Annotated in this window: 56 protein-coding genes (2 of these 56 running past the window's edge); 29 read left to right on the top strand and 27 right to left on the bottom strand. The window is 63.1% G+C overall.

The window, feature by feature from the left end; genetic code table 11:
- Window positions 1-1,034, bottom strand: the 5' portion of a protein-coding gene (gene recA / locus IEV88_RS00835; RefSeq protein WP_188159409.1) for a recombinase RecA. It extends 52 nt beyond the left edge of the window; 1,034 of the gene's 1,086 nt are visible here — the first part of the coding sequence; its start codon is at window positions 1,032-1,034; its stop codon lies off the left edge, out of view.
- 216 nt (window positions 1,035-1,250) lie between these two features.
- On the opposite strand from recA, the gene IEV88_RS00830 reads away from it, so the two are divergent.
- Both IEV88_RS00830 and IEV88_RS00825 read left to right on the top strand, forming a co-directional pair.
- Window positions 1,251-1,445, top strand: coding sequence for a DUF6324 family protein (locus tag IEV88_RS00830; RefSeq protein ID WP_188159408.1), 195 nt, complete (start codon window positions 1,251-1,253; stop codon window positions 1,443-1,445).
- Between the two features lie 109 nt (window positions 1,446-1,554).
- Window positions 1,555-3,762, top strand: a complete 2,208-nt coding sequence (locus tag IEV88_RS00825) for an AsmA family protein (RefSeq protein WP_188159407.1) — start codon at window positions 1,555-1,557, stop codon at window positions 3,760-3,762.
- On the opposite strand, the gene IEV88_RS00820 is transcribed toward IEV88_RS00825, so the two are convergent.
- Complete coding sequence (locus IEV88_RS00820; RefSeq protein WP_229731385.1) at window positions 3,716-5,458, bottom strand: long-chain-fatty-acid--CoA ligase; 1,743 nt, start codon at window positions 5,456-5,458, stop codon at window positions 3,716-3,718. The genes IEV88_RS00825 and IEV88_RS00820 overlap by 47 nt on opposite strands.
- 186 nt (window positions 5,459-5,644) lie before the next feature.
- On the opposite strand from IEV88_RS00820, the gene IEV88_RS00815 reads away from it, so the two are divergent.
- The gene (locus tag IEV88_RS00815; protein ID WP_188159405.1) at window positions 5,645-6,643 is read left to right on the top strand and encodes a glycosyltransferase family 2 protein; all 999 of its coding nucleotides are present in this window, start codon (window positions 5,645-5,647) and stop codon (window positions 6,641-6,643) included.
- Here IEV88_RS00815 and IEV88_RS00810 read toward each other — a convergent pair.
- The 4 genes from IEV88_RS00810 to sppA form a co-directional block, all read right to left on the bottom strand.
- A complete protein-coding gene (locus IEV88_RS00810; protein WP_188159404.1) occupies window positions 6,640-7,920 on the bottom strand; it encodes a CCA tRNA nucleotidyltransferase in 1,281 nt (426 codons plus the stop codon). The genes IEV88_RS00815 and IEV88_RS00810 overlap by 4 nt on opposite strands.
- A gap of 2 nt (window positions 7,921-7,922) precedes the next feature.
- Window positions 7,923-8,591 carry a CoA pyrophosphatase gene (locus tag IEV88_RS00805; protein ID WP_188159403.1) on the bottom strand — a complete coding sequence of 223 codons (669 nt, stop codon included), beginning with the start codon at window positions 8,589-8,591 and terminating at the stop codon, window positions 7,923-7,925.
- A gap of 1 nt (window position 8,592) precedes the next feature.
- Window positions 8,593-9,159, bottom strand: a complete 567-nt coding sequence (locus tag IEV88_RS00800; RefSeq protein WP_188159402.1) for a DUF1285 domain-containing protein — start codon at window positions 9,157-9,159, stop codon at window positions 8,593-8,595.
- A gap of 90 nt (window positions 9,160-9,249) precedes the next feature.
- Entirely contained in the window at window positions 9,250-11,184 is a 1,935-nt protein-coding gene (gene sppA, locus IEV88_RS00795) for a signal peptide peptidase SppA (protein ID WP_188159401.1), read from the bottom strand.
- Between the two features lie 198 nt (window positions 11,185-11,382).
- On the opposite strand from sppA, the gene IEV88_RS00790 reads away from it, so the two are divergent.
- From IEV88_RS00790 to IEV88_RS00765, 6 genes are all read left to right on the top strand, one after another.
- Window positions 11,383-12,381, top strand: coding sequence for an AAA family ATPase (locus IEV88_RS00790; protein WP_188159400.1), 999 nt, complete (start codon window positions 11,383-11,385; stop codon window positions 12,379-12,381).
- Window positions 12,382-12,390: 9 nt separating this feature from the next.
- Entirely contained in the window at window positions 12,391-13,287 is an 897-nt protein-coding gene (locus IEV88_RS00785) for a DUF58 domain-containing protein (protein ID WP_188159399.1), read from the top strand.
- Window positions 13,288-16,095 carry a DUF4159 domain-containing protein gene (locus IEV88_RS00780; RefSeq protein WP_188159398.1) on the top strand — a complete coding sequence of 936 codons (2,808 nt, stop codon included), beginning with the start codon at window positions 13,288-13,290 and terminating at the stop codon, window positions 16,093-16,095.
- Entirely contained in the window at window positions 16,092-18,206 is a 2,115-nt protein-coding gene (locus IEV88_RS00775) for a hypothetical protein (protein WP_188159397.1), read from the top strand. Before IEV88_RS00780 ends, IEV88_RS00775 begins: the two co-directional genes overlap by 4 nt.
- Window positions 18,207-18,250: 44 nt before the next feature.
- Window positions 18,251-18,487: a hypothetical protein gene (locus IEV88_RS00770; protein WP_188159396.1), complete on the top strand. Its 237-nt coding sequence runs from the start codon at window positions 18,251-18,253 to the stop codon at window positions 18,485-18,487.
- Window positions 18,488-18,573: 86 nt separating this feature from the next.
- Complete coding sequence (locus tag IEV88_RS00765; protein WP_188159395.1) at window positions 18,574-19,170, top strand: hypothetical protein; 597 nt, start codon at window positions 18,574-18,576, stop codon at window positions 19,168-19,170.
- Here IEV88_RS00765 and IEV88_RS00760 read toward each other — a convergent pair whose 3' ends face one another.
- Window positions 19,171-20,277 (bottom strand): sulfite exporter TauE/SafE family protein, encoded by a 1,107-nt coding sequence (locus IEV88_RS00760; protein ID WP_194420185.1) that lies wholly within the window; start codon window positions 20,275-20,277, stop codon window positions 19,171-19,173.
- 130 nt (window positions 20,278-20,407) lie between these two features.
- Here IEV88_RS00760 and IEV88_RS00755 point away from each other — a divergent pair, with 130 nt between their 5' ends.
- Window positions 20,408-21,352 (top strand): tyrosine-type recombinase/integrase, encoded by a 945-nt coding sequence (locus IEV88_RS00755; protein ID WP_188159394.1) that lies wholly within the window; start codon window positions 20,408-20,410, stop codon window positions 21,350-21,352.
- 15 nt (window positions 21,353-21,367) lie between these two features.
- Here the strand turns inward: IEV88_RS00755 and IEV88_RS00750 are convergent, their stop codons facing one another.
- Window positions 21,368-21,832 (bottom strand): PaaI family thioesterase, encoded by a 465-nt coding sequence (locus IEV88_RS00750; RefSeq protein ID WP_188159393.1) that lies wholly within the window; start codon window positions 21,830-21,832, stop codon window positions 21,368-21,370.
- Entirely contained in the window at window positions 21,829-23,547 is a 1,719-nt protein-coding gene (locus tag IEV88_RS00745) for a class I adenylate-forming enzyme family protein (protein ID WP_188159392.1), read from the bottom strand. The genes IEV88_RS00750 and IEV88_RS00745 overlap by 4 nt, the downstream gene beginning before the upstream one ends.
- A gap of 208 nt (window positions 23,548-23,755) precedes the next feature.
- On the opposite strand from IEV88_RS00745, the gene IEV88_RS00740 reads away from it, so the two are divergent.
- Window positions 23,756-24,550, top strand: coding sequence for an inositol monophosphatase family protein (locus tag IEV88_RS00740; protein WP_188159391.1), 795 nt, complete (start codon window positions 23,756-23,758; stop codon window positions 24,548-24,550).
- Here IEV88_RS00740 and IEV88_RS00735 read toward each other — a convergent pair.
- Window positions 24,534-25,439 (bottom strand): hypothetical protein, encoded by a 906-nt coding sequence (locus IEV88_RS00735; protein ID WP_188159390.1) that lies wholly within the window; start codon window positions 25,437-25,439, stop codon window positions 24,534-24,536. The genes IEV88_RS00740 and IEV88_RS00735 overlap by 17 nt on opposite strands.
- 120 nt (window positions 25,440-25,559) lie before the next feature.
- Window positions 25,560-25,952 (bottom strand): hypothetical protein, encoded by a 393-nt coding sequence (locus IEV88_RS00730; RefSeq protein ID WP_188159389.1) that lies wholly within the window; start codon window positions 25,950-25,952, stop codon window positions 25,560-25,562.
- A 417-nt stretch (window positions 25,953-26,369) separates the two neighbouring features.
- On the opposite strand from IEV88_RS00730, the gene IEV88_RS00725 reads away from it, so the two are divergent.
- Both IEV88_RS00725 and IEV88_RS00720 read left to right on the top strand, forming a co-directional pair.
- A complete protein-coding gene (locus IEV88_RS00725; protein WP_188159388.1) occupies window positions 26,370-27,377 on the top strand; it encodes a hypothetical protein in 1,008 nt (335 codons plus the stop codon).
- 3 nt (window positions 27,378-27,380) lie between these two features.
- Window positions 27,381-28,379, top strand: a complete 999-nt coding sequence (locus tag IEV88_RS00720; RefSeq protein WP_188159387.1) for a peptidoglycan -binding protein — start codon at window positions 27,381-27,383, stop codon at window positions 28,377-28,379.
- A 77-nt stretch (window positions 28,380-28,456) separates the two neighbouring features.
- Here the strand turns inward: IEV88_RS00720 and IEV88_RS00715 are convergent, their stop codons facing one another.
- The 10 genes from IEV88_RS00715 to IEV88_RS00670 form a co-directional block, all read right to left on the bottom strand.
- Window positions 28,457-29,944, bottom strand: coding sequence for a BCCT family transporter (locus IEV88_RS00715; RefSeq protein ID WP_188159386.1), 1,488 nt, complete (start codon window positions 29,942-29,944; stop codon window positions 28,457-28,459).
- Window positions 29,945-29,999: 55 nt separating this feature from the next.
- On the bottom strand, window positions 30,000-30,770 hold the full coding sequence (locus IEV88_RS00710; protein WP_188159385.1) for an SURF1 family protein: 771 nt from the start codon (window positions 30,768-30,770) through the stop codon (window positions 30,000-30,002).
- Entirely contained in the window at window positions 30,767-31,159 is a 393-nt protein-coding gene (locus IEV88_RS00705; RefSeq protein ID WP_188159384.1) for a DUF983 domain-containing protein, read from the bottom strand. The genes IEV88_RS00710 and IEV88_RS00705 overlap by 4 nt, the downstream gene beginning before the upstream one ends.
- Before the next feature lie 44 nt (window positions 31,160-31,203).
- Window positions 31,204-32,151, bottom strand: a complete 948-nt coding sequence (locus tag IEV88_RS00700) for a cytochrome c oxidase subunit 3 (protein WP_188159383.1) — start codon at window positions 32,149-32,151, stop codon at window positions 31,204-31,206.
- Window positions 32,152-32,280: 129 nt separating this feature from the next.
- Window positions 32,281-32,850: a cytochrome c oxidase assembly protein gene (locus IEV88_RS00695; protein ID WP_188159382.1), complete on the bottom strand. Its 570-nt coding sequence runs from the start codon at window positions 32,848-32,850 to the stop codon at window positions 32,281-32,283.
- Window positions 32,851-32,853: 3 nt separating this feature from the next.
- Entirely contained in the window at window positions 32,854-33,180 is a 327-nt protein-coding gene (locus tag IEV88_RS00690; protein ID WP_188159381.1) for a cytochrome c oxidase system small membrane protein, read from the bottom strand.
- A complete protein-coding gene (locus tag IEV88_RS00685; RefSeq protein WP_188159380.1) occupies window positions 33,173-34,102 on the bottom strand; it encodes a heme o synthase in 930 nt (309 codons plus the stop codon). The genes IEV88_RS00690 and IEV88_RS00685 overlap by 8 nt, the downstream gene beginning before the upstream one ends.
- A gap of 80 nt (window positions 34,103-34,182) precedes the next feature.
- Window positions 34,183-34,446, bottom strand: a complete 264-nt coding sequence (locus IEV88_RS00680; RefSeq protein WP_188159379.1) for a hypothetical protein — start codon at window positions 34,444-34,446, stop codon at window positions 34,183-34,185.
- Window positions 34,447-34,599: 153 nt separating this feature from the next.
- A complete protein-coding gene (gene ctaD, locus IEV88_RS00675; protein ID WP_188159378.1) occupies window positions 34,600-36,255 on the bottom strand; it encodes a cytochrome c oxidase subunit I in 1,656 nt (551 codons plus the stop codon).
- Window positions 36,256-36,277: 22 nt separating this feature from the next.
- A complete protein-coding gene (locus IEV88_RS00670; RefSeq protein WP_188159377.1) occupies window positions 36,278-37,459 on the bottom strand; it encodes a cytochrome c oxidase subunit II in 1,182 nt (393 codons plus the stop codon).
- Window positions 37,460-37,755: 296 nt separating this feature from the next.
- Between IEV88_RS00670 and IEV88_RS00665 the strand changes: the two genes are divergently transcribed.
- The 12 genes from IEV88_RS00665 (at window position 37,756) to IEV88_RS00610 (ending at window position 46,966) form a co-directional block, all read left to right on the top strand.
- Window positions 37,756-38,268 carry a hypothetical protein gene (locus IEV88_RS00665; protein WP_188159376.1) on the top strand — a complete coding sequence of 171 codons (513 nt, stop codon included), beginning with the start codon at window positions 37,756-37,758 and terminating at the stop codon, window positions 38,266-38,268.
- On the top strand, window positions 38,268-38,570 hold the full coding sequence (locus IEV88_RS00660; RefSeq protein ID WP_188159375.1) for a PRC-barrel domain-containing protein: 303 nt from the start codon (window positions 38,268-38,270) through the stop codon (window positions 38,568-38,570). The genes IEV88_RS00665 and IEV88_RS00660 overlap by 1 nt, the downstream gene beginning before the upstream one ends.
- A gap of 143 nt (window positions 38,571-38,713) precedes the next feature.
- A complete protein-coding gene (tldD, locus tag IEV88_RS00655; protein WP_188159374.1) occupies window positions 38,714-40,132 on the top strand; it encodes a metalloprotease TldD in 1,419 nt (472 codons plus the stop codon).
- Between the two features lie 3 nt (window positions 40,133-40,135).
- The gene (locus IEV88_RS00650) at window positions 40,136-40,627 is read left to right on the top strand and encodes a CPBP family glutamic-type intramembrane protease (RefSeq protein ID WP_188159373.1); all 492 of its coding nucleotides are present in this window, start codon (window positions 40,136-40,138) and stop codon (window positions 40,625-40,627) included.
- Window positions 40,624-41,493 (top strand): tRNA glutamyl-Q(34) synthetase GluQRS, encoded by an 870-nt coding sequence (gluQRS, locus tag IEV88_RS00645; RefSeq protein ID WP_188159372.1) that lies wholly within the window; start codon window positions 40,624-40,626, stop codon window positions 41,491-41,493. Before IEV88_RS00650 ends, gluQRS begins: the two co-directional genes overlap by 4 nt.
- A gap of 135 nt (window positions 41,494-41,628) precedes the next feature.
- Entirely contained in the window at window positions 41,629-43,536 is a 1,908-nt protein-coding gene (locus IEV88_RS00640; protein WP_188159371.1) for a hypothetical protein, read from the top strand.
- A 92-nt stretch (window positions 43,537-43,628) separates the two neighbouring features.
- Window positions 43,629-43,832, top strand: coding sequence for a twin transmembrane helix small protein (locus IEV88_RS00635; RefSeq protein WP_188159370.1), 204 nt, complete (start codon window positions 43,629-43,631; stop codon window positions 43,830-43,832).
- Between the two features lie 12 nt (window positions 43,833-43,844).
- Window positions 43,845-44,420 carry a cob(I)yrinic acid a,c-diamide adenosyltransferase gene (locus tag IEV88_RS00630; RefSeq protein ID WP_188159369.1) on the top strand — a complete coding sequence of 192 codons (576 nt, stop codon included), beginning with the start codon at window positions 43,845-43,847 and terminating at the stop codon, window positions 44,418-44,420.
- A 150-nt stretch (window positions 44,421-44,570) separates the two neighbouring features.
- Window positions 44,571-45,320: an electron transfer flavoprotein subunit beta/FixA family protein gene (locus tag IEV88_RS00625; RefSeq protein WP_188159368.1), complete on the top strand. Its 750-nt coding sequence runs from the start codon at window positions 44,571-44,573 to the stop codon at window positions 45,318-45,320.
- Between the two features lie 3 nt (window positions 45,321-45,323).
- Complete coding sequence (locus IEV88_RS00620; protein ID WP_188159367.1) at window positions 45,324-46,253, top strand: electron transfer flavoprotein subunit alpha/FixB family protein; 930 nt, start codon at window positions 45,324-45,326, stop codon at window positions 46,251-46,253.
- A 159-nt stretch (window positions 46,254-46,412) separates the two neighbouring features.
- The gene (locus IEV88_RS00615) at window positions 46,413-46,592 is read left to right on the top strand and encodes a CsbD family protein (RefSeq protein WP_188159366.1); all 180 of its coding nucleotides are present in this window, start codon (window positions 46,413-46,415) and stop codon (window positions 46,590-46,592) included.
- A 194-nt stretch (window positions 46,593-46,786) separates the two neighbouring features.
- On the top strand, window positions 46,787-46,966 hold the full coding sequence (locus IEV88_RS00610) for a CsbD family protein (RefSeq protein WP_188159365.1): 180 nt from the start codon (window positions 46,787-46,789) through the stop codon (window positions 46,964-46,966).
- 69 nt (window positions 46,967-47,035) lie between these two features.
- Here IEV88_RS00610 and IEV88_RS00605 read toward each other — a convergent pair whose 3' ends face one another.
- Window positions 47,036-47,347, bottom strand: a complete 312-nt coding sequence (locus IEV88_RS00605) for a SemiSWEET family sugar transporter (RefSeq protein ID WP_188159364.1) — start codon at window positions 47,345-47,347, stop codon at window positions 47,036-47,038.
- A 404-nt stretch (window positions 47,348-47,751) separates the two neighbouring features.
- On the opposite strand from IEV88_RS00605, the gene IEV88_RS00600 reads away from it, so the two are divergent.
- Window positions 47,752-48,627 carry a 3-hydroxybutyryl-CoA dehydrogenase gene (locus tag IEV88_RS00600; RefSeq protein WP_188159363.1) on the top strand — a complete coding sequence of 292 codons (876 nt, stop codon included), beginning with the start codon at window positions 47,752-47,754 and terminating at the stop codon, window positions 48,625-48,627.
- A 27-nt stretch (window positions 48,628-48,654) separates the two neighbouring features.
- Here the strand turns inward: IEV88_RS00600 and IEV88_RS00595 are convergent, their stop codons facing one another.
- Together IEV88_RS00595 and recQ are read right to left on the bottom strand one after the other, a co-directional pair.
- Window positions 48,655-49,062 carry a PaaI family thioesterase gene (locus IEV88_RS00595; RefSeq protein WP_188159362.1) on the bottom strand — a complete coding sequence of 136 codons (408 nt, stop codon included), beginning with the start codon at window positions 49,060-49,062 and terminating at the stop codon, window positions 48,655-48,657.
- Window positions 49,063-49,162: 100 nt separating this feature from the next.
- Window positions 49,163-51,010: a DNA helicase RecQ gene (recQ, locus tag IEV88_RS00590; RefSeq protein ID WP_206711296.1), complete on the bottom strand. Its 1,848-nt coding sequence runs from the start codon at window positions 51,008-51,010 to the stop codon at window positions 49,163-49,165.
- Between the two features lie 182 nt (window positions 51,011-51,192).
- Between recQ and IEV88_RS00585 the strand changes: the two genes are divergently transcribed.
- On the top strand, window positions 51,193-51,471 hold the full coding sequence (locus IEV88_RS00585) for a TM2 domain-containing protein (protein ID WP_188159361.1): 279 nt from the start codon (window positions 51,193-51,195) through the stop codon (window positions 51,469-51,471).
- A 63-nt stretch (window positions 51,472-51,534) separates the two neighbouring features.
- On the top strand, window positions 51,535-52,530 hold the full coding sequence (locus tag IEV88_RS00580; protein WP_188159360.1) for an alpha/beta fold hydrolase: 996 nt from the start codon (window positions 51,535-51,537) through the stop codon (window positions 52,528-52,530).
- Between the two features lie 23 nt (window positions 52,531-52,553).
- On the opposite strand, the gene IEV88_RS00575 is transcribed toward IEV88_RS00580, so the two are convergent.
- The 3 genes from IEV88_RS00575 to IEV88_RS00565 form a co-directional block, all read right to left on the bottom strand.
- Complete coding sequence (locus IEV88_RS00575; protein WP_188159359.1) at window positions 52,554-52,817, bottom strand: hypothetical protein; 264 nt, start codon at window positions 52,815-52,817, stop codon at window positions 52,554-52,556.
- A gap of 28 nt (window positions 52,818-52,845) precedes the next feature.
- The gene (locus tag IEV88_RS00570; RefSeq protein WP_188159358.1) at window positions 52,846-53,964 is read right to left on the bottom strand and encodes a serine hydrolase domain-containing protein; all 1,119 of its coding nucleotides are present in this window, start codon (window positions 53,962-53,964) and stop codon (window positions 52,846-52,848) included.
- Between the two features lie 75 nt (window positions 53,965-54,039).
- Entirely contained in the window at window positions 54,040-54,345 is a 306-nt protein-coding gene (locus IEV88_RS00565) for a hypothetical protein (protein WP_188159357.1), read from the bottom strand.
- 218 nt (window positions 54,346-54,563) lie between these two features.
- Between IEV88_RS00565 and IEV88_RS00560 the strand changes: the two genes are divergently transcribed.
- Window positions 54,564-56,279, top strand: partial view of a TonB-dependent receptor gene (locus IEV88_RS00560; RefSeq protein ID WP_206711295.1) — the 5' portion only. 444 nt of this gene lie beyond the right edge of the window; the window shows 1,716 of its 2,160 coding nt (coding positions 1-1,716); it begins with the start codon at window positions 54,564-54,566; its stop codon lies beyond the right edge, outside the window.

The raw sequence follows: 56,279 nt of genomic DNA, 5'->3' as shown, positions 1-56,279 counted from the left end.
ATGTCCTCGGCGATCAGGCCGGCATTCTGACGCACGGCGTGCTCGATCTGGTCGGCGATTTCCGGGTGCTCTTTCAGGAACTGCTTGGCGTTCTCGCGGCCCTGGCCGATGCGCTCGGAATTGTAGGAATACCAGGAGCCGGATTTTTCCACGACATTGGCGAGCACGCCGAGATCGACCAGTTCGCCGGTCTTCGACACGCCCTCGCCAAACATGATGTCGAACTCGACCTGCTTGAACGGCGGCGCGACCTTGTTCTTGACCACCTTCACCCGGGTCTGGTTGCCGACATATTCCTCGCGCTGCTTGATCGAGCCGATGCGGCGGATATCGAGGCGGACGGAGGCATAGAATTTGAGCGCGTTGCCGCCGGTGGTCGTCTCCGGCGAGCCGAACATGACGCCGATCTTCATCCGGATCTGGTTGATGAAGATGACCATGCAATTGGACTTGGAGATCGAGCCGGTCAGCTTGCGCAGCGCCTGGCTCATCAGGCGGGCCTGAAGGCCGGGCAGCGAATCGCCCATCTCGCCTTCCAGCTCGGCGCGCGGGGTCAGCGCTGCGACCGAGTCGATGATCAGGACATCGACCGCGCCGGAACGCACCAGCGTGTCGGCGATCTCCAGCGCCTGCTCGCCCGTGTCGGGCTGCGAGATCAGGAGGTCCTCGAGTCTGACGCCCAGCTTGCGGGCATAGATCGGGTCAAGCGCGTGCTCGGCATCGATGAAGGCGGCAACACCGCCCTTTTTCTGCGTCTCGGCGGCGACATGGAGCGCCAGGGTCGTCTTGCCCGAGCTTTCCGGCCCATAGATTTCAATGACCCGGCCCTTGGGCAGGCCGCCAATACCAAGCGCGATGTCAAGGCCGAGGGAGCCGGTCGAAATCGATTCGATCTCGACGATCTTGTCCTTCTCGCCCAGCCGCATGACCGAGCCCTTGCCGAATGCCTTGTCGATCTGCGACAGGGCCGCCTCGAGCGCCTTTTTCTTGTCCATTTCCCCGCCTTCAACCACCTTGAAATTACTTTTTGCCATATGCCGCCTCTTCTCTCATGACTTGTGTTATCGCTCAAACTGTTTCTGATTGTACCAGTTTTGTTCTCATTGCGCAATAGGGTTAATGCCCTGAAAATATTTGCTTTTTGGAATTTGTTCTATTTTTGTTTTAGGCCGTTGGACGATATCAATACGGGTACTATGATTCTTGCGCCGGGATGCTAAATACGCGGCAGACAAGAAAGGAAATCGACGATGGGTATCAACAAGCAAAGCGATGAAGCGGCCGACCTGCAGATCGGCGCGACGGATCAGGGCATGGTCCGGCTCTATATATCGTCCGGCAGTGTCGACCTGCCGATGGATTTCGAGCCGGCCGACGCCATCGAGATTGCCGAAGAGATCATGGCTGCGGCGGAACAGGCGCGTCATGCCGGCCGCAAGGGCTAGTTTAGACCGTGTTGCAGATACCGTTTCAGGCGCAGCGCGTTTGCTGTCACAATAGCGGCACAGTTGCGCCCTAGACAGAGATGTCGGGCGGATTTGAGAGGAACAGACAATGCGCAAGATTCTCGCCGGGCTCGGTGCCCTTATCGCTCTCATCGTCATCGGCCTGCTGGTCGCACCGATGTTCATCCCGGCCTCGGCCTACAAGGACAGGCTGGAGCGTGAAGCGAGCGCCATGCTGGGCCGCGCGGTCACGATCGGCGACGTGCCGAAGGCGGCGCTGTTCCCCAACCCGGCCTTCACCGTCAACACTCTGATCATCGCCAATGCCGAGGGCATGACCGACGCGCAGTTCGTCTCCGTCGGCAGTGCCGATATCGGCGTGAAGCTGTTTCCGCTGTTCTCCGGCAATGTCGAGATCGACCGCTTCGTGCTGACCGAACCGGAAATCTATCTCGAGCGCCGCGCCGATGGCGAGGTCAACTGGGCGCTCGGCGCGGACGATACCGCCGCCGGACAGGCCGAGGCCGAGGCCGGGACAAGCGAGGGCGGCGATGGCCCGCTCAAGGATATCCGCCTTGGTGATGTGCGTATCATCGATGGCGTGATCGTCTATCGCGACCGGGCCAGCGACCAGACCTTCGAGGCGCGCGACGCCGATATCGAGATCGAACTCGCCTCCCTCGACGAGACATTGTCGGCCGATGGCACGATGACCTTCCAGGGCCGTCCGGCAACGCTGGATGCCACCATCACCACGCCGCGCAGCCTGATGAACAACGCCGCGACGGTGATCGGCCTCGACTTCTCCGTCGAGGACAATGTCGTCGATGCCGATATCAATCTCGCCGGCGGCGCGCTGTCCTATGATGGCCAGCTCGACATCGATGCGCCGTCGCTGAAAAGCCTGCTGGCGACGCTGGGCATGGGGATCGATGTCGACCAGGGCTTCGACCGGCTGAAACTGAGCGGCGATATGGCGGGTACGGATGAGCGCCTGTCCTTTACCGGCGCCGACATCACCTTTGATCAGATCACCGGCAATGGCGATCTCGCCTTTGCGTGGGGCGGCGCCAAGCCGACAGTGACCGGCGACATTGCCCTGTCGCAAATGGACCTGACCCCTTACCTGCCACCGGAAACGGAAGCGCAGAAGGCGAACCGCGAAGACAAGAATGCCGGCTTCCCGGCCTGGCCGACAACGCCGATCGACTTCTCGGCGCTCAATGCCGTCAATGCCGACATCACGGCGACGACGGAGGGGATCACCCTGCCGACGATGAAATTCGGCCGCAGCCAGCTGGGCCTGCGCATCAATAATGGCGTGCTCAATGCCAATCTGAACGAGGTCAACCTCTATGATGGCGGCGGCAGCGCATCGGTCATGGTCAACGCCGCGGGTAACACGCCGCGGGTCGAAAGCGTGCTCGACCTGAAAGGCCTGAACGCCCAGAGCTTCGCCGAGGACGTGCTTGGCCTCAACCGGCTGACAGGTATCGGCGGTGTCCAGGCAAACCTGTCGACCGGCGGCAACAATGTGGCGGCGATGATCAATGCCCTGAACGGTCAGGGCACAATTGCCCTCGACGAGGGCGCGATGGAAGGCATCGATCTGGGCAAGATCATTCAGACGGCGTCGACGCTCATCTCCGGCCTGTCGGCGGAGGACGGCCAGTTCAGCTTCAACCCGCAAGTGCTGGTCACGGCTGTTTCCGAAGCCCGCGGGCAAAGCTCGGAGACGCAGTTCAACCAGCTGCAATCGCCTTTCTCGATCTCCAGCGGGGTCGTCAGTTCCCAGAACATCCTGCTGCGCGGACCGCTCTACATGATCTCCGGCGACGGCACGGTAAACCTGCCGACACAGACGATCGACATGGCCTTCATCCCGACCGTGTTCCAGAGCCTCGAGGACGAGACCGGGCGGCAACTGAACCTGCCCCTGATGATCGGCGGTACGTTCAACGAGCCGACGGTCGGGTTCAATACGCAGGTGCTGCTGCAGGAAGTCGCCTCGGGCCGGATCAAGAACCTGCTCAACAAGAACGGCGTCGACGTCGGTAACGGCGAAAGCGTCCAGGACGCGCTGCAGAACCGCGCCCGCTCGGAGCTGGAAAAGGCCCTTGGCCTGACCCGGCCCGGCACCGCCCCCGCCGAAGGCGAGGAAGGCATCGCCGAAGACGGTACCGATGAAGAGGCAAACCTCGCCCCTGAAGAAGAGGACGAGGAAGAGGAAAAATCAGTCGAGGACCAGCTGAAAGAGCGCGCCCTCGATGCTATTTTCGGCGGAAGAAAGAAAACGGACCAGACTGAGGACGAGTAGAGCCCGGCCTGGTATTGGCCGTGCGCGTCATCTCCAGCTCCGTTGCATCATTGGAGCTGGAGGTTTGCGCAGGGGCTGAGCCGCCTTCGCGCAATTCCGGCAGCACGTAGTCCCTGAACATCTCGCGCAGCTTGGTCTTCAGCACCTTGCCGGTCGCGCCGATGGGGATTTCCTTCACGAATTCCACCGCGTCGGGGCAGGAGATCTTCGGCACCAGCTTGCAGACGAACTGACGCACTTCCTCCGCATCCGGATTGGTGTCCGGCGCCGGCTGGCAGATCAGCAGCGGGCGCTCGTCCCATTTCGGATGGGCGATGCCGATGACGGCGGCGTTGACGACCTGCGGATGCGACAGCGCCGCATTCTCGATATCGATGGTGGAGATCCACTCGCCGCCGGACTTGATCACATCCTTGGCCCGGTCGGTAATCGACATCATGCCTTCCGGATCGATGACGGCAACGTCGCCGGTGTCGAACCAGCCATCGGCGGTCAGCGTATCGCCGTCATACTTGTAATAGGCAGACAGGATCGAGGGCCCGCGCACCTGCAGATGGCCCGATGTCTCGCCATCATGGGGCAGGATCCTGCCGTCTTCGGAGACCAGCCGCATCTCGACAAAGGGCAGCGCCTTGCCCTGTTTGAGCTGTTTCGGGATGCGCTCTTCCTGGGGCTGGTCATAGAAGCCCTTTTCCTCGAAATTGACCGTGCCGGTCGGCGACATTTCCGTCATGCCCCAGCCCTGGCGCACGCGCACGCCGTGGGCCTCGTAGCCCTTGACGATCTTCTCCGACAGGGCGGCGCCGCCGACAAGAGTGTATTTCATGGTGCTGAAGGTCTTGCCCGCGCCGTTGATATAGCCGAGCAGGCCGAGCCAGATCGTCGGTACACCGAGGGAATAGGTCACCCCCTCCTCCTCGATCAGCGTGTGCAGGCTCTCGCCATCCATGCCCGGCCCCGGCAGCACCAGCTTCGCCCCGCCCATCAGCGCCGAGTACGGCACGTTCCAGGCGTTGACATGGAACATCGGCACGACCGGCAGGATCGTGTCGGTATGGTCTGCGCCGAAGGAGGTCGCGAGCGAGGTGACGAAGGTCTGGATCACCGTCGAGCGATGGGAATAGAGCACGCCCTTGGGCTGGCCCGTCGTGCCGGAGGTGTAGCACATTCCGCTTGCCGTGTTCTCGTCGAACAGAGGCCAGTCGAAGGTCTTCTCCTCGCCGGCGATCAGCTCTTCATAGGTTTGCGGGTTCAGCTTCGACTCCGGCGCATGGGCCTTGTCGGTCATCACCACATAGTTCTCGACCGTTTTCAGATGCGGGCTGAGCGCCTCGACCAGCGGCGCAAAGGTGATGTCGTAGAACATGAACCGGTCGCCGGCATGGTTGATGACGAAACCGGCATTTTCCGGTCCGAGTCGCGGATTGATCGTGTGGCAGACCGCGCCGATCGAGCTGATCGCATAATACAGCTCGAGCTGGCGGTGCGTGTTCCAGCCGATCACGCCGATCCGGTCGCCGGTCCTGACGCCCATTTTCTGCAGCGCGTGGGCGAGCTGGCAGATGCGCTCCTCGGCCTGTTTGTAGGTATAGCGGTGCTTGCCGCCCTCGACGAGGCTGGTCACGATCTCCTGGTCGGCGAAGGTGCGCACGGCATGCTTCAAAATCCCCGAAATCAACAGGGGGGTGTCCATCATCAGGCCTTGCATGTGGGTCTTCCTTCCTATGGGTCGTCTTTTTGGCTTGTTTCAGGGCCTAGTCTGTCGCAGACAAAGGGTCCCTGCAACCGTTATGCACAGTGTGATCGAACCGAAACCGGAGTGATGTCAGAGCCTTACCCATCATCACAGACTGTTGATCGCACCGCGGGAGGCACCGCCACGGTGCCCGCGGTTTCGGTGCTGATCGTCAGCTACAATACCGGCGTGCAAAGACTGTCGCGCTGCCTCGCAGCCCTGTCATCCCAGAGTTTCAGCGACTTCGAGATCATCCTGCTCGACAATGGCTCGGATGACGGCTCGGTCGCGGCCCAGAGCCTGCCGGACAATGCGATAGTGGTCGAGGCGGGCAGCAATCTCGGCTTTGCCGGCGGCATGAACCGGGCGGCGCAGGCGGCCACGGGCACGTGGCTCGCCCTGCTCAACCCCGACACCATGGTGCGGCCCGACTGGCTCGGGCGGCTGATCGAGGCGACGCAGCGCCATCCGGGGGTGAAACTGTTCGGCTCGGTTCAGATCGACATGGCCGATCGCGACCGGCTCGACGGCCTTGGCGATGTCTATCACGCCAGCGGTATTGCCTGGCGCGGCGGCTATGGCGCGAGTACGGCGCTGATCCCGATGCAGGACGAGGAAATCTTCGCGCCCTGCGCCGCAGCGTGCCTGTACCACGCCGATCTGTTCCGGAACCTCGGCGGATTCGAGGAAAGCTTTTTCTGTTACAACGAGGACGTGGATTTCGGCTTCCGCGCGCGGCTGATGGATGAACGCGCCGTGCTCGTGCATGACGCAACGATCCTGCATGAGGGGTCTGGCATTACCGGGCGGCGCAGCGCCTTTACCGTCTATCACGGGACGCGCAACCGGATCTGGACCTTCATCCGCTGCATGCCTGCGCCGCTGATCTGGCTGATGTTCCCGGTCCACGTGCTGGCGAATGTGTTCTTCCTTGCCCGGGCCGTGCCGCTGGGCGTTGCCGGTGCCTATTGGCGCGGCATGATCGACGGGTTCTTCAAGGCAGGGGATGCCTGGGCGGCACGCCGTGATCTGCAGGAAAACCGCATCATGTCGTGGCGGGCGATGGCGGGGATGATGACATTCTCGCTCGGCAAGCTGCTGACCCGTGCACCCGATATGCGGTCCCTGCCGGCAGATGAGGATTAATCGTCCGCCTGCTGAACAGCCTCGGCCCTGATCGTCGCGAGCGACATGTCATCGACGGGAAAATCGCGCTCGATCCACAGCGCCTCGGCCTGCTTCAACGCCGCCCCGAGATCGGGCCCCGGCTCCAGCCCCTGATCGATCAGCTGCCGGGCGGTGATCGGAAAATCCGGCACATGCCAGTTGTCGGCCAGGGCCAGCGCCGCCTGCCAGCTGTCATAGTCGGCCTCGGCCGCCTCGCCGAAGCGCGCCATGGCCAGCAATGCCCCGTCGCGAAAGGCGCGATCGCCGAAATGATAGACAAGCACCCGGGCCCGGCGCTCGTCCGGGGCCATATCGGTAAGCGCCGATGCGGCCTCGAGCGCGTCGCGGCGGCGCGTATTGCTGGCATTGGACAGCCGCAGCGCCGCCCCGATGCCGCCCGGATCAGCTGACGGCCACAGGCCCGCCAGCATCACCTCGGCGGCGACCGCTTCGGGCATTTCCGCAAGCCCGGCGACGACATTGATATCTGCCGGATGCGGCCAGACCCGCTCGAGAATACCATCGGCCTCCATCGCCGGCAGGATGAAACCGCGCCGCGGGCCGGAAAGGATCTTCATCATCTCCTGGCCGATGCGTTCCTTCGAAATGCTGTCGAGCCCTTCGCGCAGGCTGCGGCAGGCGGCAGAACCGGTCCCGTCCAGATCGTCGGCGTAACGCGCAGAGAACCGGTAAAAGCGCAGGATACGGAGATAGTCCTCGCGGATGCGTTCTTCCGCCTCGCCGATGAAGCACACCGATTTGCGCTCCAGCGCATCGAGGCCGCCGGCCGGGTCATAAAGCTGCAGATCAGGCGTCAGATAGAGCGCGTTAATGGTGAAGTCACGGCGGCGCCAGTCCTGGTCCCAGTCGGCGGTGAAGGCGACCTGCGCGTGGCGGCCATCGGTCGCGATGTCGGCCCGCAGCGTGGTGATCTCGGCGACCATGCCCTGGTTCATCGCCGTCACCGTGCCATGCTCGATCCCGGTCGGCACGGCCTTCATGCCTGCCGCCTGCAGCGCCTTCACCGTCTCGCCGGGCGTCAGCACCGTGGCGATGTCGATGTCGTTGCGGGCGTCGGGATCGTCGAAATCCGGCGGCACGCCATACAGGCTGTCGCGCACGCAGCCGCCGACGAACATCGGCGCCCCGCCCGCAGCGTCGAGCGCTTTCAGGATGGCTTGCAGGGGCGGATGCGCGACCCAGGCAAAGGCACCGGCGGCCTTGTCAGGCAGGGATATGAGCGACGGGAGCGACACGGTCAGGCTTTCATCACCCGCATCAGCGTGTGGACGATGCCGGCGGTCAGCCCCCAGATATGCCAGTCCTGATAGGGCACGGCGAACATGGAATAGTCGACGCCGCCGAAGCTGCGCCGTTCGATGATGTGGTTCGCCTCATCGGCGAGGTGGGCGAGCGGCACTTCGAACAGGTCATGGACTTCATAAGGCGACGGCATGAACGACGTGGACGGATGAATGATGCCGACAACCGGGGTTACGGCATAACCCTGCCCGCCGAAATGGATGCCCATTTCGCCGACGACCTCGACCCGGTGCGGCGGGATCCCGACTTCCTCATGGGTCTCGCGCAGGGCGGTGGCGACCATGTTCTCGTCCGCCGCCTCGACCCGGCCGCCGGGAAAGGATATCTGCCCGGCATGGGAAGGCAGGTCGGACGAGCGCAGGGTGAACAGCACTGTCGGCGCCTCCGGCCGGTCGATGATCGGGATCAGCACGGCGGCATCGCGCAATGTCGCCGGCTTTTCCCTGAGGATCGGCGGGAAGTCGAGATGGGGGTTGAGCTCCTGGAACAGCTTGCGGTCTTCGCGCGCCACTTCCTCCGCCATGCCGGCAGCCAGCTGCGTGCGCCAGCGGCCGGACCGGGGCGCGGGTGCCTGCCACTGGGGCGAGATGGGTGTGAGCGTCATGTCAGGGCTTCCGGGAATCGATTTCCTCATAGGGGAATACAGCACCCGCGCTGCGCAGGGAAGGCGGATCGCCGCGCAGGAGCGTGACAAAATCATAATAGAGGGTGCGTGTCAGCCGTGCCTTCAACCCGGCACGCACCTCGACATAGGGCACCAGCGCGCCGTCATCGGCCCGCTCGCGCGGATCCCGGCGAAAGGTGATCGGATGGTCCGGCCCGGCAATGACTTCGTCGCCGACATTGGTCCGGAAACGGAGGGTCTGCCCCTCGCCGTCGCCATCGACCTCCATGCCGACGGCGAGGAAGGGGACATCCTCGACCGTCAGCTGAAGCTTCTCCACTGGCGTGACGAGGAAATAGTCATCGCCCTCGCGCTTTAGCACGGTGGAGAACAGCCGGACCAGTTTGGTGCGGCCGATGGGCGAGCCTTCATGCACCCAGATGCCGTCACGGCGGATCGTGATGTCGATCTCGCCGCAATGGTCCGGGTTCCATGTCTCGACCGGCGGCAACGGGCGGTCACCCTGCAGGTCGGCCATCGAGGCAGCCAGTGCGAATAAATCGGTCATACCAATAGAACTGGGGCCGGAAATGGTTTTGTCCATCCCGGCCCCGGTCGATTGGTCGATTTCGTCAGCAGACGCCAGAGGTCGAACTCCCTAGAGCTCGCACTCAAGGCAGCGGACATAGAGATTGTTCGGATCGTTATAGGCCTCGTAATAGCGCGCCTCGCTGGCGATCTTCTGGATCATCTGCTTCAACGCCGGCTGCTGATAGTCGGCGAGATAGCTACCGAACAGCTCGGTCTCGTCGGCGGCCTTGCCCTTGAACAGGGCATCGCTCTCGGCGGCGAGGCTTTCCAGGAACTTCTCGAAGCGCGACTTGTTTTCATGCATCTCGACAAGGTCATAGTCACCCTCGATGCCGGCAAGCGCGGCGGCGGCGGCAACGGCATCGTCAAGCGAGCCGAGTTTGTCGACGAGGCCGATATCCAGTGCCGTTTCGCCAATCCAGACGCGGCCCTGGCCGATGGCATCGACCTCCTGTTTGGTCAGGTCGCGGCCATTGGAGACGATCGTCAGGAAGCGGTCATAGCCGTTCTCGGTCGACCGCTGGATGATGGCGCCGAACTCTTCCGGCAGCGGCCCGATGCCTGCCGCGATGATCGGCGACAGGTCCGTCGTGCCGACACCATCCGTGTAGACACCATATTGACCGACCGTGTTCTCGAAGGTCTGGACGAAGCCGAAGATACCGATGGAACCGGTGATCGTCGTCGGCGCGGCCCAGATCTCGTCAGCCCCGGCGGAGATCCAGTAGCCACCGGAGGCGGCAAGCGACCCCATGGAAACGACGACCGGCTTGCCGGCCTCCTGCAGCGCCAGGACTTCCGAACGCATCACTTCAGAAGCGAACGCAGAACCGCCCGGGCTGTCGACGCGCAGGACGACGGCCTTGACGTTATCGTCTTCGCGGGCCTGTTTGAGATAGCGCGCGATCGTGTCGCCTGCAGCAACGCCGAAGGGCTGGTCGCCATCGACGATGGTGCCAGCGGCGGTGACCACAGCGACATCCGGTGCGGCGGTATTTTCCGGCCCGGCAGCAGAGACGAGATAGGTGCGGAAGCCGACACCCTTGAAGCTCTTGCCGTCGCGGTCTTTGCCGACGAGGTCGATCAGATACTGCTTCTGGCCTTCGCGGTCGCGCAGTTCGTCGACGAGACCGACATTCATCGCAGCCATGGCAAGGTCGCCACCGGCAGCGTCGATAATGTCGACCGCATCGTCGGCATAGCTGGCAATCGCGCCGGCGGGCAGGCCGCGGGCAGCTTCGATGCCGCTGGTATATTCACGCCACAGCACGCTGAGATAGGCCCGGTTCGCTTCCTTGGCCGGCTCGGACATGTCATCACGGGTATAGGGCTCCAGCGCAGACTTGTAGGTGCCGACGCGGAACTCGTGATTGGTGACGTTGAAGCGCTCGAACAGGGATTTCAGATAGGTGCCGTAGCTGCCATAGCCGTAGATCAACAGGCTGCCATAGTCGTGCAGCATGATGTGGTCGGCATGGGAGGCGAGCAGATATTGCTCCTGGCTGTAATAATCGCCGACAGCGACGACCGTCTTGCCGCTTTCCTTGAAAGCGTCAATTTCGGCGGCGATGTCATGCAGCTTCGAGGCCGCATAGGACGGCACGTAGAGCTGGCCGAGATCGAGGACCATCGCCTTGATGCGGCTATCGTCCCTGGCAGCACGGATGACGCGGATGATGTCGTGGACCTCGACTTGCGGCGGCTGGCCGGCGCCATAGGCTTCGGACAGCGCCTGTTCGAACGGGTCGATCGCCGCAGCCTGCTCGACCAGAACGCCCGCGGGGTCAAGCACCAGGGCAGCGCCTTCCGGCACTTTCAGCGACGGTCCCTGCTGGTTGCCGCCACCGCCCATTTGTGTCGCAATGCCGCCGATGAAGGCGACAAAGACGATCATGATGAAAATGAAAACCATCGCCTGCAGGAACAGGGCGATGCCAACGACCGCTTTGATGATTGTCTTGAAGAAACCCCAGAAGGTCAGTTTATTGTCGCCGTCAGCCATTTAAGCCCCTCACCATACGAATACTCTTCTATAATCTTGGCCAGACGGGGTTAATATTCAATCCCTTAAGATGACGATCTGTCCATTTACGGTACTTTTCGTTGTCAAATTGCATCATACGGGGGAAAACGGATTTCCCGGACACGGACCCGTTCTGGTACGGGATTTCTCAACAGTTTCAGGAGCTAAGGCGAGCATATGGCAGTTGACGGCGGACAGGCAGACGACATTCTGGAGGAATTCGAACAACTCTCCGTCAAGCTGCGGACCGTGCGCGGATCGCTGGGCGAGGTGATTTTCGGCCAGGAAGACGTGATCAACGAGGTGCTGACGGCCCTTGTCGCCGGTGGCCATGCCCTGCTCGTCGGCGCGCCCGGCCTCGCCAAGACCCTGCTCGTCACCTCCATGGCCACGGTCACCGGCCTTGCCGACAAGCGGGTGCAATTCACGCCCGACCTGATGCCGGCCGACGTGCTGGGTGCCGAAGTGCTGGAAGAGGCACAGACCGGCGAACGCTCGTTCCGCTTCATCAAGGGCCCGATCTTCTGTCAGCTCCTGATGGCCGACGAGATCAACCGCGCCAGCCCGCGTACCCAGTCGGCCCTGCTGCAGGCGATGCAGGAGCACCATGTCACCATCGCCGGGGAGCGCCGCGACCTGCCCGAACCATTCCATGTGCTCGCGACCCAGAACCCGATCGAGCAGGAAGGCACCTATCCGCTGCCGGAAGCCCAGCTTGACCGCTTCCTGCTGCAGGTGAATGTCGATTACCCGTCCGAGGCCGCCGAGCGTCAGATGCTCGCCGCCACGACCGGCACGGTGAAGAAGCAACTGACCGCCGTCATGGGCCCCGCCGACCTGATGGCGGCACAGGCCATGGTGCGCAAGATGCCGATCGGCGAGAAGCTCGTCGATGCGATCCTGCGGCTCGTGCGTGCCGCGCGGCCGGTCGGCGATGGCTCCGGCCGGATGGATGAAACGATCGCCTGGGGCCCGGGTCCGCGCGCATCGCAAGCCCTGTCGCTCGCCATGCGCGCCCGTGCCCTGATCGACGAGCGCGAAGCGCCGAGCCTCGACGACCTCGCCGCCCTTGCCTCCCCCGTGCTGCGCCACCGAATGGCGCTGACCTTCCGCGCCCGGGCCGAGGGGCTGACGACGGACAAGGTCATCGCCGATCTGGTCAAGCGGGAGGTCTAGGCCCTCTCTATGGCCCCAAACCCACAGGACAGACTGCATCATCTGCGCGGCCAGGCCGAAACGCTGGCCAGCACCCTGCCGCCGCTATTGCTCGCAGCCGAGCAGCTGGCCGCGACGGTGCTCGCCGGTGTGCATGGCCGCCGCCGCGCCGGGCCGGGCGAGACCTTCTGGCAATACCGCCCCTATGTGCAGGGCGACAGCTATACCCAGATCGACTGGCGCCAGTCCGCCCGCGTCGCCGACCGGCTTTATGTCCGTCAGCAGGAGTGGGAAGTGGCCGCGACCCTGTGGATCTGGTGCGATGCCGGGGCGAGCCTCGACTATGCCTCCTCCGAGGCGATCCCGACCAAGCGCTGGCGGGCACAGCTTCTGGCGACGGCACTCGCGTCGCTGCTTGCCCGCGCCGGTGAACGGATCGGCCTCGCCGGTTCCGGCCGCCGCCCCTTCATCGGCCGCCGGGCACCGGAACTGTTCGCCGAAAAACTGCTCGGCATGGCGCAGGATGATGACGGCCTGCCGCCTCAGATCGAGACGCCGGGTCACAAGCGCTATGTGCTGATCAGCGACTTCTATACCCCCATCGACGCGCTGGAGGAGCGCCTGAAGAGCCTCGCCCTCGACCATGCCCGCGCCCACCTCATCCAGGTCGTCGATCCGAGCGAGGAAGACTTCCCCTTCTCCGGGCGCACCGAATTCCTGCCGACGAAAGGCGGCGAAAGCCCGCTGCTGTTCGGCAATGCGGGCGCCATCGCCAATGACTATGCCCGAATCTACAAGGCCCATCGCGGCACGATCCGTGATTTGTGTACCCATTATGGCTGGACGTTCTCCACCCACCGCACCGACCACCCGGCGCAGACGGCGCTTGGCGCGCTCTATCGCGCGCTGATGCCGGAGGTGATCTAGATGATCGGTGCCCTGAGCTTTGCCGCGCCGCTGGTGCTTTTCGCCCTTGCTGTCCTGCCGGTGCTGTGGCTGTTGCTGCGCGCCGTGCCGCAGGCGCCCAACCGCACCCGCTTTCCCGGCCTGTTCTTCCTGCGCCAGCTGCGCAACAGGGAAGAGACACCGAGCCGCACACCGTGGCCGCTGCTGCTGTTGCGGATGCTGGCGCTGGCCGGGCTGATCATCGCCCTTGCCGGTCCACGCCTGAATGCACCGGAAGAGGCGGGCGGAGATGGCCCTGTCCTCGTCGTGCTCGACGATGGCTGGCCCGCCGCCGACACATGGCAGTTGCGCCGTACCGCCCTTGCCGCCATCGCTGCGGAGACCGCAGACACCGACCGGCAAATCTGGGTACTGACAACCACACCGCTTGAAGCCGAACGGCGGGAAGACGCCCTGCGCGGTCCGATGACGCCGGAAGACCTGTCGCGCTATGCCGACAGCGTCAGCCCGCGCGCGCTCGCGCCGGTCCGGGGCGACACCATGCCGTTGCTGCGCGATCTGTCCCGGCGCTTCGATGGCAATGGCGATATCCGCTGGCTGTCCGATGGCGTCTATACCGGCAGCGACCTGCCGGAGCGGCGGTTTGCCGACCGGCTCGCCGAACTCGGGTCTGTAAGCGTCTATCGCGAACAGCTCGATAGCGGACCGGCGGGCGTGCAGGCGCTGACCTCGATCGCCTATCGCGCCGACCGGCTGGAGGCTGTCATCACCCTGTCGGAACCGGCGCAGGCCGAGTTGAGCGGTACGCTGAATGTCACCGCCCGCGACGGGCGCCTGCTGCAACAGGCAGGCTTCACCATTGCCGCAGGCGCGGCGACCGCGCGGACGGATATCGACCTGCCGCTGACCCTGCGCAACGAGATCGGCGCGGTCCGGATTGCCGGGCAGCGCTCCGCCGGGGCGGTGCAACTGGCCGATGCCTCCTCGCGCCGGTCCCTTGTCGGCATTGCCGGATCGGGCGAGCAACTCTCCGGCACGCTGCTCGATGGCGGCTTCTATATCCGCCAGGCGCTGGCGCCCTATGCCCTGTTTACAGATGGCACGATCAGCGACCTTGCCGCGTCCGATGCGACCGTGATCTTTCTCGACGATATCGGCCGGCTGCGCCCCGGCGATGCCGAGGCGCTCGGCCAATGGGTCGAGGATGGCGGCATCCTGATCCGCTTTGCCGGGCCGACGCTTGCCGATGTCGCGCAGGATGCGAGCCGCGCGGCTGAGAGTGAATTGCTGCCCGTGCCGCTGCGGGGCGGCGGGCGCGCCTTTGGCGGGGCACTGACATGGGAAGAGCCGCAGAACCTCGGCGGCTTCGCCGAAGACAGCCCGTTCGGCGACCTGCAGATCGACCCGGAAATCATTGTGCGGCGGCAGATCCTCGCCCGTCCCGGCGCCGACACGGCAGAGCGCAGCTGGGCCTATCTCGAAGACGGCACGCCGCTGGTCACCGCCCGCCCCCGGGGCGAGGGTATGCTGGTGCTGTTCCATGTCACCGCGAGCCCGAGCTGGTCGGAACTTCCCGTCTCCGGCCTGTTCGTCGAAATGCTCCGCCGGCTGACAGCCCTGTCGGTGACCGAAGCGGCCAGCCTCGACCCCGACCAGACGTTCGCACCCTACCGGGTGCTGGACGGTTTCGGCGCGCTGTCGGAACCGTCCGACACGGCCGAGCCGATCACGGCGGCGCAGGCCAGCGCAGGGGCCAGCGCCGACCTGCTGCCCGGCCTCTATGGCAGTCCCGACACGCCGCTCGCCGTGAATGCCGTGACGGCCTCGACCAGCCTCGGCCCGCTTGCCGCCATCGGCGCCTATGCTAATGCCCGCCCGCGCCTCTATCAGGAGCGCCAGCCGGTAACGCTCGCGCGCTGGTTCCTCGTGGCGGCGATCCTCCTGATCCTTGCAGAAATGCTGTATACGATGCTGTTGCAGAACAAGCTGATCCCCGGCTTCAGGAGGTCCGGCACCGCCGCAATCATCGTGGCCGCATGCGCAATGACCATCGCGGCTCCCCATGACGCGATGGCACAGGAGCGCCCGCCGATCGACCGCAAGGCGATCGAGTCGGCGCTCAACACCCGCCTTGCCTATGTCATCACCGGTGACCGGGAAATCGACACGCTGTCGGATGCCGGCTTGCGCGGGCTTTCCTTCGAGCTAGCCCGGCGTACGGCGCTGGAACCCGCCGACCCGGTCGGGGTCAATCTCGCCACCGACGACCTGTCGCTTTATCCGATGCTGTACTGGCCGGTGACGGCGGCGACGCCCGTCCCCGCCGAGGCGGTGCTGGCGCGGCTCGAGGCGTTCATGGCCAATGGCGGGCTGATCGTCTTCGACACGCGCGACGGCGAACGGGTCATCGGCAATTCGCAGACACAAGAAGGCCTCGCCCTGCGCAATATTCTCGAACTGATGAACGTGCCGCCGCTGGAGCCGCTGCCGACCGGGCATGTGCTGGGGCGCTCTTTCTATCTCATGGACGACCTGCCGGGGCGCAGCGACCAGGGCCCGATCTGGGTCGAGGCGCAGGGCGCGGTCGGCAATCTGAATGATGGTGTCACGCCGATCATCATTGGCGGGCGGGACTGGGCCGCGGCGTGGGCCGTCGACCAGTATCAGCGCCCGCTGCGGCCGATGGGTCCCGGCGGCTATCGCCAGCGCGAGCTGGCCTTCCGTGCCGGGATCAACATGGCCATGGTCGCCCTGACCGGCAATTACAAGGTCGACCAGCTGCAGGCCGAAGCCCTGCTCGACCAGCTGGGCGAGGAGGCCAATCCATGAGCGGCCTGGTGTTCGCCCCGATGATCCCGCTGGCCTGGTTGTGGGCGCTCGCCGCAGCAAGCGGCCTTGTCGCGCTCTCCATGATCATCCGGTCGCCGGTCGGCGGCCTGTTCCGCCTCGCCGCGCTGGCCGGGCTGCTGGTGCTGCTGGCCCAGCCGCGCCTGTTGCAGGAGACGACCACGCCCCTGCCCGATATCGCCCTCATCGTCACCGATACCAGCGCCAGCCAGGAGCTCGACGGACGGGACGCGGTGACGGCTGAGGCCGTGGAGGTTCTGCGCCAGCGGCTCGCCAATCTGCCGGACATCGAAGTGCGCGAGGTCAATGTCGATGGCCGCCAGGAAACCCGCCTTGGCGAGGCGATTTCTTCCGGCCTTGCCGATGTGCCGCGCGGCCAGCTCTCCGGCGTCTTCGTCGTCACCGACGGCCAGAGCGCGGACGACATCCCCACCGCCCGGAGCCTCGGCATCACCGCGCCCGTCCACCTGATGCTGACCGGCCGCGAGGACGAGCAGGACCGGGTCGTTGAAATCCTCAGCGCGCCGCGCTTCGGTATCGTCAACGAGGAGGCGGAAATCCGGTTCAAGGTCGCCGATTACGGTTTCGATGGCGGCAATGCCAATGTCTATCTGCGCGTCAATGGCGAGGAAGTCGTCAGCCGCACGGTGCAGGTCGGCGAGGAACTGACCCTGACCGCGCCCCTGCCGCGTCCGGGCAAGACCGTGATCGAGCTGATCGCCGACAGCGTCGATGGCGAGCTGACGACGCGCAATAACCGCGCCGTGATCCAGATCTCGGTCATCCGCGACCGGTTGCGCGTGCTGCTCGTCTCCGGCGAGCCCCATGCCGGTGAGCGCGTCTGGCGCAACCTCCTGAAGTCCGACCCCGCGGTCGACCTGATCCATTTCACCATCCTCAAGCCGGCGACGAAGCCGCGCGTCGCGCCGGTGGAGGACCTCGCCCTGATCCGCTTTCCGGAGAATGAGCTGTTCCTCGAGAAACTCGACCAGTTCGATGTGCTGATCTTCGACCGCTATACCTATCGCGGCGTGATGAGCCCGCTGCATTTCGACAATATCTCGCGCTATGTCGAGAATGGCGGTGCGATGCTGATCGCCTCCGGCCCGGAATTCATCGGCGAGTCCTCTCTCGCCGGGCGCCGCAACCTCGCCTATATCCTGCCCGCCCTGCCCAATGGCGAGATCGGGAATGAGCCTTTCGTTCCCATGCTGAGCGATGATGGCCAGCGCCATCCAGTGACCGCGACGCTGGACGATGCCGGCGATTGGGGCCGCTGGCTGCGGGTCATCGGGGTGACGCCGCGCGCCGGCCGCACGCTGATGGAGACGCCCTCGGGAGCGCCGTTGATGATTCTCGACCGGGTCGGCGATGGCCGTGTCGGCCTGCTGCTGTCGGACCATGTCTGGCTATGGGCGAGAAATTTCGACGGCGGCGGCCCGCACCGGGAAATGCTGCGCCGTCTCGTCCACTGGCTGATGAAGGAGCCGGAACTGGAAGAAGACTCCGTCATCCTCGCCGCCGATGCGGAGAATGGACGGATCTCGATCTCGCGCCGGACCATGGAAGACGCGGTCGAGCCGGTAGCTCTGCGCCTGCCGAGCGAGGAAAGCGTGACGCTGGACCTGGAAGAAGACGGCCCCGGCGAATGGTCGGCGATTTATGAAGGGGCAGAGCCCGGCCTCTATACCGTCACGACCGAGGCGGCCGACGGACGTTCCCTGTTCGATGTGACGGCGCTGGGCCTTGCCGCCCCGCCCGAATTCGCTCGTGTTCTGGCTACGGATGATTATCTTGCCCCGCTGGTCGAGGCGAGCGGCGGCGGGCTCTACTCGGTCCGCCAGGGCGAGGATACCGTCCGCGTCCCCTCCATCCGCCAGGTCCGCGAAGGCCGACCGGCGTCCGGGCGAGGCTCGGATTCGGGCTGGGCCGGGATCATCGACCGCGATGCCGAAAGGCTCGATTCCGTCAGCGCCCGTCCGCTTGCGCCGGCGTGGCTGTGGCTGGCGCTGATCGGCGGGCTGCTCGTCATCGGCTGGCTGCTGGAAGGACGCGCGTCTTTGTTCCGCCGTCCGTCACCCGTTACCGACTGATCCGGTTTATTGATTTTAAACCGTCAGCGTGACAGTGTGGGCCCATGCGCATCACACCCATTCTCTTTGCCGCCCCCGCCCTGCTCTTGCTGAACGGCTGCCTTGCCGGCGCTGCCATCAATGCCGTCGGCGAAACGGTGGAGGCCGGTGTCGAGGTGACCGGGGCCGTGATCGGCACAACGGCAAAGACCGGCGGCGCGGTTGTCGGCGGCACGGTTGACGCGATCATGCCAGGCGACCAGAGCGGCAAGAAAGACAAGAAGAAAAAGGACCGGGACTGAGCCTGACCCGTGCCTGCAGACCGTCTTAACGCCGCTTAAACGAATGTTGCGATATTGATAAGGCTCACGTTGTAGCGGAGTGTATCGTGATCGGCAGAAAGCGCCAGGAAAGTGCGGCAGCCCTGAAAACACCGGAACAGGAAGCCGGTGATGTCATGCGGTCGCTGGCGCGGGCGCTGAACAATCCGCTCAAATCCGCCGAAAAACCCGCCGCCCGCCAGAGCCAGGATCTACGCCATACGCTGCGCGCGATCGAGGCGTCCTTCTACCTGCTCGACCAGCTGCGCGACGTGATCGTCGAAGCCTGCCACCTGGTGCTGCGGGCCAATGTGATCGAGGATCTTGCCGGCCGCGCCCTGCTGGCCGAACAATATGACGAGCTGCGCAATGCCATCGAAAGGCTGATCGACGGCGCCGAGGAAGAAGCCTCGGCCCTGCTCGGACCCTCGGCGGAAGGGATCACCGCGACACTGAATGCGACCAGCAGCTATACCGTCTTTCCGACCCGCCTCAGCCTGTCCAGCGACAGCATCGATCTGCCACCGCCGGTCGAAGGCTTTGCCGATACGGCAGAGGTTGCGCGCATACTCGGCAAGCTCGACAAGGCACTCGATACGCTCGACCAGGTCTCGGCATCCTATATGAAGGACGCGCAATACCTGATGACCAAGCTGGGTCAGTAATCACCCGACAGACGCGGGATCGCCTTTACCGTCAGGATCGTTTGCCGCAAGACCTGCCTGGACAGCATCGCCACTGACGCGCCTGACGCGGTGCGTGTTCCGCTCGCCCATCTTGAAAAGCCAGAGGAACATCACGTTCATCAGGACAATCCCGCCGAGGGACAGCGCGAAGACCGGCAGGGAGACCTGTTCCTTCAGGACCGTCCAGACATATTGCACGATACACAGCGTACAGACGATCAGCAATGTCGGCGCGCGCGGCAGCCGGTTTACGACGATGGCCCCGAGCGGTGCGCCGAGGGCCACGACCGGCGCGGCGGCGAGGAAATTCCAGGCCACTTCCGGCGACAGGTAGTACAGGTCCGGATTGATCTTCGACAGCAGAATATTGCTGAAGATGCCGATGACCGAGGTTGCCGCCATCAGGATGACCGAGGTCGGGATCGCGATCTTCAGGTCCTCGCGATAGAACAGCACGAGCACGGCATAGATCATCATGTCGATGCCGACTCCGGTGAGCGAGGCAACGATGCCGCCGGTCAGACCGATGGCGAGGCCGATGGGCGCATCGAACGTGCCATGGGGGTCGCGCGTGCCATCCGGCTTCAGGATGGCGCCGAGCTTGAGGAAATGGATGACCCCGAACCCGGCCCAGACGACGGCGAAGATCAGCTTCACGGCCAGATCTGGCGCATAGGGCGCAATGAAGGCAGCCCCCAGCGGCGTGCCGATCAGCGTTCCCACAAGCGCCGGGCGCAGCAGGCGCAGATCGATCGGACGGCGAGCCGCCAGAATGTATATGCTGGCAGAAACCATGCCGATGGACTGGACGGCGAGGCCAAAACTCCTGCCGAGGGACGCCGGCTGGTCAAACAGCAGCACGAGCACGGGGAAACCGACCGTCCCACCGCCCATCGGCGTCGATCCGGCAAAGTACGAGCCGGCCATCATGGCAAGGGATATCGGCCAATGGGAGAACACCTCGTCCCAGAACCCGAACCCCGTCACGACCGTCAGCCAGACGGTATAGAACAAGGCCAGCCAGGCCAGAAACGGCCAGAGCTTCTTCCACACCGGCTGCTTGGTAAAATTATCCTGATGACGCAAAACGAGACCTTCCCCGGGAGTTCAACCCGCTATCCTATATTGATGCGCCATGAGGCGGTCAATCGACGCCTCGAACGGGCCGCCGGAACGCCTTAAGGACGGGTTAACCACAAGCTGGTCTGATCGCGCCATGAGCACTGCCCGGCCCTTCGTCCTCCTGCGCGCCGACTATGCCCGCTGGCTCGATACCGAGCGGCGCATGAGCCCGCGCACGGCGCGCAACTATCTGCATTCGCTGGACCTGTTCACCGATTTCCTGAGCGGCCATCTGGGCGAGGCGATCACCGGCGCAACCTTCGGCACGCTGGAGACGCGGGACTTCCGCGCTTTCCTTGCCCTGCGCAAGGGCGAAGGCCTGACGGCGCAGACCCTGCGGCTCGATTTGTCGGCGATCAAGTCGTTCTACCGCTTTCTGCGCAAGGAGAGCGGGATGACCAATCCGGCGCTCGCCGCCCTGCGCTCGCCCAAGCTGCCGCCGCGCCTGCCCAAGCCGCTGACCCGCCCCGACATGGACGCGATGATCGACAGTGCCGCCGTCCCTGAAAAGGGCTGGGAAAGCGCCCGCGACGTTGCGCTGCTGACCCTGCTCTATGGCATGGGGCTGCGTGTGTCGGAGGCGCTGGATCTGTCCTGGGCCGAGGGCGATATGGGCACCAGCCTGACCGTCACCGGCAAGGGCTCGAAGTCGCGCATGTTGCCGGTGCTGCCGCAGGTGCAACGCGCGATAGCCTTCTATCGCAAGACGGTGCTTGCGGACGAAATTGCCCAACACTTCATCGCGCGATGGGATGGTGACGCCCCGCCGCTGTTCTGGTCGAAGACCGGCCGCGCGATGACGCCGCGCATGGCACAGGAACTGACCGCGAAACTGCGCCGTGGCCTCGGCCTGCCCGCCACCGTCACGCCCCACGCCCTGCGCCACTCCTTTGCGACGCATCTGCTCGGCGAGGGCGCTGATCTGCGCGCGCTGCAGGAGCTGCTCGGTCATTCGTCGCTCGCCGCGACGCAGCGCTATACCCAGGTCGATACCGACGCGCTCCTGAAGACCTATCGCAGCGCTCATCGCAGGGGCTGATAGTGGCGGGGGTGACTATTTCAGATCGCGGACTTCATTGCGCTCGCCCGCCGGCATGACCACGGAATCGCCAATGGCGATGAGTTTTTCCGCGCCATCCTTCACGGCGAAGATATCCGCCCGGACCACGACCTGCCGTCTGGAGCGGGAGACCATCCGGCCACGGGCGATGAAGGTCTCGCCAATGCCGGGCCGCAGGAAATTCACCGAATATTGCGCCGTCAGCACATCGCCGACCACGGTCGCAGCGGTATAGGCGCAGACATTGTCGACGAGAAAGCCGATCATCGCCCCGTGCAGGAAGCCGTGATGCTGGGCCATGTCCTCGCGCCGGAACGGCATTGCCAGCTCGACCGCTCCGTACGCGACCCTGTTGACCGTCACGCCGGTCCAGCTGGTGAAGGTCTGCTGCGAGACCACATAGGACAGCGCCTCGCGGCTGACGAGCGGCTCGCGCGTGTCGTCAGGCGTCTGGCTCACTTCGTTGCATCCAGATGCGGCGGGAACTGGATCGCCGTTTTCGCGATGAATTTCTTGTCGAGCTTGTCGGTCGATCCGCGCGGCAGTTTCTGCGGCGAGATCCAGATCTTCTCCGGCACTTTGAAAGCGGCGACATGCTGCAGCATGAAATCGCGCAGCGCCTGCGGATCGAGGGTCTTGCCCTCGCCGGCATAGACGACGGCGCCGACGACCTCGCCCATCCTGTCGTCCGGCACGCCGAAGACCGCCGTTTCCTGCACGCCGTCAAACTTGTAGATTTCGTTCTCGACCTCGAGGCAGGAGACATTCTCGCCGCCGCGGATGATCAGCTCCTTGAGGCGGTCGACGATATAGAGAAAGCCCTCCTCGTCGAGCTTGCCGAGGTCGCCGGTGCGGAACCAGCCATCTTTCGTCAACGCCTTTTCGGTCTCGTCGGGCATCGCCAGATAGCCACGGAAGGTGGCGGGCGACTTGATGCAGATCTCGCCGACCTCGCCGGTCGGCAGCTCTTCCAGCTTTTCGTTCAGTATCCTGAATTCGGTGACGGGGGGCACAGGGCGGCCCGCTGAATCAGGCTTTGCGATATATTCGCTGAGACCGTTATGACAGCCAAGCGCATTGGTCTCCGTCAGTCCGTAGCCGGAGGAAGCGCGTACTTTCGGGAATTTGTCCGTCATCTCGGCGACGTGGTGGGCGGGCCGCTTCGCGCCGCCGGTCACGATATCGGTGACCGTGTCGAGATCGCCTTCTTTCGCGTGCTCGATCACCTCATGCGACTGGGTCGGCACGACGGCAAGGTTGGTCACCCTTTCCTGCCTGATCAGGCGCAGCGCCTCATCGACATCCCAGCGATACATGAACACGATCTTGCGCCCGGTCAGCCAGGACAGGAGAAAGACCGAATGCGAGGCGGTGACGTGGAACAGCGGCAGCGACAAAAGGATCACCGCATTTTCGACAATGATCCTGGCATCGGGGCGCAGCTCGTTGACCACCTGCTGCAGGAAGGACCAGGACAGGATGGCGTTGATGACGCTGCGATGGGTCAGCATCGCGCCCTTCGGCCTTCCGGTGGAGCCTGACGTGTACAGAATGCAGAAATCGCTGTCGGCATCGATGGCGACCTGCGGCATGTCCGCTGACGGCGCGTTCGCGATCAGGTCGGCAAGATCGGCATCGGCATGCTCCGACGGCTCGCGCGCGGCGATGAAGGTCAGGCCCATTTCTTCCTTCACGGGGGCGAGATAGCCAAGGCGCTTGGCATCGCCGATGACGAGCCGCGCCGCGCAATCGCGCATGCCGTAATGCAGCTCCTCCTCCCGCCACCACGCATTGAGCGGCACGACGGTGGCGCCGGCGGCGATGATGCCGAGATAGGCGATGCACCATTCGGGATAGTTGCGCATGGCGATGACGACGCGGTCGGCGGGCTTGACGCCATAGTCGGCGATCAGCACCTGCGCGAGGCGGCAGGCCTTCTGCCAGACCTCGCCGATCGTATAGCGCTCATCCTCATAGACCATGAACTCGGCATCCCTGAACTCGGCGGCTTTCATCGCCATCAGATCGCGCAGGGACATGTTCGAGGCGGCAAAGACGCGCGGATAGTCGACCCCGCGCACGGTCATCGGCATGGTGGCGAACAAGCCGCCTTCGACCAGCTTGGCGTCTATCTTTTCCTGCAATTCAGGGCCGGTAATCGGTGCAACTGTCATGTCTGTCTTTCGCGTTGGGGGATTGGGTCGCTTTGAGCCGCAGTGTAACCGACCGGCCCGCCGCGCAAAACGGTTTAACGCAGTTATCGGCTGCAATAGGCCGGATCAGCCAGCCATATCCGGACTTGCGCCGGCCATATCAAGGCTTGCGCCGCAGGCATCTGGCGTTATGGTGCGCCGCAGCTTCCCGATCCCGAAAGAAAATGCAATGGCCCATCTGTCCGCCACCCTCAATGTCATGATCACCGCCGCCCGCGAGGCCGGCAAATCCCTGCGCCGCGACTTCTACGAGGTCGAGGCCCTGCAGGTCAGCCGCAAGGGCGCCGCGGATTTCGTCTCCGCCGCCGATCTGCGCGCCGAGGAGATCATCTACCAGTCCCTGTCCAGGTCGCGCCCGAAATTCGGCTTTCTGATGGAAGAGCGCGGCGAGGTCGAAGGCAGCGACAATTCCAACCGCTTCATCGTCGACCCGCTCGACGGCACGACCAATTTCCTGCATTCGCTGCCGCATTGCTCGGTCTCCATCGGCCTCGAGCGCGACCGCCAGCCCTATGCCGGTGTCGTCTATAATCCGATTACGGACGACCTGTTCTATGCCGAGAAGGGCGAAGGCGCCTATCACAACGATACCCGCATCCGGGTGTCGAACAAGAAGGACCTGACCGAATGCCTGTTCGGCTGCGGCCTGCCCTACAAGGGCAAGCTGAATTGCGGGCCGGTGCTGGACGAGATCGACCGCGTGACGAAAGAGACCGCCGGCGCCCGGCGCATGGGCTCCGCGGCGCTCGACCTCGCCTATGTCGCCAAGGGCCGCTTCGATGCCTATTGGGAACGCGGCATCAATGCCTGGGACGTGACCGCCGGCATCGTGCTGGTGCGCGAGGCGGGCGGCATGGTCTGCCATCTCGATGGCACGGACGACAAGCCGCACCTGACCGGCTCCGTCCTCGCCACCAATGGCGAATTGCAGGACGTGGCACGGAAGATCATTCTCGGGCGGTAGTCAGCTTTTCGAGCAGGTCGCAGGCGCCGCCATTCTGTTTCGACAGATATTCGGCGAGCCATGCTCCCGTCATGTTGGGTGAGTTCTGCCGGTACCAGTCGAGCCGGCGGATTTCCTGCGGGACGCCTCTGCCGCGGCGTTCGAACAGGAATGTCGATAGCTTCGTCTGCACGCTGGCGATTTGTCTGATCTCGTCAGCCCTTGGCGGATCGATGAAAATGTCGGTGCTGTTTCTGGCCGTATCGAGGTCATAAAACTCCGCAGCACAGTCGCCGACAATATTGCCCTCGATTTCTCCCAGGAAAATCCGCTGACGCGGTGAAAACATCACGCTTGGATAATCAAGATAGGCTTGTGCGTGATGACGCTCGTGAAAAAAGGTGGTCCAAGCCATCGGGTCGGCGTTGCCATCTTCATACACCCTCAGCAACAGCCCGCTGTCGCTGACCGTCACGCGCGGCCATTGGTAAATATACGACCGGTAATTGGCTGGAACGAGAATGATCGGAAAGTCGTCAAACTTCAACGGAATATAGGCTTCAAGCCGCTCCAACTGTTCTGAAGTCAACGAACAGGCCTGCGTGACATCGCCTTGATATTCTTCCGACACGAAGATCGGTGAGCCATGCCGTCGCGCACAGGCAATGTCCTTATCGACCGCTGTGATCGTCTTGAAGTCGTCCGACGCGTCATCATTGCGTCTTCTCAACGTCGCATAGGTTATACTCCGTCCGATGACATGCGGCCGGTAGCCGAGAGCATCCAGACGCTTGGAAGTGACTGATTCATCGTCAACCGGTTGAAGAAACTCATAGAGAGGGCGATACGGATCAATGGCGCAAGCCGATAGCCCCGCCACCATTAAAACCAATATCCATGCGATTCGCATTTTTGTCCCTCAACTCACCCGCCACAACTGTCACGCGCAGAGCTGCGACCGGTCAACCCGACCTGACAAAAAAAGCCTCCCGATCCGGGAGGCTTTTTCGTGTTCAGATGCTCTCGCCGATCAGCGCGCGGCGTAGACCTCGTCGCTCTGGACGCGGGCGACGCGGCTGCGCAGGTCGCTCGACAGGGCGACCGGCTTGCCGTTGTAGAACAGCACGGTGTAGGTGCCGGCGCCGCGGGACGAGCGGCCGAGATCGGCGCGGACGTCATAATCGACAGCCCAGCACTCATAGTCCTTGTTGCCCTTCAGCTTGGCGACAACCTGATAGGGCTGGCTCGCCTGGCGCACGGTCGCGCCGGTCGCATTGCTCAGGCGCGATTCGATATAATTCACGGCCTTGCTGTCATAGCTGGCCGGTTGAGCAGAGAAGTCGCCGGCAAGGGCGCCCATGGCCGGCATGGCGATGAGGCAGGCGGCAGCGGCGAGACAGGTCTTCAGAGTGTTTTTGGTCATAATGTTTGCTCCCTTATAAATTTGGGTTCGGTATAGATTTGTCATCGAAACGAAACATAAGTGTCACATTTCCTTCACAATAGTGACACGGCTGCACTCAGTGCGCAAGAAAAATATGCACTCAGTGCCTAAAAGGTGCACAGAGTTCGCCTCTTGGCCCGGCAAAAAACTGCCAACCTATTGTGATTGTTGGATATTTTATCTTGGCGCAACCAGTGCGACTTTCCGGCTCCAGTCGCTGCCGAACGCAAGAATTGCCGGAAAACTGTCACGAAACGGGGCACATCGCGGAAAAGCGACACAAAGAATTGCTAGCTTCGGCTTCACGGCGCGGTGTTTTCCGGTATTCTGAAACCGGCCTGTCCGCGTGAGCGCGGTCACCGTGGGGGCCCGTGTTGTATGAAGGGGTATTAACGCATGTCACGCTCGCTCGACCGATCCGTCCGCTTCAACGGGCCTGGCGGTTACATCATCAACATGGTCCTGTTCCTTGCGGGTGTCGCTGCCATCGGCTTCTACCTGTCGCCGCTGAGCCCGCAGCCGACGGACCTGCTGGTCGAGGCATTCCGGGCCAACGTCGCCCTGAACGGGCTGATCCTGTTCGTGTTGGGCATGGGCATCATCTATAATTTGCGCCAGGCTGCCGTCGTCGGCCCGGCTGTGAGCTGGGTCAATTCCTTCCGTAACTCGGTCGACCCCTCGCGTACCCGCCTGCCCCGCCCGCCGGCGCTGATCGGCGCGATGTCGCGCATGCTGCTCGATGCCGACGAGCGCGGCGGCCGCCTGTCCCAGGCCTCGTCCCGGGCGATCCTCGATTCCCTCGGCCAGCGCGTCGACGAGGGCCGCGAATTCGGCCGCTATATCGCCAATCTGCTGGTCTTTCTCGGCCTGCTCGGCACATTCTGGGGCCTGTTGCAGGTCGTCTCCTCCGTGGCGCTGGTCATCGGCTCGCTCGCCTCGTCCGGCAGCGGCGGGGCAGAAGCCGGCGATGCCGTCCGCCAGCTGATCAATGGCCTGCAGGCGCCGCTGTCCGGCATGGGCACGGCGTTCTCCTCGTCGTTATTCGGTCTTGCCGGGTCGCTGATCATCGGCTTTCTCGATATCCAGGCCGGCCAGGCGCAGAACCGTTTCTACACGGATCTTGAAGACTGGCTGTCCGGCATCACCGAAACCGTGACGACCTCCAGCGGCGGCGACCGCTCTTCCATGGACGCCGGCAAGCCGGAAGACCTGCTTTCGGGCCTGCAGCGGATCGAGGCGGCCGTCACGCGGTTGGCCAACGCCCAGTCGGAAGCCCAGACCAAGGCCAGTGAAGACGTGCGCCGCGAGATTCGCATGCTTGGCCGCACCCTGATCGAAGGCGTTCCGGCAGAAGATAATCCGCCCCCGTCAGGGTCCCCGAAGTCCTCCAGCAAGGACCGGTAATCCATGGCCCGCCGCCGCTCACGCCAGGACGCCAATATATGGCCGGGCTTCGTCGACGGCCTGTCGACGCTGCTGCTCGTCGTCATGTTCGTGCTGTCGATCTTCGTCGTCGCCCAGTTCTATCTCGGCGAGGAACTGACCTCCAAGGAGACGGAACTCACCCGGCTTCAGGCACGAATCGCGTCGCTCGCCGACCAGCTGGGGCTGGCCGAGACCGAGCGCGACCAGCTGCGCCAGCGCGTCCTGTCGCTGCAGGACACGATCGAACAGAAGGACGATGAACTGGCTGGCCTGACCGCGGCGCTTGCCGAATCGCAAAGTGCCGTCGCTGCCTCCGCCGAGGAACTGGACGCGGAAAAGGCGCTCTCGGAAGAACAGAAATCCGAGATCGCGACCCTGAACGCCCAGCTCGCCGCGCTGCGCCGCCAGCTTGCCTCGCTGCAGGAAGCGCTGGAAGCGGCAGAGGCCAAGGATGAAGAACAGCAGGCGCAGATCGAGAACCTGTCGTCGCGCCTCAACGCGGCCCTTGCCCGCAAGGTGCAAGAACTGGCCGATGTGCGCTCGCGCTTCTTCGAGGCGCTGCGCGAGGCGCTCGGCGACCGCGACGATGTCCGCGTCGTCGGCGACCGCTTCGTGTTCGAGAGCGATATCCTGTTCGGGTCGTGCTCGGCGACGATCAGCCCGGCGGGGCAGGCCGAGCTGCGCAAGCTCGCTGTCGTCCTGCTCGACATCCAGGACGAAATCCCGGGCGAGGTGAACTGGGTGCTGCGGGTCGACGGCCATGCCGACGCCCAGCCGCTGGGCCCGGGCTGCCGCGCCTATTTCGAGGATAACCTCCAGCTGTCGTCGGAACGGGCCATGTCGGTCGTGCGCTTCCTCGCCCAGAATTCCGTGCCCGAACGGCGGCTTGTCGCTGCCGGTTTCGGCTCGAACCATCCGCTGGTCCAGGGCGGCGATCTCGCCCGGAACCGCCGGATCGAGTTCAAGCTGACGGAAAGATAGTCTGCAGTGGGATAGTTAGTAGTTATTAGTAGGCGCGGGGCCTGAGTATAGCTCAACTAAAATCTACTAACTCCAAACTACTCACTCCTTGCCCGCCAGTCGCGCCAGATCGTGTTACCGGCGGCGATGGTCTGTGCCGCCAACAGGAAGCAGAGCGGGATCGAGCCGACGACCGCGAAGGCCCGTGTCGCCATCTGTCCCTGTGCGGACAATAACGCGCCGATGGTCAACGCGATCAGCACCACACCCCAGAAAATCCGCTCCCAGCGCGGCGGCGACAAATCGGTACGGGAAGAGAACATCGCCATCACATAGGCACCTGAGTCCGCGCTGGTCACGAGAAAGATGAAGACCAGGGTGAAGGCGACGATCTGGGTGATCAACGTCAGTGGCAATTGCTCCAGCATCATGTAGGTCGCCATGGCCGCCGTGGAGAAATCGCTGACGCCGAGATCGACGCCCTGTTCCAGCTGCAGCGAGATCGCCGTGCCGCCCATGATCGCAAACCAGAGCAGTGTCACGATGCACGGCACCAGCATCGCGCCGAGCACGAACTGGCGGATCGTCCGCCCGCGGCTGACCCGGGCAATGAAGACGCTGACGAAGGGCGTCCACGCGATCCACCACAGGAAGTATGTCAACGACCAGTCACGGGTCCAGTCGCGCGCCGCGCCTTCGGGCCGCAGGGTGAAAGACAGGGGCACGATCTCGCCGACATAGGCTGCCGCCATCTCGCCCATCGTGCCAATCAGCTCGCGCGTCGGGCCGGCGACAAAAACGAAGATTGCCAGCACGAGGACGAGGATCATGTTGAACCCTGACAAGGGCTCGATGCCGCGCTTCAGCCCGCCCCAGGCGGACAGGAGGAAGACGCCGCCAAGGATCAGGATCAGCACCGATTGCAGCACCGGGCCGTCTATGCCCTCAACCCCGCTGATGATTTCGACGCCAGCGCCGAGCTGCAGGCCACCCTGCCCGATCGAGGCGATGACGCCGAAGATCACCGCCATCAACGCGACCATGTCGATGAGAATCTTCGCCCAGCGCGGCAGGAAGCCGAAGACGACGCTGGGCAATGGCGGCTTGCCCAGCCGGAACGCCATATAGCCGACGGCGAGCGCGGCGACGGTATAGATCGCCCAGGCCTGGAACGCCCAGTGGAACATGGTCAGGGCATAAGCCTGGCTGATCGCGGCCTCCGTCTCCGGCAGCGCGGTACCGGGCGGCGGCGAGACGGTGAAGATCAGCGGTTCCGCCGCGCCCCAGAAGACGAGCCCCGCGCCCATGCCGGCGGCGAACAGCATCGACATCCATGACAGGGTCGAGAATTCAGGCTTCGAGCCTTCCGTGCCCAGCCGCATGCTGCCCCATGGCCCGATGGCAGCAACGAAGCAGGCGATGACGGCGAGCGAGGAGACGCCAAGCGTCAGCCAGTCGAAATGCAACAGGAACCAGCCTGCCGCCGCCTGCATCGCCGCGGTGACGGCGCCGGGGGAAAAGATACTGAGTGCCGCGAGCAGGCCGATGATCGCGTGCAGGGCATAGCGTCTGAGATGAAAAACCATTATGGCTGAGCTTACCAGCCCTGCCCCTCAGCGCAACCGGCGCCGCCCGGCACGATCAGTCGCGTTTCAGCGCGGCCATGGTGTAGACCGCCAGAAGCGCCCCGGCCAGTCCGAACCAGGTCCACGCATATTCGAGATGCCGGTTGGTGAAGGTGACCCGCGTGGTGCCGCCGCGCGGCCAGCTGCCCGGATTCTCCGCGCCGGAACTGTCGATATAATAGCCGGTGTCCGCGTCTTCATTCAGGACCGTACCAGTGGTCTCGCCCCCCTCATTGACGACGGGGACGTCGCCGAACAGGCGCGAATCGCGGACATACCACTGGTTGCCCTCGGGATTGCTCGGTGCACTGACCATGCCGGCAACGCCGGCGGGCTCTTCCGGCATACGGAACAGGCCGGTGACGGTCACGAACCCCGCGACCAGCCCGTCGGGGCGGCTGGCGGGATCCTTCAGCCGGTCGGGCACGAAGCCGCGATTGACCCAGATATGGCGCGGCGCATTGCGCGCGCCGGGCGCGGTTACCTGCAGCGGCGTGAAGACGTTCCAGCCGGGCTCGCCCTCATAGGTGCCGAAGACATGGCGCTCGTGATCATGCAGATAGGTGCCGGAGATTGCGACCGGCGTATAGGTCATGGTCTCGCCCAGCGCCTGCCGGTCGCGCGCGATGCCATAGGCAACGGGTTGCTGGTCGAGGCGGGTTTCGACCGACTGGATCAGGTCCCGCTTCCATTCGAGCCGTTGCAACTGCCATGTGCCGAGCGCGATGAGGATGCCAAGACCGGCGATGGTGACCAGCGTCAGGACAGGCTTGATCCGGAACGTCATGGCCGGTCCTCATCGTCCCGGTCGCGGTCGGACCAGTCGCGGTCGGACCAGTCGCTGCCCTCTTCATTGAGGTGACCTTCCCGCGCCTTGTTGGCGTATTGCAGCGCGACCATATAGGCCTTCAGCGGACGGATGGATATCCATGTCGCAACCACGCAGGACACCAGCGAGGCGAGCAGTGCCGCCCAGGCCGGCGCGCCCAGACCGAACCGCAGCACGACCAGCACCAGCACGGCGATGAAACCGACAATGAACAGGAGGAAGATGGCCGGCCCGTCGCCGGAATCGGCCCGGGAATAATCGAGGCCGCAGCGCGGACACCGCTCTGCGACCTTCAGGAAGCCATCATAGAGCCTGCCTTGTCCGCAGCGGGGGCATTTGCATGCCATGCCCGCTGCAAGGGGGGAAACAGGCGGGTAATAAGCCAATGCCGCTAGGACAACAGACCCTGATTGCCGAGCACGTAGATGGCGGCAAACAGGAACAGCCAGACGACGTCGACGAAGTGCCAGTACCACGCAGCAGCCTCGAACCCGAAATGGCGATCTTTGGTGAAATGACCGGCAAGGGCACGGCCGAGACAGACGGCAAGGAAAATCGTGCCGATGATCACGTGCAGGCCGTGGAAGCCCGTCGCCATGAAGAAGGAGCCGCCATAGATGCCGCCGGAGAAGGAGAACATGCCATAGGCAATCGCTTCGTAATATTCGACGGCCTGCAGGAAGGAGAAGAATACGCCAAGCGCGATGGTGATGGCGAGGCCCTGGATGAAGCCCTTCTGGTCGCCGATGGTGATCGCGTGGTGCGCCCAGGTCACCGTCGTGCCGGACAGCAGCAGGATCAGCGTGTTGATCAGCGGCAATTGCCAGGCGGATAGCGGCTCGACGCCGACCGGCGGCCATTGCGCGCCGGTGGCATAGAAGCGGCCTTCATTCATCATGAAGGCCGGATCGCCATTGGCATTCAGCATTTGCGTGCCATCGGCAAGCATCACCGGATCGCCCGCGCCCGGGAACAGGGCCGCGCCGAAGAACGCCCAGAACCAGGCGGCAAAGAACATGACTTCCGAGGCGATGAACAACACCATGCCGTAGCGCAGGCCGATGCGGATCACCGGGGCGGTATTCTCGCCCTTCAGGCTTTCGACGACGATATCGCGCCACCAGCCGAACATGGTGAACAGAACGCCCGCGAGACCGACGAAGAAGATCCAGTTGCCCTTCAACGCGAACAGCCCGGCAATCTCGACGCCATTTTCATTGGCGCCGGAATGGGCCCAGGTGACGGCGCCCAGCATCATGATCATGGCGGAGATAGAGCCGACAAACGGCCACGGGCTCGGATTGACGAGGTGATAATCGTGTTTAACGGCACCGGCCATCGGGCAGTATCCTTCTTATCTTAACGCGAGGTCATAAAGACATTCACGGGTTCTCTAGCCTGCTTGTAGAGGAATTTCAAACGGTCAATGCCGTTTTCGGGCGGGACATTTTAGCCCGCCCTGGGCAGGTTACAGGCCTTCAGCCTCAGTCGGCAGTGCCGCCAGTTCGCGCGCCTCGGCCTTTTCGTCGCGATAGAAGGTATAGGACAGGGTGATCTCGAAGACATCATCGAGATTGTCGTCGTCCTCGATCGCCGGGTCGACGAAATAGGTCACCGGCATGTCCATGGTCTCGCCCGGCAGCAATACCTGCTCGGTGAAGCAAAAGCACTCGATCTTGCGGAAATAGAGCCCTGCCTTGGCTGGCTGAACATTGAACGTTGCGGTGCCGATCACCGGCTCGTCGGACGTGTTTGTCGCGGCATAATAGGCCAGGTTGGTCTGGCCGACCTTGGACGTCTGGGAAACCTGTTGCGGCTTGAAGTGCCAGGGCAGGCCATCGGCCGTGGTCGCATCGAAGCGAACGGTGACGGTGCGGTCGATGACCGTGCGCGACGGGGCATCGGCGCGCTGGGTCGTGCCGTCAAAGCCGGTGATCTGGCAGAAGGCCCGATAGGCTGGCACGGCAGCAAATGACATGCCGACCATGCTGGCGACAACGGCACAGACAGTCAGCGCGGTTTTGGAATTGCGGTTCATCGATCAGCCTCCGACATTTTCAGCAAGACGCAACATGGTGATGAGATAGATCAGCGCGACGAACGCGACGATGCCAAGCGCGATGACAATGGACCGGCGCTTGCGGCTCTTCTGTTCTGCCTGCGTCATCTGGTAATGCTCGCCGGTCGCGCGGGCATCGCGGGCCGAAAAGAAGTCCTGGTGCTCCGTCTCGTTCGCCTCTGCCTCGCCGTCGCCATCGGAGACGTGATCGGAACCGCTATCGGGGCGGTCGACAGCCGCAGCCTCGGGCTGAACGCTGCTGCGGTCGTCCCCGGCGGTGTCGGTCTTCTTGTCGTCAGTGTCAGCCATGCAGCCCCAGCAAATGTTCCGCCAGCAAGGCGGCGTAAATCAGGAATAGGTAGAATATAGAGAAGCCGAAGAGAGATTTGGAGGCACGCATCGTCGCAGCCTCGTCTTTTGCCACATAAAGCCGGATCGACCCGGCGAGGAAAATGGCGCCAAGGACCACCGCGACGGTACCGTATAGCCAGCCGGCGAAGGCAAAGAAGACCGGTGTCACCGCGATCACGGCAACGATCACGGTATAGACGAGAATTTCCAGCTTGGTACGGGCCTCGCCCTTGACGTTCGGCATCATCGGGATGCCGGCGGCGGCATAATCTTCGCTCTTGAACAGCGACAGCGCCCAGAAATGCGGCGGCGTCCAGAAAAAGATGATGGCGAACAGCAGCCACGCTTCCAGCGGCGCCGTGCCGGTGACTGCGGCCCAGCCGACGACCGGCGGCAGGGCCCCGGCGGCGCCGCCGATGACGATATTCTGCGGCGTCGAGCGCTTCAGGAACATCGAATAGATCACGGCGTAGAAAAAGATGGTGAAGGCGAGCAGCCCGGCGGCGAGGTAATTGGCCGCAAGCGCCAGGACGATCACCGCCAGCACCGACAGGAACAGGCCGAAGCCGAAGGCATCGGCGCGCTGGACCTTGCCGGAGGGGATCGGCCGGCCCTTGGTGCGCGACATCACGGCGTCGATATCAGAGTCCCACCACATGTTGAGCGCGCCCGAGGCGCCTGCCCCGACCGAGATGGCGAAAAGCGAGATCAGCGCCAGCGGCCAGTTGGCGACGGGGCCCGGCGCCGCGACCATGCCGACGAGCGCGGTGAAGATGACGAGCGACATCACCCGCGGCTTCAACAGCGCAAAGTAATCGCCCGGCTGGGCCAGGTTGAAGGCCAGCGTCTCGCTATTTGGATCGGCGGAATGGTTGCTCATCGCTGGCTGCATAGAACGCCTTGGCGTTCGAGACAATATGCCAACGGACGGCAATGGCTGCGGCCCTGCGCCGCTTGCCGTCAGACAGGGCGGCGCTGAGCCTGTGCTTCACTGAAATGTTCCGCGATATCACTGGCCGTTACGGCCTTGCCGGTCGCTGCATTGATGATATCGGCAATATCGGTGTCCGAGCGTCCGGCTGAATGCAATTTCTCGATTTCGTCGGAAATCATGCCGACAAATTCAGGAATCTCGAATGTCTCCTCGCCGAGATTGAGCTCCCGGCGGAGGGTCTTCTGGGCGGTAATCGCTTCGTCGAGCGTGAAGGTGGGTTGTACGGTCATCGCGGAAACTCCTGTCTGTCGCAGCCGGATGATCTCCGGCGCGCCAGACAGAACGCCTGCCATGTGGCTTGGTTCGCGCGTGCCGGCCTGGCGCCATGAAAAAAGCCGGGCATCGCTGCCCGGCTTTCCGTGGTCTTGATCGAGGAGCCAGCCTTACTTGACTTTGGGCAGCTCGTTGAACTGGTGGAATGGCGGCGGCGAGGGCAGCGTCCATTCCAGCGTGGTGGCCCCTTCGCCCCACGGATTGGCTTCCCCCTGGCGGCGGCGCAGGAACGCTTCGGCAACGCCAACGGCCCAGATCAGGATACCGAAGGCCATGATGAAGTAACCGATCGTCGACCAGTAGTTCCAGGTGGAAAACCCTTCCGCATAGTCGATATAGCGGCGCGGCATGCCCTGCAGGCCGAGGAAGTGCTGCGGGAAGAAGATCAGGTTCACACCGATGAACATGACCCAGAAGTGAGCCGCACCGATGATCTCGTTATACTTCACGCCGAACATCTTCTCGAACCAGTAGTACCAGCCCGCGAAGATCGCGAAGACGGCGCCGAGCGAGAGCACGTAGTGGAAGTGCGCAACGACATAATAGGTATCGTGCAGGGTGTGGTCGATGCCGGCATTGGCGAGGACGACACCCGTGACACCGCCGACGGTGAACAGGAAGATGAAGCCGATCGCCCACAGCATCGGCGTCTTGAAGGAGATCGAGCCGCCCCACATCGTGGCGATCCAGGAGAAGATCTTCACGCCGGTGGGCACCGCGATGACCATGGTCGCCGCGACGAAATAGGCTTTCATGTCGACCGACAGGCCGACGGTGTACATGTGGTGCGCCCACACGATGAAGCCGACGAAGCCGATCGCGACCATCGCATAGGCCATCGCCATATAGCCGAAGACCGGCTTGTTGGAGAAGGTCGACACGATATGCGAGATGATGCCGAAGGCCGGCAGGATCAGGATGTACACCTCGGGGTGACCGAAGAACCAGAACAGGTGCTGGTACAAAATCGGATCACCGCCGCCGGCAGCATCGAAGAAGGTCGTGCCGAACATACGATCGGTCAGCAGCATGGTGATGGCACCGGCCAGGACAGGCAGCGACAGGACCAGCAGGAAGGCCGTGACCAGCACCGACCAGGCGAACAGCGGCATCTTGTGCAGCGTCATGCCCGGGGCGCGCATGTTGAAGATCGTGGTGATGAAGTTGATCGCACCGAGGATCGAGGAGGCACCTGCAAGGTGCAGCGACACGATCAGCAGGTCCATCGCCGGACCGGGCGAGCCGGTCGTCGACAGCGGCGGATACAGCACCCAGCCACCGGCAAAGCCGAGCTGGCCGGCATAACCCGGCACGAACATCGACAGGGTCAGCAGGAAGGCGGAGGCGCCATAGAGCCAGAACGAGATGTTGTTCATGCGCGGGAACGCCATGTCCGGCGCGCCGATCATGATCGGCACGAACCAGTTGCCGAACCCGCCGATCAGCGCCGGCATGACCATGAAGAAGATCATGATCAGGCCGTGATAGGTGATCAGCATGTTGTAGAAGTTCTTGGCCGCATCGAGCTGTGCCGCAGGCGGCAGGCTCTGATCGGTGAAGCTGGTCAGGAACGTAACCCCCGGCTCCATCAGCTCGATCCGCATCATGCCGGACATGGCACCGCCGATAAGGCCGGCCAGGATGGCGAAGATCAGATACAGCGTGCCGATATCCTTGTGGTTGGTCGAATAGAACCAACGGACGAAGAATGACGGCTTGTGGTCGTGGTCGGCCGCGTGAGCGTCGGTGTGTGCAGCATCAGCCATGATAGCTTACCCTCTTGTCTTCCTACTGAGCCGCGTCGCTGTTGTCGGCAGCGTCGGCAAGTCTTGTTTCATCGTCAAAATACGGGTCCATGCCGGCAAGCGCGCGCTGCTCGTCGACCCACGCCTCGAACTCGGCATCGGAGACGACCCGCAGGCCGATCGGCATATAGGCGTGATCCTTGCCACAGATTTCAGAGCACTGGCCGTAATAGGTCGTGCCCGGCGTCTGCGGTGCGCGGAACCAGGTCTCGTTCAGGCGGCCCGGCACGGCATCGATCTTCAGCGTGAAGGCCGGCATCGCCCAGGAGTGGATGACGTCGCGCGCCGTCGTGATGATGCGAACGGTCTCCCCGGCCGGCACGACAATGTCATTGGTTGCCGCCAGCAGATACAGGGAGGAGTCGTCGAGGTCATCTTTCTGCGCCAGCAGCGCGTCGAATTCGAAATCGCCATAGTCGGGATAGGCATAGTTCCAGCCCCACTGATAGCCGGTCGCCTTGATGGTCAGGGTCGGGCGGGTCGCGATTTCGGAATTGTCCTCACCGAACAGGTCGAGGAACTTGCCGCGGCCGATGCGCGAGCGGCCACCGACGACGGTGATCTCGGAGCCGGCTGCCGGGGCACTGTCGAGGCTGACAAGCACTTCGGGCGTACCGAGGCCTTCAAGCGTGTAGGCTTCGCCGTCCAGCTTGCTGCGCTCGCCAGCCGGCGTCGTGACATAGATTTCCATGTGCCGCGCATTGGTAACCATGCGGTTTTCCTGGAAGTCGTTCTCGAACGCATAGGCCGTGGACGTGCCGTCGCTGACATAGCTGACCTTCCGGCCATCCGGCAGAACGCCTTCCTTGTACAGCAGATCGAAGGAGAAGACCGCGATATAGGCGAGGATGAAAATCGGAATGAGCGTCCACAGCACCTCGACCGTCGTGTTGTGCGAGAACTTGTGCGCGACCGGGTTAGCGCGGCGGTTATAGCGCACGATGACCCAGATCAGCAGCGCCAGAACGAACAGGCTGATAAAGGTAATGATCGGCAGGAGCACCAGGTTGTGGAACTGGTGGACTTCCTCGGCCAGCGGCGTTGCGGCTGGCTGGAAACCGAGATCCCCGTCGGTGGGAACCTGGGCGTGAGCGGCCATCAGCGTCGTGCCGGCCAGCATGGCGAGCGTGGCGATGGAGGTCTTGAAGATATTCGTCATTGTCATCTCGGACTTCATTCCGTTTCTGCCGTTTCAATCAGTCTGGCTGAACATGAGCGCCTTATACGCCCATCCCTCGATAAATTGCACCGGTTATGCGCTGGATAAATGGTCGCATCAAGCGCCTTTACCGGGATTTTTCCCTGAAGAACAGGCTTCTTTTCACCTGCGGCGAAGGCGCACGGGCCCTGCCGTTGATCACCCTTCCCGCCGACAATCCTGACGCTTGCAGGAACCCTTCCGCCCTGCGCCCCATTGCTGATGGAGAGAGGAAATGAGCAAACAGGAGACAGAAAACCGATATGGCAGAAATACCCGTAAAGAAGACAGGCGGATTTCCCGTCTGGGCCTGGATCGCAGCACTGGCCATCCTCGCCCTGCTCGCTTTCTGGCTGTTCGCCGGCGGCACTGACGAGTACGCAGAGGACGAAACGGCAACGGAAACCGACTATGCCGACACCGGCACGATCTCTACGATTGCGGCGATCCGCTCGCGCGATGACCTGAGTTCTCTCGACGGCCGCGATGCGGCATTTGACGGCGTCGATGTGACGGATGTCGTGGGTGATCGCACCTTCCGGATCGCCGATGGCAGCGGTAACGACCTGTTCGTCGTGCTGGACCAAGTGCCGAGCCCGGACCAGCCCATGGTCGAGGGCCGCTACGACATCAATCCCGGTCAGACGATCGATATCGAGGGCGAGCTTCGCATCGTCGAAAACGGCCGCATCGATGGCGAGCGCATCGAGGACATGCCGCGGGATACGCAGCTGTATCTCTGGGCCGACGAAGTAACAATCCTGGAGCGTTCATAATGGCAGATATTCATGAAAACCTGACCCCGCTGGGCGATCTCGGCAATTACAAGCTGGAAAACGAAGACCAGGATATCCGGGGCCTGCCGCTGGTATCGCCGGATGGCCGCACCCTTGGCAAGATCGAGGACATGCTGGTCGACAAGGAGGACAAGCGCGTTGCCGCAATCAGGCTCGATCAGGGCCTGACCGTCCCGGTCGACGGGCTCGAGATACAGGATGACCAGGTCATCGACCACGGCGCCAAGGGCGCCCACGCGGCGGGCGATCGGGCGTATTCCGGCCGCGCTGTCGAGCGCTAGGGTCAACTCTTCGAACAAGGGATGAAAGGCGGCCTTTGAGGTCGCCTTTTTTCCTGTCTGCTGTCCGCCTGTCTCCGGCGGTTGTGAAGGCGCCCCGTGACGGGCCTCTTGCGCCCGACCCGTGCTTGGCTCACATATGAGGGATGTCAGATTCCTTTTTCTTTTCCCGAACCGACCTCGACCGTTCCCGCACCCAGGCGATTCTCGATGACGCCCTGCACCAGACCGATGATGGCGAGCTCTATCTCGAATATTCGCAGTCGGAAGCCTTCGTCTTCGACGATAACCGGCTGAAAACGGCCAGTTACGACGTCTCTTCCGGATTTGGCCTGCGCTCAGTCCTCGGCGAGACGACCGGCTATGCCCATACATCCGAGTTCTCGGAAGCGGCGCTGCGCCGCGCCGCTGAATCGGTACAGGCGATTCGTTCCGGCCACACCGGCACGCTGGCCGATGGCCCGGCCAAGACCAATCTGCGCCTTTACGACGATACCAACCCGCTGGAAGAGGTCGATTTCGCGACCAAGACCCGGCTGCTCGAGGAGATCAACGCCTATGCCCGCGATCTCGACAGCCGCGTGCGGCAGGTCTCCTGCTCGCTGGCCGGCGAATGGGTCGTGGTGGAGATCATGCGCCCCGGCGGCCAGCTGGTACGCGATGTCCGCCCGCTCGTCCGGCTGAATGTCGCTGTTACAGCCGGCGAAGGCGATCGGCAGGAATCCGGCTCCTGCGGCTTTGGCGGGCGTCAGGGCTATGCCACCTATATCGACCCGGCCGCATGGAAGCCGCAAGTCGACGAGGCGCTGCGCCAGGCACTGGTCAATCTCGAGGCCGAAGCCGCCCCGGCGGGCGAGATGGAAGTCGTGCTCGGCAATGGCTGGACCGGCGTCCTGTTGCACGAAGCCGTCGGCCACGGCCTTGAAGGCGATTTCAACCGCAAGGGCACATCCGCCTTTGCCGGGCTGATGGGCCAGCGCGTGGCAGCGCCGGGTGTCACCGTGATCGATGACGGCACCATGGAACGGCGCCGCGGCTCGCTCACGGTCGACGATGAAGGCACGCCGACCTCGCGCACCACGCTGATCGAGGACGGCATCCTGACCGGCTACATGCAGGACCGGCTCAATGCCCGGCTGATGGGCATGAAGGCGACCGGCAATGGCCGCCGCGAAAGCTATGAATACCAGCCGATGCCGCGCATGACGAACACGTTCATGCTCGCCGGCAACAATACGCAGGAAGAGATGATCGCGTCGGTGAAGGACGGCATCTTCGCCGTCAACTTCTCCGGTGGCCAGGTCGACATCACGTCGGGCAAGTTCGTGTTCAACTGCACCGAGGCCTATCGCGTGCAGAATGGCAAGATCGGCGCCCCGCTGAAGAATGTCGCGCTGATCGGCAATGGCCCGAGCGTGCTGCACCAGGTCTCGATGATCGGCAATGACCTCGCCCTCGATCCCGGTATCGGTGTCTGCGGCAAGGGTGGCCAGGGCGTGCCCGTTGGCGTCGGCCAGCCGAGCCTGAAGATCGACCGGCTGACCGTTGGCGGCGCCGGGGCGTAAGCCATGCCCGGGGTATTTCAGCGCCTTGCCGCCCTGCCTGACCGGCGCGGCTGGCTGCTCAGCACGCTGATCTATTTCCTGTTTGCCGTCATCGCCGTGCTGTTCGGACTGGAAACCGGCATTCTCGCCTGGCAGCCTGGCGGCAGCGACCTTCTTGCTGTCGCGCTTGTTGCGCTGGTGATCCCGTCCCTTGTGGAGGAACTGGTTTTCCGGGCGCCGCTACTCTGGGCGCCGCGCGGGCAAGCCTTCATCTGGAGCGCTGTAGCGCTTGCCCTGTTCGTGCTCTGGCACCCGTTAAATGCCTGGCTGATCCTGCCGGATGCGCGCCCTGTCTTTTTCGATCCACGATTCCTGATCATCGCTGGCGGACTGGGCCTTGCCTGCACCATGGCGACGGTCATGACACGGAGCATTGTTCCCGCAATCCTGATGCACTGGCTGACAGTGACCGGCTGGAAAGGGCTGTTCGGCGGCGAACAGGTCATCGGCGCATGAGCGATTTCGTGACCCGCTTTGCCCCCTCGCCCACCGGCCATATCCATCTCGGCACGGCTTTTGCGGCCCTTCAAGTTTGGGAGGCGGCACGCGCCGCGGGCGGGCGCTTCATCCTGCGCATCGAGGATATCGACCGGACGCGCTGCCTGCCCGACTATACAACCGCCATGCTGGACGATCTCGCCTGGCTCGGACTCGACTGGGAAGAACCGGTGCGCATCCAGTCGCAGCATCTTGAAGAGTATGAGACCGCCCTCGCCCCGCTGATCGAGAAAAACCTCGTCTACCGCTGTTTTCGCACCCGCAAGGAGATCGCCGGGGAGATTACCCGCGCCCCGCATCTTGGTGCCGACGGCCCGGAAGGCCCGGTCTTCACGGGCGGGCCGCTATCGGCAGACATGGAAGACGAAAAACTCGCGGCGGGTGAGCCCTTCGCCTGGCGCCTGTCAATGGACGCGGTACGCCAGCATCTGGGGGATGATTTCGATTTGCTGTCCTTCGTCGAAGAAGGGGCAGGCCCGACCGGCGAGACCGGCGAAATCCACGCCACCCCGGAAATCTTCGGCGACGTGATCGTCGCGCGCAAGGATATCGGCACCAGCTATCACCTCGCCTGCACCCATGATGACGCCCTGCAGGGGATCACCCATGTGATCCGCGGCCAGGATCTGTTCTTTTCCACCCATCTGCACCGGCTGATCCAGCGCCTGCTCGGGCTTCCCGAGCCGGTCTATCGCCATCACCGCCTGCTGACCGGGCCGGACGGCCGGAAATTCTCCAAGCGAGACCGCTCGCTGACGATTCGCGCGCTGCGCGAGGGGGGCGAGACCCCGGCAACCATCAGGCAGGCCTGGTTCTCGATCTGAAGTCCGCAATCACGGGGATTTCAGGCCACACAGGGCCATTTTTTGCAGTGCGGGCTTACCCGCCCTTGCCAGAACCGTTACACATGGCGAGTGTTGGGTAACCATGTCGCGGGCTTTGGGGGCTTGAGAGTGATATTGAAACGGCTGTTAACGGGACTTGCCTGCCTCGCCACGGCGACGCTCGCCTTCTCCTATGCCCAATCCGACCAGGCCGACGATTTCGATTTCCCGCCCTTGCTGCCCGCTGAAGGGACACCGGCCGCGTCACCGGTGCCGGTGCCTGCCTCCGGCCCCGCTGCCACGCCGGAACCGGCGTCGATCAACCCGAACCGCATCATCAGCAACGAAATCAAACCGGCGGAACAACTCTTCGGCGGCGACACTGACGAGCTGATGGCGCTGATCCCGCCGGCGCGGAACACGACGGATTACTGGCATATCTACAAGACCGAATGGGATGCAAACGACGAACGCGGCTATCAGGCTTTCGTCACCGCCATCGGCCGCACGCAATGTTCGACCCTCGACGAATGCATCCGCGATCCGGCCAACCCGTATCGCGACCTGTCGTCCGAGATCATCTATCTCGGCGATTGCGCAGACATGGCCTATTTCCTGCGCGCCTATTATGCGTGGAAAAACGGCCTGCCCTTCTCCTATCAGCATGTCGTGGCGACGGCCGACGGGTCGCGGCAGGACCTGCGCTATTCGGATAGCGGCAATATCATCATCGACCGGCGCGTCGTCATCGACTCCGAACGCAGCGGGCCGATCCATGCGCCGACCTTTCTGCAGCGTATCGGCGGCGAGGTATCGACCGCGATGTTCCGAACCCATCCGGAACGGGACGGCTCGCGCACCCATGACGATTTCTTTCCCGTCGAGATTTCGCGCGATCACGTCGTGCCCGGCTCTATCGCCTATGACGTGTTCGGCCATGTCGGCCTGATCTATGAAGTCACCAAGGACGGCCGGGCGCTGATCGTCGCGTCGCATCCGGATATGAGCGTCACGCGCACGCTCTATGGTCCGAACTTCTTGCGCACCGGACCGAACCATGGCGGCGGCATCAAGGCCTGGCGCCCGATCCGCCTTGTCGGGGCAACGCTGACCGAGGACGGCACCTATGTCGGCGGCCGTATCGAGGCAGCCAGTAATGACGGCCTGCCCGGCTATTCGCTGGTCCAGTATTACGGCAATGGCGAGCACCCGGTTACCGACTGGCAGAACAGTGAGTTCGTCTGGCAGGGCCGCACGATGCAGTATTACGATTATGTGCGCTACGCGCTCGCCGCCCAGGACCACCAGTTCGATCCGAGCTATGAGATGCGCGCCGCGCTGCAGGGGCTGTGTTCCGACGTGCGTGCCCGCCGCGTCGCCGTCGACCAGGCCGTCCGCGACAAGCTGCATCTGATGGATCATCCGGGCCGGCTGCCGCCGAATATCTACGGCACCTATGGCACATGGGAATCCTATTCGACGCCGTCGCGCGATGCGCGGCTGAAGACCGCCTTCCGCGACCTGATGCGGGTCAGCCGACAGCTTGTCGCTGATGCGGGACCGGACGGGCCGGCGCTCGCCGCAGAGCTTCTTCATATTTTCGAGGAAGAAGAGCAGGCTTGCCGCATCGCCTACAAGCGGATGGATGGCACGCTGATCAAGCTGACCCTCGCCTCGGTCATGGACCGGCTGTTCGACATGTCGTTCGATCCCTATCACTGCCCTGAGCGGCGCTGGGGCGCCCGCGGCACCGAACTCGCGACTTGCGAGGAAAGTGACGAGAAGCGCGCCTGGTACGACGCCCAGAAATATCTGCGCAACCAGATCGACCGGACCTATGAAGTCTCGATGAGCTTCACCCTCGACCAGATGCGCTCGCCGCTGGACGCCCCGCCGTCGCGTGGCGGGCTCGGCGAGGCAGAGGCGCCGAATGTCGATGTCAAAGCGTATCTTGCCAGCGTCGCCTCTCCGCATCCGTCGGAACGCCGGGCCATCGCTTCATCGGTCGAGACCATCTCCCAGGACGGCGCGGGCGGCCGCTGAACCGCTTCACATTGCGACACTGCGACCATGCGCGCGGCTTTCCCTTTCCCGGAAAAGGCACATATAAAGCCCAAAGGAAAAAGGTAAGACCGATGAGCTTTCTGCAATATGTCCTGATCCCCGTCGCGATGCTGGCAACGCTTGGTGCCCTCGGTTTCGGGATCTATGCCCTCGCCAAGGGCGGCGATTTCGCCAAGAACCATTCCAACCGCCTGATGCGGCTGCGGGTCCTGTTTCAGGCCATCGCGATCGCCCTGATGATGCTGTTCCTGTGGCTGTTCACCCAGGGTAACTGATAGGCTCCGTGCATGGTCAAGCTGACCAAGATCTATACCCGCACCGGCGATGACGGCACCACAGGTCTCGTGACCGGGGACCGTGTGCCGAAGACCCATCCGCGTGTCGGCGCGATGGGGTCGGTGGACGAACTGAATGCCGCCATCGGCATGGTGCTTTCGGCGCTGCCCGACGGGCACGGCCTGGCCACGCCGCTCGGCGCGATCCAGAACGATCTGTTCGATGTCGGCGCCGATCTCGCCACCCCGGGCGAGCTTGAAGGCGCGCTGCGTGTGACGCCGCAACAGGTCACCTGGCTGGAAGAACGCATCGACGCGATCAACGAAACGATGCCACCCCTGACCTCCTTCGTCCTGCCGGCGGGCAATGCCGCCGCGGCGAATGCCCACCTTGCCCGCGCCATCGCCCGCCGGGCCGAGCGCGACGTCTGGCTGCTGATCGAGGCAGAACCGGGAGCAACTGTATCCCGCCACATCGCGACCTATCTCAACCGGCTGTCGGACTTCCTGTTCGTCGCGGCCCGGCAACTGGCCCGTGACACCGGCGAAGAGACGCTGTGGCAGCCCGGCGCAAACAGGCCTCGCTGATTGGCGCTGCCTTGGTCTGGGCTGGCCTGCTGCAGACGCGAATTGAAAAGCCCTCCCGGCCCGACTAGGGTGCCGGGCAACAATCCGGCGCCGGCTCACCTTTCAATGTCACCGGCGCCTTCGTAACAACGACCTGAAGGAGAAAATGCCTTGAAAGTCCTCGTCCCCGTCAAGCGCGTGATCGACTATAACGTCAAGGTCCGGGTCAAGCCCGACCAGTCCGATGTCGACCTCGCCAACGTAAAGATGTCGATGAACCCGTTCGACGAAATCGCCGTCGAAGAGGCCGTGCGCATGAAGGAAGCCGGCACGGTGGAGGAAGTCATCGCCGTGTCGATCGGCCCGGAAAAGGCCCAGGACCAGCTGCGCCAGGCCCTTGCCATGGGTGCCGACCGCGCGATCCTGATCGAGACGACCGAAACCGTCGAGCCGCTCTCCGTTGCCAAGCTGCTGGCCAAGGTCTGTGAAGAAGAGAACCCGGACCTGGTCGTCATGGGCAAGCAGGCGATCGACGATGATTGCAACCAGACCGGCCAGATGCTTGCCGCCCTGATGGGCTGGCCGCAGGGCACTTTCGCCTCTGCCGTCACCAAGGAAGGCGACAAGCTGCATGTGACCCGCGAGGTCGATGGCGGGCTGCAGACGATCGCGCTGACCCTGCCGGCTGTGGTCACCACCGATCTGCGCCTGAACGAGCCGCGCTATGCCTCCCTGCCGAACATCATGAAGGCCAAGAAGAAGCCGCTCGACAAGAAATCACCATCCGATTACGGCGTCGAGATCATTGCCCGCCTGAAGACCCTGAAAGTGACCGAGCCGCCCAAACGCGAAGCCGGCATCAAGGTCGAGAGCGTTGCCGATCTCGTCGAGAAACTGAAAAACGAAGCGGGAGTCCTGTAAGCCATGACCATCCTCGTAATAGCCGAACATTCAAACGACCACCTGTCGGACGCAACGGCGAAAACCGTCAGTGCCGCGACGAAAATCGGCGGCGATATCCACGTGCTTGTCGCCGGGTCCGGCGCCAGCGCCGTAGCCGGGCAGGCCGCGAAGATCGCCGGCGTTGCCAAGGTGCTGCATGCAGACGACGACCATTATGCCAAGCAGCTGGCCGAGCCGATGGCCGAGCTGATCCTGTCGCTTGCCGGCGATTATGACGTGCTGATGGCCCCGGCCGGCACCGACGGCAAGAACTACATGCCGCGGGTCGCCGCCAAGCTCGACGTGATGCAGATTTCCGACATCATCGCCGTGGAAAGTGCAGACACGTTCCAGCGTCCGATCTATGCCGGTAACGCGATTGCCACCGTCCAGTCATCCGACGCCAAGAAGGTCATTACCGTGCGCGGCACGGCCTTCGAGGCGCCTGCCATGGACGGGTCGGCCAGCGTCGAGACCATCGGCGCGGCTGACTTTCCCTCGATCTCCGAATTCGTCAAGGAAGAGCTGACAAAATCCGACCGCCCGGAACTGCAGGGCGCAAAGATCGTCATCTCCGGCGGCCGCGCGCTCGCCTCCGGCGAGAATTTCGAGAAATATATCTATCCGGTGGCGGACAAGCTCGGCGCCGCCGTCGGCGCCTCGCGCGCTGCCGTCGATGCCGGCTATGTGCCCAACGACATGCAGGTCGGCCAGACCGGCAAGGTCGTCGCGCCGGAGCTCTATATCGCCGTCGGCATTTCCGGCGCGATCCAGCACCTTGCCGGGATGAAGGATTCCAAGGTCATCGTGGCGATCAACAAGGACGAGGAGGCACCGATCTTCCAGGTCGCGGATTATGGCCTTGTCGCCGACCTGTTCGAGGCGATGCCGGAGCTTGAAAAGGCGCTGTAAGCGTCAGATATGCCTTCCCTCCTGGAAAGCCGGCGCATCGACGCCGGCTTTTTTAATGCTCTTTAATCAGTATCGTCACATTTAATGTTTGCCGTGCGAACCTGGCCCAAAGGTCGGTGTTTCTTCTTCGGGACGCTGATGTTCCCTATGGAGATGAAAATGCCCAATACCGATCATGTCAAAGGCGAAGCCAAGAAAATGGAAGGCCGTGTCAAAGACGCCGCCGGCGCAGCGACCGACAATCCGAAACTTCAGGCCAAAGGCAAGAAGGACAAGCTGGAAGGCGAGGCCCGCAAGGCCAAGGGCGACCTGAAAGACGCCATGAAGCCGAAGAAATAACCCTGCGATTGCAAAGCCGCCCCCATCGGGGCGGCTTTCTTCTGTTTACGGATTACTATCCGCACGCCTTAGTCCGGCGCTCGTGAACACATGCGCCACCGGCGGACCGTCCTGAAGCCTTTGCTCGTGATGCAACTACTCGCGGCTGTCCGTGTTGGGATAGGTAAGGGACGAGGCGATAAAAGGAGACCAATATGACTGACGAACAGCACATCAAGGGCGAAGCCAAGAAAATGGAAGGCCGCGCCAAGGACGCTGCCGGGTCCGCAACCGACGACGCGGAACTGCAGGCCGAAGGCAAGAAAGACAAGGTCGAGGGCGAAGCCCGCAAGACCGCAGGCGACGTCAAAGACGCCGCCGATAACGACAAGTAAGCGCGGCACTCAGCGCATAAGAAAAGCCGCCCCGTCGGGCGGCTTTTTGCTGTCGATAACGCGTGCGTTCTAGAGCTTGGGCAGCGGCGTGAACAAGACGTCGCGCACCCGGACGGCCCAGCCATTGGGCAGCAGGCTGTTGATCTTCAGAACCAGGATCAGCCCGGCCAGCAGCAGCGTGACCGCGTTGGCGACGATCACCGGCAGGGATCCGATAAACAGGCCATAGATGAACCATGTCAGCACGCCGGTGGTAAACATGATATACATCACAAGCGATATGGCGCCGGTTTCCTTGGTCCGAAGCACGTGAACAGCCTGCGGCGCGAACGAGGCTGTCGTCAAAACCGCGGCGAGCATTCCGATAAGTTCAATTGTCATACTCTGCTCCTGTATTGCTGCATTGCAGCATTCAGTTTGTAGATACAGCTTATGCTAGCGCTTAGCAAGGGGGCGCCGGCCAATCCGCCATGAATTTTTTGACAGTCTTCATGGCGGTGCCGGTGTTATACTCAGCCATTCACGAAAATTCAGTGAAAGCTGGCCAGAATGGCGACCACCGTCAACAGGCCGAGAGTGCCTGCGATGATGGACAGGCTGGTCAGCACACCGGCAAAAGGATGAAATTGCTTCATTTTTTCCATAGTGCACCTCACAGACTTCATATGGGCATTCCGTTACCTCGATGCAATGCACCGGACCGGGGCCCCCGGGCGTGCAGCTGTGAGTTCTCCTTTGCTGCACCGCAATAAAGTGCTATCATCCTGCAAAAATTGGAGAAAAAAATGGAAATCAAGAAAATCGGGGTGATTGGCGCTGGTCAGATGGGCAATGGGATCGCCCATGTCTTCAGCCTCGCCGGCTATGACGTGACGATCAGCGACATCAACGAAGACCAGTTGCAAAAGGCGCTCAAGACGATTGAGAAGAATATGGGCCGCCAGGTCGCCAAGGAGCAGATCTCCGAGAGCGACATGACAACGGCCCTCGGCCGCATCGAGACCAAGACAGGCCTCGAAGGGCTCGGCGATTGCGACCTGGTGATCGAGGCGGCAACCGAAAATGCCGACCTGAAGAAGAAGATCTTCCGCGACCTGTGCGCCCATCTGAAAAAAGACGCGCTGATCGCCACCAACACCTCGTCAATTTCCATCACGGCCCTGGCCGCCGTGACCGACCGACCGGAAAAATTCATCGGTCTGCATTTCATGAACCCGGTCCCGCTGATGAAGCTGGTCGAGGTCATCCGCGGCATCGCCACGAACCGCGAGACCTTCGAGACCGGCAAGCAGCTGGTCGACAAGCTCGGCAAGACAATGGCGATCTCGGAAGACTTCCCGGCCTTCATCGTCAACCGGATCCTGATGCCGATGATCAACGAGGCGATCTACACGCTGTATGAAGGCGTCGGCACGGTCAACGCCATCGACACCGGCATGAAGCTGGGCACCAACCATCCGATGGGCCCGCTGGAACTGGCCGATTTCATCGGCCTCGATACCTGCCTGTCGATCATGCAGGTCCTTTACGAGGGCCTGGCCGATTCCAAATACCGCCCCTGCCCGCTGCTGGTGAAATATGTCGAGGCCGGCTGGCTCGGCCGCAAGACCGGCCGCGGCTTCTATGACTATTCCGGCGAGACGCCGGTTGCCACGCGATAAGGCACAACAGGTTAGTGTTGTTACGGACTACTGGCGGAAGCGCTTGATCACCCCGTTGAAGGTAATCAGCTCTTCCGCGCCATCCCTGACCGAACCCTCGACGAAGATGATGCTCGAGCCTTCACGCACGATGCGCCCCTGGCAATGGATGAAGCGGCCGACCTTTCCGGGCTGCAGGTAATTCAGGTTCAGCGACAGGGTCGCGCCATTCATCAGGTCGCGCCCGTCCGCGGCGATGACGAACAGGCCGATATCGGCGAGGGTCGCCAGGGCGCCGCCATGGACGACGCCATTATTATTGGCATGGCGGGCCTGTGCCACGAAACCCAGCCCGACCGGGTCGGTGCGCCGATAGAACGGCCCCACCTCATTGGCGAAATCGGATGTCAGCTGGACTCGTTCCCAGCCCGCCGGGATCGCATCTTTCTCGGTCATGACAGCCCGCTTAGGGCGTTCTGCCGCGAAATACCAGTGCAAGTCACAGTCCTGCAAGCGAGCACCCCACTCGCTGTATGCAGCACAGCTGTGCGAACAATCATGTACCGCTCGCGCAATAGTCCGCGATGACCCGGATGAAGTCCCCGGCATAGGCATCGGCCTTCTTGTCGCCGACGCCGAAGACGTCGTTGAAGTCATCGCGGGCGAGCGGCTTTTGCTGCGCCATGTCGATCAGCGTGCGATCCGAGAAGATCACATAGGCGGGCACGGATTTGATCCGTGCGAGCTCCAGCCGTTTCTTTTTCAGGGCGGTGAGCAGTTTTGCGTCGACCTGACCCTCCGCGAGGGACGTCCTCGCGCGTCCGCCGCCGGCCTGGGCCAAATCGTCCTGGCGGAAGGAAATCTCCAATGCACCGGCCAGCAGCTGCCGCCCGCGTGCCGTCAGCTGCAGCGAGCCGAACTCTCCGCCTACAGCGTAAAGGCCGTCGGCATACATCTGCCGAAACAGCGAGCGCCATTGCTTGTCCGTCCGGGCCTTGCCCGCGCCATGGGTGGCCAGCCGGTCATGACCGGCATTGCGCACTTTCTCCGTATCCGCCCCGCGCAGGATGGCGACGATATGGGTCTGGCCATAGACCTCGCCCGTCGCCAGGATCGTCTCCAGCGCCAGCCTTGCTTCCGCCGTGCCATCGGCCATAACGGGCGGTGTGCGGCAGATATCGCATTTGCCGCAGGGCTCGTCGCGCATGTCGCCGAAATAGGCCAGCAGCACGTTGCGCCGGCAGGTCACGGCCTCGCAGAAGGCGGCCAGCGAATCGAGACGGCGGCGTTCGACCCGCTTGACCTCCTCGACCGCGCCGGACTCATCGATCATCGTCCGGCGCAGACGCAGATCATTGTATCCATACAGAAGGATTGCCTCGGCCGGCTCGCCATCGCGCCCGGCCCGGCCGATCTCCTGGTAATAGGCCTCCATCGAGGCGGGCAGGTTCATGTGGATGACATAGCGGATATCCGGCTTGTCGATGCCCATGCCAAAGGCGACCGTGGCACAGATGATGAGGTCGGGTTCGGTCAGAAAACGGTTCAGCCGCTCGGCCCGGTCGGCATCTTCCAGACCGGCATGATAGGCGAGCGCATTGTGCCCGGCGGCCCGCAGTGACTGAGCGGCCTGTTCGGTGCCCTTGCGCGACAGGCAATAGACGATGCCCTGGTCGCCCTCGCGCATCTTGACCAGTGTCTCCAGCCGTTTGGCACTGGAGCGTTTCTCCTCGACCGTGATCGCGATATTGGGCCGGTCGAACCCTTGCACATATTGCCGCGCCTGCCCGTGAAAGATGCGCGAGACGATATCGGCGCGCGTTGCCTCGTCCGCCGTTGCGGTAAAGGCAGCCAGCGGCACGCCCGGGAACTGCGTCTTCAAATCGGCGAGGCCCAGATAATCCTTACGGAAATCATGACCCCACTGGCTGATGCAATGGGCCTCGTCGATGACGAACATCGATACCGGCATCTTCGCCAGCGCCTGCTGCATACGCGGCGTCAGCAGGCGTTCGGGCGACATGTAGAGCAGCTTGATCTCGCCCGCTGCAACGCCCTGCCAGTCGGCGACATTGTCGGCCCGGCTGCGCCCGGAATGGATCATGCCCGCCGGGATGCCCGAGGCTTTCATCAGCGCAACCTGGTTTTCCATCAAGGCGATAAGCGGCGAGATGATGACAGCGAACCCGTCATTCATCATCGCCGGCAGCTGGAAACAAAGCGACTTGCCGGCCCCGGTCGGCATCACGGCAAGCACATCCTCGCCGCGCAGCAGGGAATCGATTACCGGCTCCTGCCCGTGACGGAAAGAGGAGAAGCCGAACAGGTGCTGCAGCATCTCGTGCTTGCCGCCATTGTCAGCCTCTTGCTCGAAACCCGATTGTGCCGCCGCCGTGTCAGCCACGAAACCCGCTTTCATCCATACCATTTTACCCGGTTGCACCATGGCGTGCTTCGCGCCGCTGGCCAATGGCCGCGGACCGGCCCGCGGCTGTGGTTTTCCACACAGGACGACGATCTTGCACGCCGCGTCGGGCATACCTATTTTATTGGCGAGGGCGTTAAACTACAGGAACGGGACCATCCATGGCACTCGACACACAGGACCGCATCTATATCGAGCAGCGCGTGACCAATGACGCGCCTTCACCGCTTGTCGCCTATCTGTTGTGGTTTTTTCTCGGCATCATTTCGGCTCACCGCTTCTATCTCGGTAAATGGGGAACGGCGCTGTTGCAGATCGCCAGCTATTTCCTGCTCATCGGCTTCGTCTGGTGGCTGCTCGACGCCTTCCTGATCTCCCTGATCATCAAGCAGCGCCAGGACCGCATTCGCGAGCATGTCGCCGAGGGCCTTGCCGTCTAGAGACCGCTCGAGGACTGCACCGGGCGCTTGATTTCGCCGGCCCGAGGCAACAGGCTCGGGCGCATGAGCACGACGAACACTGTTCCGGCATATCATTCAGGTCCTGACTTCCCCGACGCCCGGTTCGTGACCGCGGGCGACGTGACCTTCGCGGTCTATGAGAGCGGGCCGGAGCATGGCCGCCCGGTCCTGCTGCTGCATGGCTGGCCCGAGCTTGCTTACTCGTGGAAGCTGGTGATGCCGGAACTCGCCGCTGCCGGCTATCGCGCCATCGCCATCGACATGAAGGGGTTCGGACGCTCGTCCCGGCCTGATGACGTCTCGCGCTACAGCGCCGACGTGATGACCGACGATCTTGCCCGGCTGATTCCGGCGCTGGGCCATGACACGGTCATTCTCTGCGGCCATGACTGGGGCGGGGCGCTGGTCTGGCCCATGGCCTATCGTCACCCGGATCTGGTCGACGGCGTTATCGGCATCTGCACCCCCCATGTGCCCCGCGCGCCGATCGCGCCGCTGACGATCTATCGCAAGCGCGGTACCGACCGTCATTACATGGTGCAGTTCCAGGATGCCGGCCTGCCCGACCGCGCCTTTGGCGGCAGGGAGGACCTGTTCACGCAGTTCATTTTTTCCGTAACCCCGCCGCGCAGTGTCTGGCCGAAATTGCTGCCGCAGGCGCTGTTCCTGCCAGACAGGTTCGAGAACTTTTCGGGCAACCCGGCGGAGAAGCTGATCATGGGCGCCGACGACCGCGCCGTGTTCGCCCGCGCCTATGCACAGACCGGCCATCGCACACCGACCCATGTCTATCGCAATATCGACCGCAACTGGGAGATCACCGAGGGCATCGACCTGACCGTGCACCAGCCCTGCCTGATGCTGATGGCAGAACTGGACATGATGCTGCCGCCGGAACTCGCCGACGCCATGGATGATCTGTGTCCTGATCTTGAAAAGCAGCTGCTGCCGGATACCGGCCACTGGGCGATGTGGGAAAATCCGGAGGCGGTCAACCGCCACATGCTCGACTGGCTGAGCCGACGCTTCCCTGCCTGAAGAATAGCCTCCTGAACAATAGCCTAAAGCGAGGGCGTCGAGCCGTCGACGATGCGCTTGGCAACGGCGAGATCGACGCCCTTGTCCTCGCGCAGATAGTTGATCGCCTCGATCTTGCGGCCATCGGCGGTCAGCGCCGTCACCCTGTCGCGCTGCTCCGGACTGAGGCTCGCCAGCGTCGATTCCACATCGGCAAGAATCGCGCTTTCGTCCTGGCCCTTCCCGCCGAACAGGAACCAGATCGCGACGAGAACAATCAGTCCACCGCCTATCAGGAACCATTCCATGTGCCGTCTCCTTGCTGCAGCGAGCCTTTCACAGACTGTCGTAGAGCGCGCCAATCAGTTTTATGGCGCGCGGATCGGCGACGAGATGCGGCGACATCCTGTTCGGCACATAGGCGAAGCTGACGCGATTGACCGGATCGGCGAAAACGCAGGACCCGCCAAAGCCATAATGACCCCGGGCTGCAGGCTCGGGACCATAGGCGCCTTCGGTGTTGCACATCAGTCCGGCAGCCCAGGTCAGGTCGAAGGGCAGGACGAGATCATCGCCGCTGACGCGTGGCTCGACCGCCTGGCGGAACACTTCCTCGGGAAATAATCGCTCGCCTTCGAACACGCCATCCATGGCGAAGCTGCTCATCAGCCGGGCGAGCGAGGCGGCATCGGCATGCATGTTGGACGCGGGCATCTCCGCCCTGGCCCAGTCGTCGCGCGCGACACCGCCGGGGGAGGCCCAGCGCGTCAGGAAGGCAGCCTTCTTGTAGTCGTTCATCTCTCCCAGCAGCGGCGCGGAGGTTGGCTTGGTCATGTGCGAGGCCAGCGCGATCTCTTCATCGCTCAGGCCACAGAATATCCTGATGCCGTGGGGATCAGCGAAATCCTCGCGCAGGATCTGCCCGACCGTACGCCCGGTAACGCGGCGCAGCACCTCGCCGGCAATGAACCCGACCGTCTGCGGATGATAGCCATTGGCCGTTCCCGGCGTCCACATCGGCTTCGCTGCAGCGATCCTCGCGCACAACCCGTCCCAGTCGAGCCAAAGGGCGGGGTCCATTTCCTCGACAAAGCCGGGAATGCCGCTCTGGTGCGACAGGGCCTGCGCCAGCGTGATCTCGCCCTTGCCTTCGGCAGCGAATTCAGGCCAGTACGAGGCGACCGGCGCGTCATAGTCGAGGCGGCCGGCACCGACCTCCCGCGCGATCAGTAGCGCGACCACGGCCTTGCCGGAGGAATAGATCGTTACGATCGTCTCCGGTGCCCAGCGTTCGGTCTTCTTCCGGTCCTGCCAGCCGCCGGACAGATTGACCACAAGTTCACCCTCGACCGTGACCGCGACGCCACCGCCAAGGTCTTCGCCGCTGGCCAGACTTTCCTCGAATACATCGCGCACCCGCTCGAAGCGCGGATTCGCTCTACCGTTCAGTTGCATCAGCTTCCCTGATTGTTTGCCTGACGGGCAGTTAGTGCCACAAGCCTATGGAGCAAGGGCCTATGGAGCAAGGGCCTATGGAGCAAGGGCGCAGGACAGGGCCGAGGCCGTCGCCGCAGCGATGACGCGGGGGTTGTCGATGTTTTTCAGCGAGCCAAATGCGGCCTGGCTGCTGCTGGCCCGGGTCAGACGTGAGACGTGCCAGGCCAGTTCCTGCAGGTCGCCGCCGTCGAGCCGGTCTTCCAGCTGATCGGCCATGCATTCGGAAATACTCTCCGAGAACCCGATCCGCTGCAGATCATTGCGCAGCGAGTTCTTGGCGACGGTGGTGCAGCCGGTGATAAAAAAAGCGGCGGTAATGGCAAGGATGGCAAGGCGCATGGGTTTCTCCTCCGAAGGTTATGACCAGCACTATACCCATTAACCGTGATCAAGCCAGCAGAGAGCACAGGGTCGTGCCCATGGTGACGCACGCAGAGTGACACGCGCCAAAAAAACCGGGCGCACCTATTGCAATGCGGCATAGTTTCTGCGAATAGCTCGCATTATCATTCTCAGTTCCTTTTTCAGTTCCTTTTTCAGTTTCAGGGGTACCTTCAGTGAAATCCTTTATCCTTTCAGCCTCCGCCATCGCGTTATTAGCCGCCGCGCTTCCCGCTCATGCGCAGGATACCACCGCCGAAGAGGGCGAGGATATCATCGTGGTCACCGGCGGTTCGCAGGTCGAGCTCACCGGCGAATATGCCGGCGGCCAGGTCGCCCGGGGCGGCCGCGCCGGCCTGCTCGGTAATCTCGATTACATGGATGCGCCCTATGCGGGCACGGCCTATACGGAGAAGCTGATCAAGGACCAGCAGGCAAAGAGCGTCGGCGATGTGCTTCAGAACGACCCGGTCGTGCGCGTTGCCAAGGGCTTCGGCAATTTTCAGGAGCTGTATGTCATCCGCGGCTTTCCGGTCTATTCCGACGACATGACCTATAATGGTGTCTACGGCATCCTGCCGCGGCAATATGTGGCCGCCGAACTGCTTGAGCGGGTCGAGGTCTTTCGCGGTGCCAACTCGTTCCTCAATGGCGCGGCCCCCGGCGGCTCCGGTGTCGGCGGGGCGTTCAACCTGGTGCCCAAGCGCGCCGGAGACGAGCCGCTGAACCGCTACACCCTCGGAGTCGAGAATGCCGGCCAGTTCTATGGCGCGGCGGACATTGCCCGCCGCTTCGGCGAGGGCGACGCATTCGGCGTGCGCGTCAACGCCGTGCGCCGCGATGGCGAGACCTCGATCGAGGATCAGGAGCGCGCGCTGTCCGTCCTGTCGCTCGGCACGGACTACCGCACCGACGATCTGCGGCTGACCTTCGACCTCGGCTGGCAGGACCATCACATCGACGCACCGCGCCCGCAGGTCACGCCGCTGGGCGAGATTCCGGAAGCGCCTGATTCCGACACTAATTATGCCCAGCCCTGGACCTATACGGATGAGACGCAGCTGTTCGGCGTGGTGCGCGGGGAATATGACCTGAATGATGTCGTCACCGTCTGGGCTGCCGCCGGTGGCCGCCATGGCGAGGAAGCCAATGTGCTGGCCAATCCCAGCGCGGCAGCGGACGGCACGACCAGTGCCTATCGCTTCGACAACACCCGCGAAGACGATGTCTTCTCCGCCGATGCCGGTATCCGGGCCGATTTCGCCACCGGCCCGGTCGGTCACCGCGTGATCGCCTCGGCCTCGGCAATCCAGCTTGAATCGAAGAACGCCTACGCCTTTTCCAGCTTTGCCGGCTTTGCGGGCGACCTCTACGATCCGTTCGCGGTCGATGCCCCGGCGGCCGATTTCTTCGTCGGCGGCGATCTGTCGGACCCGGGCAAGACCGAGGAGGTCGACAATTCTTCCCTCGCCCTCGTCGACATGATGACCTTCCTCGATGGCAAGGTCATCGCCACGATCGGCCTGCGCAATCAGACCATCGAGACGGCGTCCTTCGACTACAATACCGGTGCCGAACTGTCCCGCTATGAGGACAGCGCGACGACACCGTCCTTCGGGCTCGTCTACAAGCCGTCGGAGACGATCTCCGTCCACGGCAATTACGCCGAGAGCCTGCAGCCGGGGGCGATTGCCCCGGCCTCCTCCGGTGGCACGCCGATCGACAATGCCGGGGAGATCCTCGAGCCCTATCGCGGCGAGCAGGTCGAGCTCGGCGTCAAATATGACGGCGGCAATTTCGGCGGCACGCTCAGCGCGTTTACCCTGTCGAAGCCGAACGCCATCGTCATCGACAATGTCTTCACCGCCTCCGGCGAGCAGGAAAATTCCGGC

Origin of the sequence: Aquisalinus flavus (assembly GCF_014640095.1) — a bacterium.
GTDB classification, from domain to species: domain Bacteria; phylum Pseudomonadota; class Alphaproteobacteria; order Caulobacterales; family Parvularculaceae; genus Aquisalinus; species Aquisalinus flavus.
Note: the sequence above shows the minus strand (reverse complement) of the source record. Positions and strands in the feature narration are given on the sequence as shown.

Excerpts from the sequence above, each read along its gene's own strand:
- IEV88_RS00600 (WP_188159363.1), top strand. The coding sequence starts at position 47,752 with ATGGAAATCAAGAAAATCGGGGTGATTGGCGCTGGTCAGATGGGCAAT.
- IEV88_RS00720 (WP_188159387.1), top strand. The coding sequence starts at position 27,381 with ATGGCCCGCCGCCGCTCACGCCAGGACGCCAATATATGGCCGGGCTTC.
- IEV88_RS00685 (WP_188159380.1), bottom strand. The coding sequence starts at position 34,102 with ATGAGCAACCATTCCGCCGATCCAAATAGCGAGACGCTGGCCTTCAAC.
- IEV88_RS00580 (WP_188159360.1), top strand. The coding sequence starts at position 51,535 with ATGAGCACGACGAACACTGTTCCGGCATATCATTCAGGTCCTGACTTC.
- IEV88_RS00605 (WP_188159364.1), bottom strand. The coding sequence starts at position 47,347 with ATGACAATTGAACTTATCGGAATGCTCGCCGCGGTTTTGACGACAGCC.
- IEV88_RS00800 (WP_188159402.1), bottom strand. The coding sequence starts at position 9,159 with ATGACCGATTTATTCGCACTGGCTGCCTCGATGGCCGACCTGCAGGGT.
- IEV88_RS00630 (WP_188159369.1), top strand. The coding sequence starts at position 43,845 with ATGGTCAAGCTGACCAAGATCTATACCCGCACCGGCGATGACGGCACC.
- IEV88_RS00825 (WP_188159407.1), top strand. The coding sequence starts at position 1,555 with ATGCGCAAGATTCTCGCCGGGCTCGGTGCCCTTATCGCTCTCATCGTC.
- IEV88_RS00595 (WP_188159362.1), bottom strand. The coding sequence starts at position 49,062 with ATGACCGAGAAAGATGCGATCCCGGCGGGCTGGGAACGAGTCCAGCTG.
- sppA (WP_188159401.1), bottom strand. The coding sequence starts at position 11,184 with ATGGCTGACGGCGACAATAAACTGACCTTCTGGGGTTTCTTCAAGACA.
- IEV88_RS00570 (WP_188159358.1), bottom strand. The coding sequence starts at position 53,964 with ATGCAACTGAACGGTAGAGCGAATCCGCGCTTCGAGCGGGTGCGCGAT.
- IEV88_RS00665 (WP_188159376.1), top strand. The coding sequence starts at position 37,756 with ATGGCAGAAATACCCGTAAAGAAGACAGGCGGATTTCCCGTCTGGGCC.
- IEV88_RS00785 (WP_188159399.1), top strand. The coding sequence starts at position 12,391 with ATGGCCCCAAACCCACAGGACAGACTGCATCATCTGCGCGGCCAGGCC.
- IEV88_RS00705 (WP_188159384.1), bottom strand. The coding sequence starts at position 31,159 with ATGGCATGCAAATGCCCCCGCTGCGGACAAGGCAGGCTCTATGATGGC.
- ctaD (WP_188159378.1), bottom strand. The coding sequence starts at position 36,255 with ATGGCTGATGCTGCACACACCGACGCTCACGCGGCCGACCACGACCAC.
- IEV88_RS00695 (WP_188159382.1), bottom strand. The coding sequence starts at position 32,850 with ATGAACCGCAATTCCAAAACCGCGCTGACTGTCTGTGCCGTTGTCGCC.
- IEV88_RS00565 (WP_188159357.1), bottom strand. The coding sequence starts at position 54,345 with ATGCGCCTTGCCATCCTTGCCATTACCGCCGCTTTTTTTATCACCGGC.
- IEV88_RS00650 (WP_188159373.1), top strand. The coding sequence starts at position 40,136 with ATGCCCGGGGTATTTCAGCGCCTTGCCGCCCTGCCTGACCGGCGCGGC.
- IEV88_RS00740 (WP_188159391.1), top strand. The coding sequence starts at position 23,756 with ATGGCCCATCTGTCCGCCACCCTCAATGTCATGATCACCGCCGCCCGC.
- IEV88_RS00725 (WP_188159388.1), top strand. The coding sequence starts at position 26,370 with ATGTCACGCTCGCTCGACCGATCCGTCCGCTTCAACGGGCCTGGCGGT.
- IEV88_RS00755 (WP_188159394.1), top strand. The coding sequence starts at position 20,408 with ATGAGCACTGCCCGGCCCTTCGTCCTCCTGCGCGCCGACTATGCCCGC.
- IEV88_RS00735 (WP_188159390.1), bottom strand. The coding sequence starts at position 25,439 with ATGCGAATCGCATGGATATTGGTTTTAATGGTGGCGGGGCTATCGGCT.
- IEV88_RS00790 (WP_188159400.1), top strand. The coding sequence starts at position 11,383 with ATGGCAGTTGACGGCGGACAGGCAGACGACATTCTGGAGGAATTCGAA.
- IEV88_RS00575 (WP_188159359.1), bottom strand. The coding sequence starts at position 52,817 with ATGGAATGGTTCCTGATAGGCGGTGGACTGATTGTTCTCGTCGCGATC.
- IEV88_RS00730 (WP_188159389.1), bottom strand. The coding sequence starts at position 25,952 with ATGACCAAAAACACTCTGAAGACCTGTCTCGCCGCTGCCGCCTGCCTC.
- IEV88_RS00585 (WP_188159361.1), top strand. The coding sequence starts at position 51,193 with ATGGCACTCGACACACAGGACCGCATCTATATCGAGCAGCGCGTGACC.
- IEV88_RS00660 (WP_188159375.1), top strand. The coding sequence starts at position 38,268 with ATGGCAGATATTCATGAAAACCTGACCCCGCTGGGCGATCTCGGCAAT.
- IEV88_RS00700 (WP_188159383.1), bottom strand. The coding sequence starts at position 32,151 with ATGGCCGGTGCCGTTAAACACGATTATCACCTCGTCAATCCGAGCCCG.
- IEV88_RS00770 (WP_188159396.1), top strand. The coding sequence starts at position 18,251 with ATGCGCATCACACCCATTCTCTTTGCCGCCCCCGCCCTGCTCTTGCTG.
- tldD (WP_188159374.1), top strand. The coding sequence starts at position 38,714 with ATGTCAGATTCCTTTTTCTTTTCCCGAACCGACCTCGACCGTTCCCGC.
- IEV88_RS00820 (WP_229731385.1), bottom strand. The coding sequence starts at position 5,458 with ATGATGGACACCCCCCTGTTGATTTCGGGGATTTTGAAGCATGCCGTG.
- IEV88_RS00690 (WP_188159381.1), bottom strand. The coding sequence starts at position 33,180 with ATGGCTGACACTGACGACAAGAAGACCGACACCGCCGGGGACGACCGC.
- IEV88_RS00635 (WP_188159370.1), top strand. The coding sequence starts at position 43,629 with ATGAGCTTTCTGCAATATGTCCTGATCCCCGTCGCGATGCTGGCAACG.
- IEV88_RS00680 (WP_188159379.1), bottom strand. The coding sequence starts at position 34,446 with ATGACCGTACAACCCACCTTCACGCTCGACGAAGCGATTACCGCCCAG.
- IEV88_RS00805 (WP_188159403.1), bottom strand. The coding sequence starts at position 8,591 with ATGACGCTCACACCCATCTCGCCCCAGTGGCAGGCACCCGCGCCCCGG.
- IEV88_RS00775 (WP_188159397.1), top strand. The coding sequence starts at position 16,092 with ATGAGCGGCCTGGTGTTCGCCCCGATGATCCCGCTGGCCTGGTTGTGG.
- IEV88_RS00610 (WP_188159365.1), top strand. The coding sequence starts at position 46,787 with ATGACTGACGAACAGCACATCAAGGGCGAAGCCAAGAAAATGGAAGGC.
- IEV88_RS00670 (WP_188159377.1), bottom strand. The coding sequence starts at position 37,459 with ATGACAATGACGAATATCTTCAAGACCTCCATCGCCACGCTCGCCATG.
- IEV88_RS00715 (WP_188159386.1), bottom strand. The coding sequence starts at position 29,944 with ATGGTTTTTCATCTCAGACGCTATGCCCTGCACGCGATCATCGGCCTG.
- IEV88_RS00615 (WP_188159366.1), top strand. The coding sequence starts at position 46,413 with ATGCCCAATACCGATCATGTCAAAGGCGAAGCCAAGAAAATGGAAGGC.
- gluQRS (WP_188159372.1), top strand. The coding sequence starts at position 40,624 with ATGAGCGATTTCGTGACCCGCTTTGCCCCCTCGCCCACCGGCCATATC.
- IEV88_RS00620 (WP_188159367.1), top strand. The coding sequence starts at position 45,324 with ATGACCATCCTCGTAATAGCCGAACATTCAAACGACCACCTGTCGGAC.
- IEV88_RS00830 (WP_188159408.1), top strand. The coding sequence starts at position 1,251 with ATGGGTATCAACAAGCAAAGCGATGAAGCGGCCGACCTGCAGATCGGC.
- IEV88_RS00745 (WP_188159392.1), bottom strand. The coding sequence starts at position 23,547 with ATGACAGTTGCACCGATTACCGGCCCTGAATTGCAGGAAAAGATAGAC.
- IEV88_RS00710 (WP_188159385.1), bottom strand. The coding sequence starts at position 30,770 with ATGACGTTCCGGATCAAGCCTGTCCTGACGCTGGTCACCATCGCCGGT.
- IEV88_RS00780 (WP_188159398.1), top strand. The coding sequence starts at position 13,288 with ATGATCGGTGCCCTGAGCTTTGCCGCGCCGCTGGTGCTTTTCGCCCTT.